At 52.9% G+C, this 57,671-nt stretch carries 49 protein-coding genes and 1 tRNA gene (1 of these 50 running past the window's edge); 40 read left to right on the top strand and 10 right to left on the bottom strand.

Features of this window, described 5'->3' with window-relative positions; translation table 11 throughout:
- Window positions 1–217 precede the first annotated feature (217 nt).
- Both QN215_RS03320 and QN215_RS03325 read left to right on the top strand, forming a co-directional pair.
- On the top strand, window positions 218–1,918 hold the full coding sequence (locus QN215_RS03320; protein ID WP_369344694.1) for a serine hydrolase: 1,701 nt from the start codon (window positions 218–220) through the stop codon (window positions 1,916–1,918).
- 43 nt (window positions 1,919–1,961) lie between these two features.
- Window positions 1,962–2,927 (top strand): DMT family transporter, encoded by a 966-nt coding sequence (locus tag QN215_RS03325; protein WP_369344695.1) that lies wholly within the window; start codon window positions 1,962–1,964, stop codon window positions 2,925–2,927.
- Here the strand turns inward: QN215_RS03325 and QN215_RS03330 are convergent.
- The gene (locus QN215_RS03330) at window positions 2,914–4,416 is read right to left on the bottom strand and encodes an MDR family MFS transporter (protein WP_369344696.1); all 1,503 of its coding nucleotides are present in this window, start codon (window positions 4,414–4,416) and stop codon (window positions 2,914–2,916) included. The two genes, QN215_RS03325 and QN215_RS03330, sit on opposite strands and share 14 nt — an antisense overlap.
- 98 nt (window positions 4,417–4,514) lie before the next feature.
- Between QN215_RS03330 and QN215_RS03335 the strand changes: the two genes are divergently transcribed.
- From QN215_RS03335 to ptsP, 9 genes are all read left to right on the top strand, one after another.
- Window positions 4,515–5,093, top strand: a complete 579-nt coding sequence (locus QN215_RS03335) for a TetR/AcrR family transcriptional regulator (protein ID WP_369344697.1) — start codon at window positions 4,515–4,517, stop codon at window positions 5,091–5,093.
- A 178-nt stretch (window positions 5,094–5,271) separates the two neighbouring features.
- Window positions 5,272–6,795 (top strand): transcription antiterminator, encoded by a 1,524-nt coding sequence (locus QN215_RS03340; protein WP_369344699.1) that lies wholly within the window; start codon window positions 5,272–5,274, stop codon window positions 6,793–6,795.
- Window positions 6,792–7,316: a PTS sugar transporter subunit IIA gene (locus QN215_RS03345; protein WP_369344700.1), complete on the top strand. Its 525-nt coding sequence runs from the start codon at window positions 6,792–6,794 to the stop codon at window positions 7,314–7,316. Before QN215_RS03340 ends, QN215_RS03345 begins: the two co-directional genes overlap by 4 nt.
- The gene (locus QN215_RS03350; RefSeq protein WP_369344701.1) at window positions 7,246–7,710 is read left to right on the top strand and encodes a PTS sugar transporter subunit IIA; all 465 of its coding nucleotides are present in this window, start codon (window positions 7,246–7,248) and stop codon (window positions 7,708–7,710) included. Before QN215_RS03345 ends, QN215_RS03350 begins: the two co-directional genes overlap by 71 nt.
- Window positions 7,711–7,734: 24 nt before the next feature.
- A complete protein-coding gene (locus tag QN215_RS03355) occupies window positions 7,735–8,046 on the top strand; it encodes a PTS fructose transporter subunit IIB (protein ID WP_369344702.1) in 312 nt (103 codons plus the stop codon).
- 36 nt (window positions 8,047–8,082) lie between these two features.
- Entirely contained in the window at window positions 8,083–9,198 is a 1,116-nt protein-coding gene (locus QN215_RS03360) for a PTS fructose transporter subunit IIC (protein WP_369344703.1), read from the top strand.
- Window positions 9,199–9,226: 28 nt separating this feature from the next.
- Complete coding sequence (gene alsE, locus QN215_RS03365; RefSeq protein ID WP_369344704.1) at window positions 9,227–9,955, top strand: D-allulose 6-phosphate 3-epimerase; 729 nt, start codon at window positions 9,227–9,229, stop codon at window positions 9,953–9,955.
- A gap of 167 nt (window positions 9,956–10,122) precedes the next feature.
- Window positions 10,123–10,383, top strand: coding sequence for an HPr family phosphocarrier protein (locus QN215_RS03370; RefSeq protein WP_369344705.1), 261 nt, complete (start codon window positions 10,123–10,125; stop codon window positions 10,381–10,383).
- Window positions 10,380–11,996, top strand: coding sequence for a phosphoenolpyruvate--protein phosphotransferase (gene ptsP, locus QN215_RS03375; protein WP_369344706.1), 1,617 nt, complete (start codon window positions 10,380–10,382; stop codon window positions 11,994–11,996). The genes QN215_RS03370 and ptsP overlap by 4 nt, the downstream gene beginning before the upstream one ends.
- Window positions 11,997–12,133: 137 nt before the next feature.
- Here ptsP and QN215_RS03380 read toward each other — a convergent pair whose 3' ends face one another.
- On the bottom strand, window positions 12,134–12,907 hold the full coding sequence (locus QN215_RS03380) for a (S)-acetoin forming diacetyl reductase (RefSeq protein ID WP_369344707.1): 774 nt from the start codon (window positions 12,905–12,907) through the stop codon (window positions 12,134–12,136).
- 785 nt (window positions 12,908–13,692) lie between these two features.
- Between QN215_RS03380 and QN215_RS03385 the strand changes: the two genes are divergently transcribed.
- A complete protein-coding gene (locus QN215_RS03385) occupies window positions 13,693–14,931 on the top strand; it encodes an alpha-amylase family protein (protein WP_369344708.1) in 1,239 nt (412 codons plus the stop codon).
- A 39-nt stretch (window positions 14,932–14,970) separates the two neighbouring features.
- On the opposite strand, the gene QN215_RS03390 is transcribed toward QN215_RS03385, so the two are convergent.
- The 4 genes from QN215_RS03390 to QN215_RS03405 all read right to left on the bottom strand — a co-directional run bounded on the left by QN215_RS03390 (window position 14,971) and on the right by QN215_RS03405 (window position 20,221).
- Complete coding sequence (locus QN215_RS03390) at window positions 14,971–16,473, bottom strand: DUF92 domain-containing protein (protein WP_369344709.1); 1,503 nt, start codon at window positions 16,471–16,473, stop codon at window positions 14,971–14,973.
- Window positions 16,461–17,564, bottom strand: a complete 1,104-nt coding sequence (locus tag QN215_RS03395) for a phytoene/squalene synthase family protein (protein ID WP_369344710.1) — start codon at window positions 17,562–17,564, stop codon at window positions 16,461–16,463. Before QN215_RS03395 ends, QN215_RS03390 begins: the two co-directional genes overlap by 13 nt.
- The gene (locus QN215_RS03400; protein WP_369344711.1) at window positions 17,557–19,158 is read right to left on the bottom strand and encodes a phytoene desaturase family protein; all 1,602 of its coding nucleotides are present in this window, start codon (window positions 19,156–19,158) and stop codon (window positions 17,557–17,559) included. The genes QN215_RS03395 and QN215_RS03400 overlap by 8 nt, the downstream gene beginning before the upstream one ends.
- 217 nt (window positions 19,159–19,375) lie before the next feature.
- Window positions 19,376–20,221 (bottom strand): aldo/keto reductase, encoded by an 846-nt coding sequence (locus QN215_RS03405; RefSeq protein ID WP_369345045.1) that lies wholly within the window; start codon window positions 20,219–20,221, stop codon window positions 19,376–19,378.
- Window positions 20,222–20,551: 330 nt separating this feature from the next.
- Between QN215_RS03405 and QN215_RS03410 the strand changes: the two genes are divergently transcribed.
- Window positions 20,552–21,400 (top strand): helix-turn-helix domain-containing protein, encoded by an 849-nt coding sequence (locus QN215_RS03410; RefSeq protein WP_369345046.1) that lies wholly within the window; start codon window positions 20,552–20,554, stop codon window positions 21,398–21,400.
- Window positions 21,401–21,474: 74 nt separating this feature from the next.
- Here QN215_RS03410 and QN215_RS03415 read toward each other — a convergent pair whose 3' ends face one another.
- Window positions 21,475–22,482, bottom strand: coding sequence for a glycosyltransferase family 2 protein (locus QN215_RS03415; protein ID WP_369344712.1), 1,008 nt, complete (start codon window positions 22,480–22,482; stop codon window positions 21,475–21,477).
- A gap of 106 nt (window positions 22,483–22,588) precedes the next feature.
- Between QN215_RS03415 and QN215_RS03420 the strand changes: the two genes are divergently transcribed.
- The 13 genes from QN215_RS03420 to QN215_RS03480 all read left to right on the top strand — a co-directional run bounded on the left by QN215_RS03420 (window position 22,589) and on the right by QN215_RS03480 (window position 36,623).
- The gene (locus QN215_RS03420) at window positions 22,589–24,028 is read left to right on the top strand and encodes an AI-2E family transporter (RefSeq protein ID WP_369344713.1); all 1,440 of its coding nucleotides are present in this window, start codon (window positions 22,589–22,591) and stop codon (window positions 24,026–24,028) included.
- Complete coding sequence (locus QN215_RS03425; protein ID WP_369344714.1) at window positions 24,028–25,254, top strand: glycosyltransferase family 2 protein; 1,227 nt, start codon at window positions 24,028–24,030, stop codon at window positions 25,252–25,254. The genes QN215_RS03420 and QN215_RS03425 overlap by 1 nt, the downstream gene beginning before the upstream one ends.
- 70 nt (window positions 25,255–25,324) lie before the next feature.
- Window positions 25,325–26,224, top strand: a complete 900-nt coding sequence (locus QN215_RS03430; RefSeq protein WP_369345047.1) for an ABC transporter ATP-binding protein — start codon at window positions 25,325–25,327, stop codon at window positions 26,222–26,224.
- 65 nt (window positions 26,225–26,289) lie between these two features.
- On the top strand, window positions 26,290–27,927 hold the full coding sequence (locus QN215_RS03435; RefSeq protein WP_369344715.1) for an ABC transporter permease: 1,638 nt from the start codon (window positions 26,290–26,292) through the stop codon (window positions 27,925–27,927).
- 25 nt (window positions 27,928–27,952) lie between these two features.
- Window positions 27,953–29,410, top strand: a complete 1,458-nt coding sequence (locus QN215_RS03440) for a D-alanyl-D-alanine carboxypeptidase/D-alanyl-D-alanine-endopeptidase (RefSeq protein ID WP_369344716.1) — start codon at window positions 27,953–27,955, stop codon at window positions 29,408–29,410.
- A gap of 190 nt (window positions 29,411–29,600) precedes the next feature.
- Window positions 29,601–30,677 carry a tRNA lysidine(34) synthetase TilS gene (gene tilS, locus QN215_RS03445; RefSeq protein ID WP_369344717.1) on the top strand — a complete coding sequence of 359 codons (1,077 nt, stop codon included), beginning with the start codon at window positions 29,601–29,603 and terminating at the stop codon, window positions 30,675–30,677.
- Complete coding sequence (hpt, locus tag QN215_RS03450; protein ID WP_369344718.1) at window positions 30,664–31,227, top strand: hypoxanthine phosphoribosyltransferase; 564 nt, start codon at window positions 30,664–30,666, stop codon at window positions 31,225–31,227. Before tilS ends, hpt begins: the two co-directional genes overlap by 14 nt.
- Window positions 31,224–33,314 (top strand): ATP-dependent zinc metalloprotease FtsH, encoded by a 2,091-nt coding sequence (gene ftsH / locus QN215_RS03455; protein ID WP_369344719.1) that lies wholly within the window; start codon window positions 31,224–31,226, stop codon window positions 33,312–33,314. Before hpt ends, ftsH begins: the two co-directional genes overlap by 4 nt.
- 14 nt (window positions 33,315–33,328) lie before the next feature.
- Window positions 33,329–34,510 carry a dihydroneopterin aldolase gene (locus QN215_RS03460; RefSeq protein WP_369344720.1) on the top strand — a complete coding sequence of 394 codons (1,182 nt, stop codon included), beginning with the start codon at window positions 33,329–33,331 and terminating at the stop codon, window positions 34,508–34,510.
- A complete protein-coding gene (locus QN215_RS03465; RefSeq protein ID WP_369344721.1) occupies window positions 34,507–35,046 on the top strand; it encodes a DUF3180 domain-containing protein in 540 nt (179 codons plus the stop codon). Before QN215_RS03460 ends, QN215_RS03465 begins: the two co-directional genes overlap by 4 nt.
- A 134-nt stretch (window positions 35,047–35,180) precedes the next feature.
- A tRNA-Ile gene (locus QN215_RS03470) sits at window positions 35,181–35,254 on the top strand.
- 309 nt (window positions 35,255–35,563) lie between these two features.
- On the top strand, window positions 35,564–36,097 hold the full coding sequence (locus tag QN215_RS03475) for a Panacea domain-containing protein (protein WP_369344722.1): 534 nt from the start codon (window positions 35,564–35,566) through the stop codon (window positions 36,095–36,097).
- A 13-nt stretch (window positions 36,098–36,110) separates the two neighbouring features.
- Window positions 36,111–36,623, top strand: a complete 513-nt coding sequence (locus QN215_RS03480) for a Fic family protein (RefSeq protein ID WP_369344723.1) — start codon at window positions 36,111–36,113, stop codon at window positions 36,621–36,623.
- A gap of 73 nt (window positions 36,624–36,696) precedes the next feature.
- On the opposite strand, the gene QN215_RS03485 is transcribed toward QN215_RS03480, so the two are convergent.
- Both QN215_RS03485 and QN215_RS03490 read right to left on the bottom strand, forming a co-directional pair.
- Window positions 36,697–37,869, bottom strand: a complete 1,173-nt coding sequence (locus QN215_RS03485) for a glycerate kinase (RefSeq protein WP_369344724.1) — start codon at window positions 37,867–37,869, stop codon at window positions 36,697–36,699.
- Window positions 37,870–37,986: 117 nt separating this feature from the next.
- Complete coding sequence (locus QN215_RS03490) at window positions 37,987–38,607, bottom strand: ECF transporter S component (RefSeq protein WP_369344725.1); 621 nt, start codon at window positions 38,605–38,607, stop codon at window positions 37,987–37,989.
- A gap of 495 nt (window positions 38,608–39,102) precedes the next feature.
- Here QN215_RS03490 and ettA point away from each other — a divergent pair, with 495 nt between their 5' ends.
- The 12 genes from ettA (at window position 39,103) to QN215_RS03550 (ending at window position 53,905) form a co-directional block, all read left to right on the top strand.
- A complete protein-coding gene (gene ettA / locus QN215_RS03495; protein ID WP_369344726.1) occupies window positions 39,103–40,779 on the top strand; it encodes an energy-dependent translational throttle protein EttA in 1,677 nt (558 codons plus the stop codon).
- A gap of 225 nt (window positions 40,780–41,004) precedes the next feature.
- On the top strand, window positions 41,005–41,919 hold the full coding sequence (locus QN215_RS03500) for an acyl-CoA thioesterase (RefSeq protein WP_369344727.1): 915 nt from the start codon (window positions 41,005–41,007) through the stop codon (window positions 41,917–41,919).
- Window positions 41,920–42,209: 290 nt separating this feature from the next.
- Window positions 42,210–42,422, top strand: a complete 213-nt coding sequence (gene rpmE, locus QN215_RS03505) for a 50S ribosomal protein L31 (RefSeq protein ID WP_369344728.1) — start codon at window positions 42,210–42,212, stop codon at window positions 42,420–42,422.
- A gap of 168 nt (window positions 42,423–42,590) precedes the next feature.
- The gene (prfA, locus tag QN215_RS03510) at window positions 42,591–43,685 is read left to right on the top strand and encodes a peptide chain release factor 1 (RefSeq protein ID WP_369344729.1); all 1,095 of its coding nucleotides are present in this window, start codon (window positions 42,591–42,593) and stop codon (window positions 43,683–43,685) included.
- A gap of 44 nt (window positions 43,686–43,729) precedes the next feature.
- Window positions 43,730–44,710, top strand: a complete 981-nt coding sequence (gene prmC, locus QN215_RS03515; RefSeq protein ID WP_369345048.1) for a peptide chain release factor N(5)-glutamine methyltransferase — start codon at window positions 43,730–43,732, stop codon at window positions 44,708–44,710.
- A 277-nt stretch (window positions 44,711–44,987) separates the two neighbouring features.
- Window positions 44,988–45,692 (top strand): L-threonylcarbamoyladenylate synthase, encoded by a 705-nt coding sequence (locus QN215_RS03520; protein WP_369344730.1) that lies wholly within the window; start codon window positions 44,988–44,990, stop codon window positions 45,690–45,692.
- The gene (locus QN215_RS03525) at window positions 45,689–46,861 is read left to right on the top strand and encodes an MraY family glycosyltransferase (protein ID WP_369344731.1); all 1,173 of its coding nucleotides are present in this window, start codon (window positions 45,689–45,691) and stop codon (window positions 46,859–46,861) included. The genes QN215_RS03520 and QN215_RS03525 overlap by 4 nt, the downstream gene beginning before the upstream one ends.
- Window positions 46,862–46,932: 71 nt before the next feature.
- On the top strand, window positions 46,933–48,480 hold the full coding sequence (guaB, locus tag QN215_RS03530; RefSeq protein WP_369344732.1) for an IMP dehydrogenase: 1,548 nt from the start codon (window positions 46,933–46,935) through the stop codon (window positions 48,478–48,480).
- A 262-nt stretch (window positions 48,481–48,742) separates the two neighbouring features.
- Entirely contained in the window at window positions 48,743–49,444 is a 702-nt protein-coding gene (gene orn / locus QN215_RS03535; protein ID WP_369344733.1) for an oligoribonuclease, read from the top strand.
- Between the two features lie 189 nt (window positions 49,445–49,633).
- Window positions 49,634–51,124, top strand: coding sequence for a DEAD/DEAH box helicase (locus tag QN215_RS03540; RefSeq protein ID WP_369344734.1), 1,491 nt, complete (start codon window positions 49,634–49,636; stop codon window positions 51,122–51,124).
- Window positions 51,125–51,203: 79 nt separating this feature from the next.
- The gene (locus QN215_RS03545) at window positions 51,204–53,018 is read left to right on the top strand and encodes a proline--tRNA ligase (RefSeq protein ID WP_369344735.1); all 1,815 of its coding nucleotides are present in this window, start codon (window positions 51,204–51,206) and stop codon (window positions 53,016–53,018) included.
- A 338-nt stretch (window positions 53,019–53,356) separates the two neighbouring features.
- Window positions 53,357–53,905, top strand: coding sequence for a single-stranded DNA-binding protein (locus QN215_RS03550; RefSeq protein ID WP_369344736.1), 549 nt, complete (start codon window positions 53,357–53,359; stop codon window positions 53,903–53,905).
- 43 nt (window positions 53,906–53,948) lie between these two features.
- Here the strand turns inward: QN215_RS03550 and QN215_RS03555 are convergent, their stop codons facing one another.
- Window positions 53,949–56,030, bottom strand: coding sequence for a M13 family metallopeptidase (locus QN215_RS03555; protein WP_369344737.1), 2,082 nt, complete (start codon window positions 56,028–56,030; stop codon window positions 53,949–53,951).
- 210 nt (window positions 56,031–56,240) lie between these two features.
- Between QN215_RS03555 and map the strand changes: the two genes are divergently transcribed.
- Together map and QN215_RS03565 are read left to right on the top strand one after the other, a co-directional pair.
- Window positions 56,241–57,050, top strand: coding sequence for a type I methionyl aminopeptidase (gene map / locus QN215_RS03560; protein WP_369344738.1), 810 nt, complete (start codon window positions 56,241–56,243; stop codon window positions 57,048–57,050).
- A 308-nt stretch (window positions 57,051–57,358) separates the two neighbouring features.
- Window positions 57,359–57,671, top strand: the 5' portion of a protein-coding gene (locus QN215_RS03565; protein WP_369344739.1) for a citrate synthase. The gene runs 977 nt beyond the window's last position; 313 of the gene's 1,290 nt are visible here — the first part of the coding sequence; the start codon lies at window positions 57,359–57,361; the stop codon falls past the right edge of the window.

The raw sequence follows: 57,671 nt of genomic DNA on the forward strand, positions 1-57,671 counted from the left end.
TTCCATTACACCAATTGTGATCAATTGTGCACCTCAATCATGATCATTCACTGACGACGATGTGCACACCATGTAAGAGGAATTGTCACAAGACGCTGTTATGCATCGCGCGGAATGGATGCGACAGGGTTTTTAATGATGGCGCTGTTCAATGGCGGGTGCACTGTAACTGTTTGATAGGGTATTGATAGAGATGAAACGGAGCGAGGAGACCATATTGGTTTGCGACAAGTGCGGATTCAGGAACGAAGAGGGTGCAAAAGTGTGCGCCTCTTGCGGCTCGCAGTTATCGGATAAGCCTTCAGATCCGCGAGATGCCAAGCCAACCAGCGAATCTGACGTTGAACATGGACACGATGATACGATGTCGAAGGATAATGGCGGCACCAATTTCGCGGCCTCAGGCATCCTTGGCTTAAACGAGTTCGAACAGACGCAGTATCAGCCCACCTTCACGTTTGACATTCCCATAACGCCAAAGGGACGTAGCTTGTCCGATGGCAGCGGGTCGGAGGGGCATAGGCAACCCGATGCGCAATCGCTGATGGACAATGGTTCAGGTCGTGAGACAAGATCCGCTTCTGCAACGTCACACTTGGCTCGTGTGAACAGTCAACCTACGCCAGACGCCCTCTATGGCCAGGGTCAGTCAGGCTATGCAGCGCAGATGAATTCAGCAAATCTAGCCAATGCAGCATTCGGGGTCAATTCCGGCAATCTTGCCGACTTGGTAAACGCATCTGAAGACAGAGTTTCGAGTGATCCCTCAGACGGCGTGAGCGCGGCGAATGGATCGAATGGATCGATTGGAACAATTGGAACAATTGGAGCGACTGGAACGACTGGATCAGGCAATAGTGACAATCCTCAAGATCCTCATGGCGCAGGCCAGACGCCATACAGCTCACCTGATAACGCTCGGCAGCCGCTAGCGTCGGCGCAACAGCAGCCACAAGCTACCCCACAACAACAGCCGCAGCAGTCTCCAACTCAGCAACCGAATCCACAGAATCAGCCCCAGACTCCGGCCCACAAGCAGCGACAGCCCTCTCGCAGGAAACGGCTGCTCATAGGCATCGGCATAGCCATCGCAGCAATACTTGCCATATGTCTTATCGTTGTAGAGATACTCGGCAGCGGCATATTGGGCACTTACTCGCCCAATTCCACAAGCCCCGCAAGCTCCGCTACGAGTCCAACGAAGGTTAAACCATCCACGAGTGCGCCACAACAGACCACCACATCCGAGCAGCCGTCGAAAACGGTCTTTGACAAGAAGCAACTCGACACCCTGATATCGCAATTCTCGGCATCCGATGCTGCTATCGCTGGCATAGACATCAACGGTAAGGACACGTATTCATCACAGCTGGCAACAACGAAGTTCGTTGCAGCCGGATTGTATCTGCCCATATACCTGGACGCTCACTCAGGCAAGAACCCCAATTCGATCACGGCATCCGACGTCATGATGAACACCATGAGCAATAACGATGCCAACACGGCAATGACGGATCTAGGGGGATTCAGCGCGGTGACCGACTGGCTGCATACGAACGGATATGCTTCTACCGAAATAGGCCGAAACTTTGGAGATGTTGCAGCTTCTAACGGAGGCCTCGAAAACTATTCCACGGCAGCCGATTCGGTTGCCATGTTGAAAGCAACCGAAGCAGCTGGTGGCGCAAATCTGATGACCTATAACATCGCAGCAGATGGTATCGCCATTCCCGCAGGCATGCAGATTTCCGCGCATCGTGGGCAAGGCATCAAGAACGCCTACAACTATTTCCTCATTATCAAGGTAAAGGATTATGCGATTGCGCTCGCAGTCCTCACCAAGAACCACAGTGGACAAGAGGTAACGGACCTAACGTCAAAGGTTCTGCAATCCATCGATTCCATGATTGCTCAATAGCATGGATTCGGCCATGAGCCATTCATGAGCCATTCATGAGTCATTGTTAGATAGACTTGGCCTGACTCATATGGAAAGGTTCTTCATGCTTTCACTGCTCATCGGACTCGTCGTCGGCTTCGGTCTGCCCGTTCAAACTGCCATCAACTCACGGCTTCGTCAAGTGGTGGGCTCGCCGCTGCGGTCCTCGATGATCTCATTTACCGTAGGCACGGCTTTCCTCATTGCAGTGCTGCTGGCAACCTTGCAGGGATTGCTGATTCCGGTTGCAACGTTTTCACAGCAGCCGTGGTGGATTTGGCTTGGTGGCATTCTCGGAGTGGTATATCTGACGGGGAACATCATTCTCTTTCCTCGTCTGGGTGCGGCTCAGACAGTAATTATGCCGGTTGTTGGGCAGTTGATCATGAGTATGCTGATCGATAATTTCGGCTGGTTCGGTTCACCTCAGCATGCGCTCACCTGGATTCGCGTTGCCGGTGGCATCGTTGTGCTAGTCGGTGTCTTTCTTGTCGTATTCACGACATCGGCAAGAAATGGGTTGCAGAAGACACGGTCTTCGTTCCTTCTACCGTGGCAACTTGCAGGTATTGCTACAGGCATGATGAGCGCCGCGCAAGCTGCGATCAACGGGCATCTCGGAGTTGTGTTGCACTCTGCTGTGAAAGCTGCGTTCGTGTCGTTTTTCGTTGGCACGGTCGCATTGATTCTGATCGTTGCCATCGCTGAACGCGGTATCCATATTCGCTCGGCATTTTCTAAGAACAATCCCTGGTGGATTTGGCTTGGGGGAGTCATCGGTTCGCTTTTCGTTCTTGGAAATGCCTACCTTGTCCCTGAAATTGGCACGGGACTGACCGTGGTCATCCTGCTTTTTGGCATGATCTCCGGAGGATTGCTTATCGATAGCCGAGGCTGGTTGGGTGCACAACGTGTCTCGGTCACGCCGATGCAACTGATCGGTGTGCTTGCACTTATCTGCGGGGTTGTGCTTATCAAGCTGTTTTAAGGGTCTTCTGCTCTGTCTTCACGCTGGGCAGGAACAATGCGATGATGGCTGAGACGATAGTGAAACCTTCGATAACCCAGAATGCCTGATCGAAGCCTCGCACTGGCATGACCGCGTTGACGTGCAAGGTCAGAACCACGGCAACCAGTGCCGTTGCAAACGCTCCACCCAATTGTTGAACGATGCGAGTGATGGCCGAGGCATGAGGCATGAGTGCGATTGGCACATCGTTATAGGCCACACTCATCATCGGTATCAGCATGAACCCTTGTCCAAGTCCGCGTAGGAACAGCATGGTGCCAAGGAACCACAGATTGGTATGGGCGTCGGAATACGCGAATGGAAGTGTGGCCACGAACATCAGAACCATCGAAAGGAAACAGCTTAATCGAGCTCCAAGTCTTTCCACGACAGGGCTGATGAAGAATCGAGCGAGCAATGCTCCGAGTCCTTGGGGTATGAGGAAGAAGGCTGCGTTGAGCACCGAATCGCCACGAAGCAGTTGGAAGTACAAGGGCAGCGCAAAGTTTCCTGCAAAGCTGATTGCTCCGGCAAACAGCATGCCGAACGAAGCTACACTGACTGAGTGCAAGCGAAGCAGCCTGACGTTGATCAGTGCACGATCGCCTGTATGCATTGCCCATAGTATGAACGCGCAGAAGAACACGGCGCCACCGATGGTGCTGACCAAGACGTCACTCCGCCCGAATCCGCCCACATCATAGCTTTTTGACAGTCCATACATCAATCCTGCCAATCCGGGGCAAAGCAGCACAGCTCCGCGCACGTCCAGCGATGCACCGCTGTTGTATGTGTGGCTAGTCGGAGCGTCACTCTTCAAATAGAGCGCAGCTAGAACAAGCCCGACAATACCGATGGGCACATTGATGAGGAAGAGCCAGTGCCAGGTGAGCCAATTGAGCACGATGCCACCCAGCACCGGTCCGAGAATCGGGCCTAATGCAATCGGAAGGCTGATGTTTGCAATGGTTTTGGTGCGTTGCTGGGCTGGAACGTTCTGCATCGCCAGTGTCTGCATCAACGGTAGAAGAATCCCGCCTCCAATTCCCTGAAGGACGCGAAATGCGATGAGGGCCCCCACATTCCAAGCACATGCGCATAGCACGGAACCAAGAACAAAGAGGCTAAGTGCAAAAATCCAGGTTCTTTTGCCCCCGAAGCGGTTCTGTGCCCAGCTTACGAATGGCACTGCAAGGGCAAGTGCGAGGAGGTATCCGGTTGTCACCCACTGCATCGTTGCAATTGGGGCGTGGAATGCAGCAACAAGGGTGTTCATGCCGACTGCAACTATGGTTGAATCCAGAATCGGCGTTATGGCCCCCGCCATCAGCGCCGCCACCAGACGTCCGATGGATGGGGATTGCTGAGGCTCTTCAACATGCTCGGAGATCGGTGAAGAATGAGGTAAAGAGTGATGTGAAGAGTGAGCTGAAGACGGGGTGAAAGAAGTGTCGGGACGTGATGTCATTACAACTCCTATAGTGAACGGTGTCGTATGCTATTATTGCAGTCAGAACTATATCGCGATAATATAAGAAACGCAAACGTTACTTATTGGAGATTTTTATGGTGCAGACACGGCGCAGGGGAGCAGAGCTGGAAGAAGCCATTCTCCTGGCATGCTGGAATCAATTGCTGAAAAACGGTTATCAGGATCTGACCGTTGAGGCGGTGGCAGAAGAGGCTCAAACCGGTAAGGCCGCAATCTATCGGCGTTGGAAGACCAAGGAAGGGCTCGTGCTGGCGACTCTTCGCTGTCGAAGTGAGCGGGTGCGCATGACCATCCCCGAAACGGGATCGCTTCGGGGGGACGTTCTCGAGATGCTGCGCAACATGAACCACCGATATGCGAAGCTCTTGCCAGCGTTGTTCAGCGTTCTGCTTGCTTCATATTTCGACCCTTCGAGGCTCACCCCGTCTCAGGTTCATGCTTACATTCTGGGCAATAGGCCCATGATCATGCGTGCCATTATCACGCATGCAATGGAGCGTGGTGAGATTCATGCCATGCCACCACAAAGGATTATTGAACTTCCCTACACCCTGATTCGGCACGAATTTCTGATGAATCTTTCCCAGATCGACGATGATGTCATTGTTGATCTGATCGATACAGTCTTCATGCCGTTGATCAGGAACTATTGAGCAGGGTGGCCTGGGCTGCTGCTGCGACTCGATAGTCGCAGCATGGTTTATTGTTTTGCAGGAATCGGCGCTGATTTGTCTGAACAATCTCTCCATGAGGTAGTTTCTCCTGCAAGAGCCAAATAATGTCCCTTGCCAACGGACTGGATCGTACTGTCTGTAGGCGTCTCCGTCACGAATGCCATTCATATACTGGAAATGTGTAAGGAGGCACATCGTGACATTCGAAGTTGAAAAACCGTTAATCAATCGTTTAACGCATCGACATGGATTTGTTTCCGGGTTGGAACTGTCCAAAATGCTTTGTGTCTCAACAAAAACAATTTCACGAACTGTGAAAGAAATCAATAACCATGCGCAAGGTGGCACAGTCATTGAATCACGTAGAGGCAAAGGCTACAGGCTGATTGCCCAAAATGTGTATCCTGTCGACGAGCTTTTCAATGAAACGCTCACGCCAACACACCTGACATCAGTCGAAAGAAGGAACTGGGCTCTCAGAAAGCTGCTCCTTTTTGCGCCGCAACTCTGCGAAATCAGCCAGATTTGGTCTCAATTTTATGTCAGTAATTCAACGATATCGATGGATATTAAAATACTTCGTTCAATGCTGAAAGGCTTTGGCTTGGGGCTGACAAGAAAATTTGACTATCTCCAGGTCATCGGATCAGAGTCGAATATTCGTAAGGCAATTAATAGCCTGCTTATCCCGAATAATGATGTAATAGAAACTCATGCTTTGGAAACGGATAAATACAAGCAGTCACGGGATCGAGCTTTTGTTTCCAGACAATTGCAATTGATAGAGAACCTGCTGCATACAGAAATATCATATCCGTACAGTGTTAACATTTTTTCTCATTTGTACATTCTCATCGTGAGATTCCGTTCTGCGGGCAGCTTGCAAAAGAGCGGAACAGAGAATTATTCGAAGCTGATGAGCCGATATCCCGAAATCGTGAGAGTGTCCAGTCAGATAATCGACAATTTCAACGCATATCTAGACACGACGCTGGACGAATCCGAAGTATATAACCTGTACCAATATCTCATTTCTTCGAGATTCAATACGGATCCGTCTGATGACGACTGCTTTTCAGAGCAGGTCACCGAGGTTACTGACTTTTTGATTGAACGCGTGAGTGAGAACTCGGAATATCTCAATGTGCAGAGTGGAGATTTGTTCAATAATCTTGCGAAGCACATTCGGCCTCTGTTGAATAGGCTCAGCAACAATATTTCCGTCTCCAACAATCTTCTTGAGCAGATCAGATTCGAGTATCCCCATCTTTTTGAAGTCGTGAAGAACGCATGCGCTCTGCTTTCCTCACAGTTCAGCCTGAATGCCATCAATGACGAAGAAGTTGGATTCATCACTGTGTATTTCGCCCAGTCGTTGGAAAGCAACTATCAGATTGACATTCTTTTGGTGTGCACTACGGGATTGGGAACGTCTCAACTGCTCAGATCCAAGATTCAACGCCGTTTCTCGGGTTTGCATGTCGTCGAGACTGTTGCTTTGAGAGATTTGCAGTCCGTGTTGAAACGGCACGAGGAAATTGAATTGGTGGTCTCCACCATTGAGCTTCCTTCTTCAATCAGGATTCCGAGTTTGGTGGTGAGTGCCATGCTCACGATCTCAGATCAGGAGCGTCTTGAATCACTTGTCGAAAGCATTCGCAGTGGGGACGGTGCGAGATGAACATACGCATGTATTGGGATATCGAACTTCCCTCATATCGACGAGACACATTCCTGAACGAATCGATCAGCTTGCTTGCAAAGATTGGTGACATAACGAATCAAACCCAGATCGTGCAAGCGCTGAACGCACGTGAACGGCAAGGGAATACGCTTCTGTCGCAGACATTGGCTTTGCCGCATGCACAGAGCGGAGGCATTCTCACAACCGTTATTGCCTACGTCAAGACAAAGAAACCAATCTCCGACTGGCAAGCGGGCTGTACAGTTGACCGTTTCATATTCATCCTACTTCCGGAGCATTTGAGTAACCACGAGTCCCGGGAATTGAAGGCGTTCTTTCGGCTGTTGGCAGACGACAGGGTTATGGAGCTTCTTTCAACTGGTTCTGAACTGGCAGTGAAAACAATGATAGACAATCAACAATTTACATCTCATGAAGGAGCAGTCAATGGGGGAAATATCAATCCGGGAAGTATTGGATCGCAACATCATACTTACAAATCTGGAGGCAGAGAGTAAGCGTGACGTAATCGATTCTCTGACAGAAAGTCTGCTGAAATGCAAGTATATACAGTCCAAGGACGACTTCATACGGTCAGTGAATGAGCGCGAAGCGCAAGGTGCTACTGGAATAGGAAACAGCATTGCAATTCCTCATGGAAGAAGTGCCACGGTACAGAGGAATGGGGTAGCCATCGCAATTCTTCGCCACGAAATCAGTTGGGAATCTCTTGATTCAACAGGGGCGAAAGTTGTCGTGCTGTTTGCGGTAGGTGCGAGTGGTGAAAATTCCCAAGAACATCTCAAGCTTCTTTCGCTCTTTGCGAGGCAGCTCGCGAAAGAGAGTGTGACTGACAGGCTGCTCAAGGCAACCGACGTGGATCAAGTGATCGACGCCTTTTTGAATGAATAACCGAATTACGACAAGGAAATCATCATGAAAATTGCAGCAGTGAGTGCATGCACCATAGGTATCGCACACACCTATCTCGCCCAACAGAAGTTGGAAGATGCAGCCAAGGCAACCGGCGACTCGATCAAGGTCGAAACTCAAGGAACCATTGGCATTGAAAATGTGCTGAGTGAGAAGGACATCGAAGAAGCAAGCATCATACTTCTTGCGGTGGATATCAAGATAGCCAACGAATCTCGTTTTGCGGGGAAGAAGGTAGTCAAAGTATCCACTGATACGGCAATCAAATCCCCGCGTAAATTGTTAGCCAAACTGCACGAAATCGCTAACGAGTAACGCAGAATCAATATCACAACAGACAAAGGTGTCATCATGAAAACATTCTGGAAACAGGCTAATTTTAAAGGTCATCTTCTGACCGCAATCTCGTATCTCATTCCTATCGTATGTGGAGCAGGATTCCTCATTGCCATTGGCATGGCATTTGGAGGTAAGAGTCAAGATGCTCTGATAATAGGAAAGTTCGATTTCTTCCAAGCCCTGGCGACTCTGGGTGGCAAGGCTCTTGGCCTACTCCCTGTCATCATTGCGACGGGCATTGCTTTCTCGATTGCAGGGAAGCCAGGAATTGCGCCAGGTTTCGTGACTGGCCTTGCAGCAGTATCCATCAGTGCCGGATTCATTGGCGGGCTCGTTGGCGGATATGTCGCAGGCTGGCTTGCGGTCGGCGTTTTAAGATATTTCAAGGTGCCTCAATGGGCGAAAGGTTTGATGCCAACGCTTATCGTCCCATTCCTTGCCTCATTCCTCAGTGGTCTCATTATGGTATATGTCATAGGAACGCCTATTTCCTGGTTTACAGGCTGGCTGACGGCTCTGCTGACAAGCATGAATGGTGCATCGAATCTTGTGTTCGGCGGTCTTCTCGGCGCATTGAGCATCGTTGATTTTGGTGGGCCCATTAACAAAACCGCCTTCGCTTTCGCCCTGACATTGCAGGCGCAAGGCATCAACGGTCCTGTAACGGCGCTGCAGCTCACGAACACAGCCACGCCAATTGGCTTTGGCCTCGCATTCTTCGTTGCAAAGCTGCTTCGCAAGAACATTTACACTCATGAAGAAATCGAAACACTTAAGTCAGCGGTGCCGATGGGTGTCGTCAACATCGTCGAAGGCATCATTCCCATCGTGTTGAACGATCTGGTTCGTGGAGTCATCGCGGCAGGATGCGGTGGCATGGTCGAAGGTGCGGTCTTGATGACCATGACACAAGGAGAAGGTGCCACAGTACCGTTTGGTGGTTTCCTCATGTTGCCCACGATGGGATCAAATTGGACTGCAGGACTTCTGGCGATCGGCGCGAACATTCTTGTGACTGGATGTGTCTATGCAGTCATCAAAAGGGATGTAGGGCAGGGCTCAGGTCTTAAGGGTGACATTGCAACTGAAGAAAAAGATGTCGCTCTTGACGACATCCAAATAATGTGAGTTTCGAAACTAGGTAAGAGGAAAAAGTATGACTAATGTCAAAGAACGCAGAATCCAACTGTCGCCTTCATTGATGACGATGGATTTGGACCAATTCAAAGAAGAGATCACCTTCCTGGACGGCAAAGTCAATTCGTATCATGTCGATATCATGGATGGCCATTTCGTTCCTAATATCACGCTATCGCCATGGTTTATCGAACAGGTGAGGAAAGTGTCGTCGCTGCCGCTGTCGGCGCATATGATGGTAACCGACGCTCCTGTATGGGTGAAGAAATTGATTGATGTGAAATGTGATTACATCTGCTTTCCATCGGAGGTTGCCAATGGCGTCGCATTCAGCATGATTGATGATATTCATGCAGCAGGTCTGAAGGCAGGCGTGGTGCTGAATCCTGAAACGCAGATTGACATCATCAAACCGTATATCGATGTGATTGACAAGATAACCGTGATGACCATCGATCCTGGATTCGCTGGACAGAAGTTCCTCGCAGGCACGCTGTCAAAGATAGTCGAACTCCGTCGAATTCGCGAAGAAAGCGATTTGTCCTACGAGATAGAAATGGACGGTTCCACCAATCTCAAGCATTGGAAGATGATCTCTGACGCGAACCCCGATGTATATGTCATAGGTCGAAGTGGTCTATTTGGTTTGACCGACAACATCGAAGATTCCTGGTCTCAGATGGTCGAAGAATACGAACAGACTACCGGGTATCGGTTTGACAATGGAAAGTACCAGTCTCGACGTTAATCGGTTGAAGCGTGCACCATGTGATATGCGTGTGCGTCAAAAGTCGAATTGTGCCTAGAAGTGAAGACTAAATGCGCAAACAAATCCGATGCTCGGCCCCTGCACACAACGTGGTTGTCAGGAGCCAAGCATCCGTGGAACGTTATTGATAAGCAAATGGAGAAACAATGAGAACAGAATTTGATTTCGAAATCCGCGATCCCAACGGAATACATGCGCGGCCGGCAGGGCTGCTTGTTCAAAAGGCTCAGGAATATCAATCGAACATCACTATTGTTTTCAATGGTGCAAGCGTCGATGCCAAGCGCATTTTCAGTGTACTAAGCATGGGTGCATCTCAAGGTGACACCATTCGAATCGTCATCGATGGCAATGATGCACAAGAGGCATCATTGGGGCTTCAGACTTTCTTGAAGGAGTCGCTATGAAGATATTGAAGGGGACTGGGGTATCTGCTGGCATCGCCATGGGGGCAGTGCGGTTTTTATCGGGAGCCGAACACTCTGAACATAGAGTTATCGACAATGTAGATTCAGAGATCGGCCGGCTTCATGATGCAATGGATGCCGCTGTATCCCAGCTCGATGCGTTGTACAGAAAGACGGCTGGAGAGTTGGGAGAAGACAAGGCAGAGCTGTTCCGCTCTCACTCATTGATGCTCAAGGATCCTGATTTCACTGACCAGATTGAGTCCATTATCCGCAAGCATGTCAATGCCGAGGCTGCTGTACAAGAGGTTGGCGAACGATTCGCTTCGGTTTTTGCCAAGATGGATAATGCCTATATGAAGGAACGGGCCAGCGACGTCAAAGATGTGTCTCAGCGAGTCATTGGGATTCTAGAGGGCACAGGCAATGCTGACATGACCTTTGGTGAAGAACCACTGATCATTGCTGCAGAGAATCTTGTACCAAGCCAGACAGCACAGCTTGATCGGAATTCTGTTATGGGGTTTGTGACATCGCAAGGTAGCACAAACTCACATACTGCAATTCTCGCACGTACCATGGGGTTACCGGCGATTATTGGTGTCGGCGACGCTCTCAACTCCGACGTCGAGGGGCACGTGTTGGCGATTGATGGTTTCACGGGTGAAGTCGTCATCGATCCAGATCCTGACACGATGAAGCGGTATGAGCTGAAGAACAAGCAATACGAGAGCCACATCCAGATGTTGAAATCTCTGAAAGGCAAGAAGACTGAAACTCGCGCTGGACAGACGGTCAGGCTGTTCGCAAACATCGGTCGTCCATCCGATATGGATGCAGTGATGAACAATGATGCAGAAGGGATCGGGCTGTTCCGAAGCGAATTCCTTTACTTGGAAAGTGAAGACTTTCCTAGTGAGGAAACGCAGTTCAAGGCTTATCGGGAGGTTGCCGAAAGGATGCAGCAGAAGCAAGTCGTCATTCGAACCTTGGACATTGGGGCTGACAAGCAAGCCGATTACTTCGGTCTCAAAGCTGAGGAAAATCCTGCGTTGGGATATAGGGCAATACGAATTTGTCTTACGGAGCCCGAAATATTCAAGGTCCAGCTAAGAGCGATTCTCAGAGCCTCGGCATACGGGAATGTCGCGATAATGCTTCCCATGATTACCTCCGTGCAAGAAGTGCTGGATGCCAAGGCAATCGTTGAAGAAGTGAAAACAGAATTGGACGATAAGCATATAGATTTCAATCATGACATGCAGGTTGGAATAATGATTGAGACGCCTGCATCGGTGATCATGGCAGAGGAACTTGCCGCGGAGGTCGATTTCTTCTCGATAGGGACAAATGATCTCACGCAGTACACCTTGGCATGTGACCGTCAAAACGCCAATCTTACGCGTTTCGCAGACCCACATTCGCCGGCGGTGCTTCGCATGATCAGCATGGCGGCCGAAGCCGCACATCATCACGACATCTGGTGCGGCATATGTGGAGAGCTTGGAGCAGATCCTTCTCTCACACAGACCTTCCTCAACATAGGTATCGATGAACTGTCAGTGTCGCCAAGCAGCATCCTTCCTCTGAGAAAGGCAATCCTCGAGGCTTGAGTCAATGAGCAAGTCGTGTGTTCAACTGATGGAACAAAGCGGGTTCTGAAAAGGCTGCTTAGTTCCATCAGGTGTTGTTCACTTTCGCGAATACATGAATTAGTGAGTTCATGAATTCGCGGCTTTTACACCGAAGTTCACTGGAATTGCATGCCGCCGTCAACGATCAGCGTTTGGCCGGTGATGTAGTCCGAATCGTGTCCAGCGAGGAATGAGACCGCGTTCGCCACATCCGATGGTTCGCTGAGACGCCCGAGCGTGATGTCCTTGGAGAAGGTGCTCATGCCCCACTCGTCATCCTTACCGGCGTTTTGGGCAACATGATGGGCAATGTCCATCATCATTGGGGTCTTTACGATGCCTGGAGCGTAGGCATTGGCGGTGATGCCGTCCTTGGCAAGATCCTTGGCTGCGACTTGGGTAAGTCCACGAATCGCGAATTTCGTGGAACTGTAGAGCATCAGGTTGGCATTTCCGACGACCCCAGCCTGACTGGCTGCATTGATGATCTTGCCTCCATGACCTTTGCCCTTGAACAGTGCCGTTGCTGCCTGCATGCCCCAGATGCAGGATGCGACATTGATGTGATAGACCTTGTCGAACATTTCGGGGGTGATGGTGTCTATTGGTGTGGTGGGAGCAATCCCCGCATTGTTGACCAGCACGTTGAAATCTCCGAGCTTGTCCGCTGCAGCTTCGAGTGTCTGTGTGAATCCTTCACGGTCGGAAACGTCAACCTTGAAGGCTGCTGCCTCACCACCATCATCATTGATGGAGTCAGCCACCTTCTGAGCCATTTCGAGATTCAAATCGGCGATGGCGACGGCAAAGCCATCTTTGACCAATCGCCGGGCGATGGCCTCGCCAATGCCTTGTGCCGAACCTGTTATGCATGCTACTTCTTTGTTCATGATGCAAACCCCTTCTGGTTGCTTCACGTCTTTCGAAGTCTCGCGCCCTATTGCGTGCGACGTGTCCACTCTATATCCAGCAAAGCCTTAAACGCTGTTCATATGTGCGTGTCATGCGATACAGCGCAGATTCCTCGGCTTGACGATTAGGGCGAGCATCTGATCGTCCAGATGTGAATTTTCGATGAAAACAGCCTCGATTTTCGCTGAATCGTCATCCCCATGCTCGTATTTTCTCAGAGCATGCGAGTTTTGTTGCCTTTATGAGCTATACCCCCTGTTTTTAGGCATTTTCCGACCCATATTTAGCGGCTCTTGACAGTTGTTCGCAGAAAAGGCAACAAAACTCGCATCCTCGAGTGAAATGACGCAATTATGATGGGTTTGGGGCTGGAATTGCTCCTATGAACCCCATCTTTTCCCCTGCAAGGGCGCAGACAAGAAGGTTTGGATGATGTCCGAGCGTTTTCACTGCTTTCATGACCGCTTGTTGGTGGGTTCGGAGATACAATCGTCGTCCTTGATGACATGGTAGAGGCTTTTGCGCGAAACAGACGCTATACCTGCCACAACTGCTACAAGCTGAGCTGTCACCATGGATTTCTTCTCGGAGTGTAGAATACATCGGGTATGTGAGCACCTGAGATTCAACCATTTTGAGTATGTTAGACCACAGGGTCATGCGTCAATGAGAGGTGCTCAAAACTGCGTGCAGCACATTGCATATGCAGCTGCTATCGAGGGGGAAAGTTATGGAGAAAGGGAGCCGGTCAACGAACGCTTCCATGGAAACAACCATCTGGTGGCATGTGTACCCCTTGGGATTCCTTGGTGCTCCGATCCGCCCGGAAGCCGCATCGCAGCGAGTTCTGACGCACAGGCTTCGTCGGCTCATTCCCTGGCTTGATTACATGAACGATCTTGGAGTCAATGGACTGCTGCTTGGGCCAATCTTCACTTCGCAGACCCACGGCTATGACACGACTGACTTTTTCTCGATAGACCCCCGGCTCGGCGATCTCAACGATTTTGACGATCTGATGCGCGCTTGCAAGGATCGTGGCATCGCCGTGATGCTCGACGGCGTGTTCAATCATGTGGGTACTGGATTTCCCGCTTTCCAACGAGCATTTGCCGATCTCGGTGATCAGGATATGTTCACGATCCGGCGCAACGATCAGGGCGATCCCGACTATGTGAAGTTCGAGGGCCATGCTTCGCTGCCGGAGCTGAATCATGATTCGCCTCGTGTGGCGCAACTGGTTCGTGATGTCATGGAATTTTGGCTCGCCAAGGGCATCAGCGCATGGAGACTGGATGCCGCGTATACGACGGACGTGCATTTCTGGCAGCATGTCCTGCCCGAAGTACGTGCCAAATTTCCGAAGGTCTGGTTCATGGGTGAGGTGATTCAAGCGGATTATCCGACGGTGATTCGCGAGAGTGGCTTCGATTCCTTGACGCAGTATGAGCTGTGGAAGGCGGTATGGAGTTCTCTGAAAGATGGGAATTTCTTCGAGCTGGACTGGTCTCTTCAACGCCATGACGAGTTCATGGATGCATGCACTCCCCAAACCTTCATCGGCAATCATGACGTGACTCGCATTGCAAGCAAAGTCGGGATTGAAAAGGCGGTCCTGGCATGCGTGATTCTGCTCACCGTTGGGGGAGTACCCTCGATCTACTACGGCGACGAGCTCGGCATGACCGGAGTGAAGGAGGATCGTCTCGGCGGCGACGATGCGGTGCGCCCGGAGTTCCCGGCCACACCAAAGCCAAGCGATGAGCTGAATGAATCCCAATCGCGCATATTCGGCATCTATCGTTCTTTGATAGCGTTGCGCAAGGCCAACCCGTGGCTGGCTCGGGCGCGCACGAAGTCAACGCTGCTGCAAAACCGTCATTACACTTACGAATCCAAAGGTGAGCATGGCGAGACGCTCAGCGTCGATCTCCAGCTCGACCCACATCCGCGAGCAGACGTGCATCTATCCAACAGTTCCGTGCTGAGCTTCGCCATGTAGTCCCACACGGTTCCCTGTTTCCAAGACTTGCATGTGGATTCAGGGAATGACCAAGCCTTTGAGGAAGTATGCGGATATGCAGATCACGATAAGCGTGAGCATGTTGACCGCGTTATTGCTGGCGTATGCAATGCCGACCGTTGCGCGCTGCCGAGGATATGCCGGCGCATCCATGAGTTCGCCCCTGCTGTCCGCGAAACGCTGCTGAATCGTTGAACCCAACGCACTATCGATAAGCGTTCCAAAGAAGCCGAGAACGAGAACAAAAAAGAATCCGCGAATTCCATACTGACCGGCACTGGGTATGGCGAGCAAGGCGCTTCCCACGATTCCGGCCGCGACGCCCAAAAGCGTGACACCGCCTGAAGTACCGTTGGGCACAGACTTGAGGTTGATCAGATTCAGCACTTTGCCGCTGCTGAGCATGCCGATTTCTGAAGAAAATGTGTCGGCGCAAGCAGCAGCGAAAACGCTGAAACAAATCAGCGCCGCAGTGTTCGTGTTCTGCGAGAAATGTGAAACCCATAAGGCAACGCAGGCAGGAAGCGAATTGCATAGGACCTGCTTCCAATTTCTGGCACCAGTATCGGCCTGACGACTTTCGCCCTTCCTCTTTCTTGAATTGCTAATTTTCGACACCATCGAACCGGCAACGAAGAACAGCAGGAGACTTCCGGCCACCCAGATTGAAGAGAATGCATAGAGCGTGGCAGCGGTGAGTTCGGCAGCAACGATTCCATCCGCCGTGATTGCCGATTTGCGAAAGGCATAGATCAGGATGGCGAGTGCCACAAGCAGATAGAGTGTCATGCCAATGGATCCATAGCGTAGCAGCAGCGAGGCAAAGAGACCTGTGGCAATCGGGACTGAAAGATTGTCGCACCCGTGCTTTCCGGTGAGTTCAACGAATGCGGCAAAAATTCCAGTCGCCAATGCAATCAGTATCGATTCGGCAATGAAAATGCGCATTGATACGCTGTCGCCGTATTGCCAGCTATAGAAGGTCGTTTTGAGGTCGCTGTGCAGTTCGGGAATCAGCGCGATGCAGGCCAGGGTTACGAGAAATGCTGCGACGGCAACGGTTATGCTGCCTTCAAGGGATTTCTCCCGCGCAAAGGAGAAGGGGTGGTGCTTGCCCCAGCGTCCACCAACCAGTGAGGCGAAGCCATCGCCATACGCCATGGTGAGCAGACCGATGAAGGCCAGTTCCTTCCAGCCAAGCAAGTAGGCAGCCGAGCTGAGAGCGAACATGCTGAACGCATAATATACGGTGCCAAGATTCTCATGCTCTCGCGTCATGGCCTTGAAGAAATGGAAGCGAATGCTCAGTGCGTTCACGATAATGAAGGTGAAGGGCACCAAGGCAACCGCCCACAGCGATGTGAAGAAGGGCGTGATGAACACCCAGTTGCCAACCAGGATATGCACAAGCTTGCGAGAATATTCGCTGCGACCGCCCTGAATGCGTGCAACGAGAGTCGCCAAGCCCAGCACCAGCAGAATGTATGCCAGTGAAATGGCCAGACTCACTATATTTTCCATGATGCTTTCTCCCGTAGCTGGATTTCGGAAACGATGCGCAGACGCGTTGCCTTGCTGGTATAGCAACGTCTGGTGAAGCAGTCATACGACTGATCGCGAACTGCCTGCTCAATGGCCTGATAGAGTTTTGCCGCAACGATGAGGGGCATGCGAGCGGACTTATGGAAGTGGTCGATATAACGCTCATACGGCAGATAGTACTGATCGGCAAGGGTTGCAAGCCGTTCCCACAATGATACAAACGCCTCGGGTATTGCCTCGGGTTGTGCATCATTCCTGCCGTGAGCGAGCGAGACGAGAAGATCTCGCGTAATGCCATACGATTCAAGCAGATCATGAGGAATGTAGACACGATTGCGCTCGCGGATATCTTCTCCCACATCGCGCAGAATATTGGTGATCTGCATGGCGATGCCCAATTTTTCGCACGCCTCGATGAAATCCGCATCGAGAAGGGCATGCCTGTCATTCACGAGAATCGGAACCAGCACGATGCCGACTGAAGCTGCGACCAGACGTGAATATTCGATGAGTTCGTGAGTGGATGTGATGTCATGGAAGTCCGCGTCCATTCGTTGCCCTTGAATCTGCATCAGGAGTCCACGCTTCTGCACGCCATACCGCTGAACGCTGGCGACGAATGCCGGCCACCACGCCAGCGTGGGAGCGATGAGTGCACTGGGACTTTTACGGTTCGGACTGTCGTCTTGAGAGTCAGAGTGAACATTGTTGCCGTCCGTACTCATTGGGGTACCTCTGAATGGTGCCGATTCAAAGAGTGTGCGGACTGACGCTTCCAGATCGTCGAGCTTCGGCAGAACGGCGCTGCCTCCTTCGTCTACCAGATCATCGGCATAACGGCAGAAAGCGTAGACCGCAGTTACGGCCTGAAAGCGGTCTTCTGGCAGTCTCTTGAAAGCCTGATAGAAGCTTACGGCCTGTGTCTGCATGATTGAGCGAGCTGCCTCGAAGGATTGTTCCAAGGTAATCGAAGAGGATTCCGCGTCAGCATCTATTGAAAAGTCGGGTGTGGCTTGCTTTGGTGCATCATCTGCAGCATGCCGGTTGTTGTCATCATGGCCGTCACTCAAAAGTGTCGCCCTTCTCGTCTCGACGCAGTTCTTCCGCGCAGATTTTACCGCTTTGCATCACGATGGGCACGCCCGCACCTGGATGTGTGCTGCTGCCGGTAAAATATAATCCCTTGCAATGCTTGGCTTTTGCCTGTGGTCGCCAGTGATTGCTCTGCCGCAGGGTGGGCTGCAGTCCGAAGGTGGCTCCTCGATACGCATTGAACTCGTGCTCGAAGTCTTGAGGGGTGGCAACCTTCTCGAATATGATGTCTTCCTCGAGGTTTTCGAGGCCGGGGAGCTGCGTGAGCGCCTCCAGAACCTTATCGCGGTACAGCTTCACGGTCTGCTCGTTCCATTCGTACTGCGCCGTTCCCAGCTCGGAGATGGGGAGCAGCGCATAGAACGTGGACATGCCTGCCGGAGCCATGCTCGTATCGGTCTGGGTCGGAATATGCAGATATATCGAAGGTTGCTGAATCTCGGTGCCGTCAAAGATGCTGCGGAGATTCTCGTCATACTGTGATGAAATGACGAAATTATGTGTCGAAAGCTTGTCATACGTGCCCTTCACTCCCCAATAGAACACCAGACAGGAGCATGAATAGTCCATCTTGTCGATTTTCTTCGGCGAATACTTGCCACGTACCTTTGGGCTGTCGATAAGATGCTTCATCGCATAGGGAAAGTCGGCGTTGCAGACCACATAAGGAGCGTCTACAAGCCGGCCATCGACTTCAATGCCTGTGACCTCAATACCTCTGACGTGAATTCCCTTGACCTCGCTCTGCCCGCTGCTTTGAGCTGTACCCGAAGCCTTGTCGCCAGACTTGCCCTGATTGCCATCATCGGAGGTCATTATCCGCTGAACATTGGCATTGTAATGAATCTTGCCACCGATTTCTTCGAACAGTCTGGCCATCTGCTCGGCCATCGTATGCATGCCACCCTTGATGAACCAGATGCCATAGAGCAGTTCGATCATCGGAATGATGTTATAGAGCGAAGGGCCGTTGGTGGGTGAAACGCCGATATACAAGGTCTGGAAGCTCAGCATGCGTTGCAGATCCTGGTCAGGCATGAACTGGGCCATCAGATGATCGGCACTGTCGAAGGTTTTCAGCTTCATCGCCTGAACGAGCATGTATGGATTGTAGATATCGCGTCGATGACGGAACGGTCTGGTGATGAAATGCTGATACGCCACCTGATATCGGGTATAGAGAGTGCTGAGATAGTCAAGGAATCCCTTGGCATTTTCGGGGCCTTTGCTCTCGACCAGCTTCATCAGGTCGGGAAGGTTGTTGTTGATCGCATAGTGACGCATCGGACTACCCTCGAAGAAGACCTCATACATCGGATCCAAGCGCGTCATGGGAATGTAGTCGTCCGGATTGCGGTCGCACAGCCGGAAAATGTCTTGATAGATTGAAGGCATCATCACCAGTGTCGGACCAACGTCAAAGGTGAAACCCTGTTCACGAATCTGATGCATCTTGCCACCCGGCATGCTTTGCTTCTCATAGATCTCAACCGAATATCCCGCATGCTGCAAACGAATGGCTGCCGACAATCCGCCGATTCCGGCTCCAACGACCACAACTTTCTTCCCCAAGTATTCCGCCCCTACTCGTGCACTTACTATCGAATCCAACTGGTACACACAACTTTTTGAACCCAGCTTTTGACCCCAAGATTTGACCCCAACGTTGGGCCTTCCAAGCCCTACCGATAACGATTCTACCGAGAAATCGCTACAAAAGCGTTCAAGGCGGCAATGCAAAACGCGCGGGAAAGCGATAAGACCGATGCTCTGCAGCGTTCACAGACTGCTAGAACTCTTCGTACCATTGTGGGTTCTGGGCAAACGAACGTCCTTCAGGATTGTCAAGAGTGGCGATCTGCATCATGTCGTCGCCATCGAGGGTGAAGCCGGTCACGTCGATGTTGGCTCGCTGACGTTCCGGGTCAACCGACTTGGGTATGCAGACATCGCCAATCTGCAGATGCCAGCGAAGGATTGCCTGCACCACGGAAATGTCATGTTTCTTTGCAATGGCCGTCAAGGTCGTATCCTTAAGCATCTGATTGGCACGGCCCAGCGGACTCCAAGCCTCGGTGATGATACCGTGGGTCTTGTCATAGGCACGCTGCGTCGTCTGCTGGAAGTAGGGGTGCAGCTCGATCTGATTCACCTCAGGGGCAACGCCGGTCGAATGAATGAGCATATCGATATGGCCGGGCAGAAAGTTGCTCACCCCGATATGCTTGACGATGCCTTGCTGCCGAGCGTCAACAAGCGCTCGCCATGCGTCGGTGTATTGCCCTTTCGAAGGGTTCGGCCAATGAATCAGATACAGGTCGATGTAGTCGAGACCCATGCGTGCGACGCTTTCTTCAATCGTTGCGCGCGCACCATCGTAATCCTGATGTCGGCCGGGAAGCTTGCTGGTGACCTGAATGTCTTCACGAGCGATGCCGGACTCGCGGATTGCGCGACCGACGATTCCCTCATTCTCGTAGTTATACGCGCTGTCGATCAGTCGATAGCCAACTCGCAGGGCAGACGTGATGGCTTCGATGCCATCAAAACCGTTGATTCTGTAAGTGCCGAAACCGATTGCGGGGAGTTTCAGACCGCTGTGTGATGTTCTGACTGGAATGTCTGGCGGATTCATGAAATTGTGGTCTAGTGCTTGCCGTTCGTCTTGTATTTCGCTCACTGTCGAGTCCTCTCATGTAGCCGATTCATGTACTGTTTTTCATATTCGTGCAGCTGTCCGAGCAGCAACGTGCATGTGCTCTCACAACGTAGGTGTTCTCACAACATAGGTGTTCTCATAACAATAGGCATGAGAATTTCATGAAAATTTATTGTGCTGAAAGATAGATTCAGACATGTATGAAACTCGACAATTCCAGACCTTCAGTTCTATATGTTATTATAGAATCATAGGAATGACAAAAAACGCGGATCTTATTCTAAAGGAGTACTCAAACGTCAAGAAATTCTCAGTCAGGCACTAAAGCTCATTGCGGAAAATGGCTTTGAATCGACCAAGCTTCGAGAACTCGCTGAGTCCGTCAACCTTTCCGAAGCCGGTCTCTTGCACTATTTCGGGACGAAGGATGATCTGTACGTCGAAATACTGCGTGAAAACGACAAGAATGAACTATACGAACTGTTCCGACTGAACACGGAAAACAGCGCAATCCGACCTAGTGGCACTGAGACGACATGCAAGAATGACGAATCGGAAGATGGCCGGGAGAGCTCCCGGGACTCCGGTACCGATTCAGATTCAAGTTCAGATTCAAGTCCAGAAGCTGTATCATCCGAAACTGCTGCTGCAGCAACCAACCGCAAGCAGAACGGGTCGAAGCTTTCCATTGCTCAATTGTCCGAAGGCACGGGCAAGCTCTTCGAAGACCAGGCGAAGCTCATGACTGCACAGTCGAGCGAACACGTCGATGTGCTCTCCCGTCTGGTGGGCATCATGGCGCATAAGGCGCAGGTTCCAGGACTGGTGGAACTGTACTCGTACATGTCGGTGAAGGCCGCAGACAAAAGCAACCCAGCGCACGCCTACTTCATGGAACGCAGAAACATTTCATCGGCAATCTCCGTTCCGATGTTGAAGCGACTGCAAAAGAGGGGCATCGTCAGTTCAAAACTCGAGCCAAGCGATCTCAACCGCATCTTCAATGCAGTGACTGACGGTCTGCTCGTTCAACGATTGATTGATCCGGATCTTGACATTGAAAGCCTGCTGCTGGAATTGTGCACAATCATTGACTGGAAGCGCGACCCTCATTCCAACCCAGACATTGAGTCGATTGAAAAATTGAGAAATTGAGAACACAATCCTGATTCTCCGATTCGGCCAGCAAGCGAACGGTGAACGAGCGGGGAGTAAGCAGTCCAACAGTGCTAACGTCTGACGCTGAGTTCCTGCCGCTCCTCGTCAGACTGACCGCTTGCAGCGGCCTGCATTGTTTCATTGCCTGTTCTTTCATCGCGCGTTCCGTCATCGAAGGTGTCGCCATACGTGGCTGATGCAATTGCATCGTCCTCATCGCGCTGCATCATGTCCATCTGTTCACGAACCCATACACGTTCGGCAGGATTGATGTCACGAAGGCCAAGATACTTCTGATAGGCGGGATAGAAGGTTCGAAGAATGGGGTACAGCGCGAACAGCGTATGCTCAGGCTTATCCGTGCGCCAATGCTGAGGGTGAGCGTCAAAGGTATTGCGGAAGCGTTTCATATATCTTCTGAATGACGAAAGCGACGTGTCGATTCTGCGTGCACTCATGCCCACGATCATGCGGGGGGAATAGACGGTTTCGAACCCTTTGCCGAGCAGATGCAGGGAAACGTCGACGTCTTCGTGCATCACATCGGATTCATCGCGGCACACCTCTTTTGAGATTGCCTTCCAAGCGCTTGCCCGCAAAGCCATATTCGACCCGAACAGCAGATAATGGCCTCCATCGGCCTTGTAGATGTTTTTCCTGATGCGGTTATCGCCCTTCAACCCAATTTTGCGGCCGGGCATATCATAGTAGACCACGGGTCCGGTGGCGCCCATGGCATCGTCGTCTTCGGTGAAGATACCCGAAACAACCTCGACCCAGTCAGGTTTCAGCATGCAATCGGCATCGACGCGGCCAAGCACATCGCCCGTTGCATGATTCAAACCCCAATTGCGGGTTGGAATGAGACCTTGTTCCCTGTTTTGGTGGAGAAGACGCACATGAGCCTTGGGATGCTCATGAATGAACTGCTTCACGACCATGACAGTATTATCGGTTGAGCGATTGTCAACGACAATAACCTCGTGCGGCATCACTGTTTGACTTGTAGCATTCTGCAAGCAGTCAGCGATGCGTTCCTCTTCGTTCCATGCAGGGATGACAATTGAAACAGTCAGCATAGATAACAGCCTACGTGCAAGCCCATACAGCATTCTTGGGCTAGCACAGTCGCATTCAGGTGCGTCGAAGCCACCCTTGTCGTTTTTAATGGGGATAATGGAAGGTATGACTTCCACAGACAACGAACAATTTGATCTCGGCTCAGTGTTCCCCGAAAAAGGGGATCCCAGAAAGCCTCCAGAATGGTATAGCAGAGCACTGCTCTATACCGCCATAGGAGTTTTCGCCTCATGGTTCGTCTATAAGTCATGGGGAAAAATCGAGTTCCTGGTTCTCGACGTTGTCATTTCGACATTCATAGCCTTGGCCTTGGAACCATTGGTCAAGATGATGGTTCGTCACGGTTGGAGACGAGGTGCAGCCTCAGGCGTTTCCATCATCATGCTGGTCATTGCGGTTCTCGCGTTGACGGCGATGTTCGGCAGTCTGTTCGTGCAGCAGGCAACCGCCATGATCTCGGGGATTCCACAGTTCTATGCAGAAATTGCCAGCCTTGTCTCAAGCAAGACATCATGGAAATTGCCCGCAATCGGCGATCTCGGCAACGAAATTCTCGGCAGCATACAGACATCATGGGTACGCGACTTCGCTGGACAGGCGATCTCCACAACCGTGAGCTTCCTTGGTGCGGTGCTGAATCTCATGACCGTGATGCTTGTCACCTTCTATATCTCGGCATCCGGTCCCAAGATGCGACGCAGCGTATGCCAATGGATGAACCCTAAATCCCAGCGAAAATTCGTCATGGTCTGGACAGTGGCCCAGGATCAGATCTCCAGCTTCCTGTTCATCCGCATCATTCTGGCAGTCATCAACAGCGTCTGCCTGATAGTGTTCCTCGTCATTCTCCACGTACCATACTGGCTGCCACTTTCCCTCTTCTGTGGGCTGGTGGCACAGTTCGTGCCTACCATCGGCACCTATATCGGCGGGGCACTGCCAATCGTGGTTGCATGGGCAAGCGTCGGACTGACGCAGGCGGTTGCCATTCTGATATACATCATCATCTACCAGCAGATAGAGAATCTCATTTTCGTGCCGAAGATATCTCAACGCACGATGGACCTGAACCCAGCAGTCGCCTTTCTTTCGGTGTTGGGCATTGGCGCGGTGTTTGGCGCTCTCGGCGCATTCCTCGCCCTGCCTATTGCGGCAAGCTTCCAAGCCATATTCAAGGCATACACGAAGCATTACGACTTGATTGATTCGCCACTGCTCCACGATCCGAAACCGGTGAAGAAGTCTAAGGTCATTGCAGGGGCCGAGGCGTTCAACGAGCATGTCATCAAACCTGTCGCCGAGCGCATGCCGCGCGCGGCGCGCGGTTCGAGCTCCCGCATTCACAGTGAGTCAGTCAGCGGTGACGCGCAGGACACATCCCAGCACCAGCAGACCATGCAAGATTTAGACACATCGGAAACTGTTGCAATTCCGCAAAAAAAAGCTAAGAATACATCCTTGGGCGCAAACTCAGACAAAACGAAGACCTCGCCGGATGGCGCAGACAGGTCGCGTGACGATAATCCTCGGAATAGGTGGCATTGATGGCAATTCTTGTTGTGTTGGACTGTCTGCTCTGGATACTCGGAATCGTCAGCATCATCTATCAGGCGGTGTGCATCCTCACGTCCTTCGTATCCAAACCGGTCACCTTCAAGGATGTGCCGATGGATAAGCATTACGCGGTGCTGATTTCCGCCAGAAACGAAGAACTGGTCGTCGGCAATCTGATTCGTTCGATTCATTCCCAGTCGTACCCCATCGATCTGATCGACATATGGCTCGTCGCTGACAATTGCACCGATGACACTGCTGGGTTGGCGCGGAGCATGGGCTGCCATGTGGTCGAACGCCATGATCTCGACCAGATTGGCAAAGGATATGCTCTGACTTTTCTGCTCAACCAGATCAACGAATCACGGATGAGCCAGATCTATGACGCCTATTTCGTGTTCGACGCGGACAATCTGCTGCACAAGCGCTATATCGAAGAGATGAACAAGGCTTTCCAGTCCGGATTCAAGATTTTGACCAGCTATCGAAATTCGGTGAATTTCTCGGTGAACTGGGTCTCTTCCGGCTCTGCTCTCTGGTTCATCCGCGAATCGCGTTTTCTGAACTCATCGCGTATGGTCCTCGGATCCAGCTGCCATGTTGGAGGCACAGGATTCATGTTCTCCAAGGAAATCATGGAGAGAAACAACGGTTGGAAATTCCATCTGCTGACCGAAGATCTGGAATTCACGATGGACTCGATTCTGCATGGAGACAGAATCGGATACTGCGGGACGGCGATTCTCTATGACGAGCAGCCTGTGACATTCAAGCAGAGCTGGCGTCAGCGCGTGCGATGGAGCAAGGGATTCCTCGAAGTCTTCCGCTTTTACGGGCCAAGCCTGATGCGTCGTGCAATACGGGAGCGAGATTTTTCGGCCGTCGATTTGACCCTGCTCATATGCCCCTTCACCGCTTTTGGAGCGCTTCGCGTCGTTCTTTCGATGATCTTCGTCGCATGCGGTTTCACCACGCTATCGACGCAACTGAGCACGATCTCTGGCTACATGACCAGCATCGTGCTGAGCATGTTTTCGATGATGGGACTCGCCGCCATGACGATCATTGCCGAGCGCAATCGCATCGGTGCTTCGAACAAGGAACTGTTTGCATATTGCCTGAGCTTCCCGATCTATATGCTGAGCTACATCCCCATTTCCTTCCAAGCCATCTTCTCGAAGCCGGAGTGGAAGCCAATCGAACATCACGGACATTAACGGCAGTGCTCCAGGAGGCATGATTCACGGATGTTATGCTGATACCATGATTGACACACCTGGCCTTGCCATGCCTCAAATCCCTTCCAACAGCCAAGATCAGAATTATGCCCCTGACATGATGATGCCCAATGGCAGCGCGGCCATGTCGTTGCGCGGACTGGCGAAATACTATGGCTCGACAGTTGCCGTGAACGGTCTTTCACTCGATATTCCTGTCGGATCCTTCTATGGGATCGTCGGCCCCAATGGTGCAGGAAAAACGACCACGTTGAACATGGCCACCGGCATGCTGATACCGGATGCCGGCGTTGCCACGGTTCTTGGCGTCGATGTCTGGCGCGAGACCAGCAAGGTGAAGAACATGATCGGGGTAATGCCTCAGCCTTCCCAGGTTTTCGACCGGCTGACCGGCATGCAGCTGCTGATGTATTCAGGAATGCTGCGAGGAATGAAACGCGCCGAAGCGCAGCAGCGAACCAATGATCTGCTCGTAGCCTTCGATCTGGAGGATGCCCGCAATCTTATGGTCGCCGAATACTCTTCCGGCATGATGAAGAAGATCTGCCTGGCAACCGCCATGATTCATAGTCCACGAGTGCTTGTGCTCGATGAACCCTTTGAATCCGTCGATCCGGTTTCAAGCGCGAATCTCAAGGACATTCTGGTCGAATACGCACAGACCGGAGGCACCGTGATCATTTCTTCACATGTGATGGCGCTCGTCGAGAAAATGTGCACGCATGTTGCGGTGATTGCCAACGGTCAGGTCAAGGCTGACGGGACGATTGACCAAGTGGCCGCGGGAGAGGATCTTGAGGATCGATTCCTGCAACTGGTAGGTGGAAGGCATCAGGCAGCGCACATCGCATGGCTGCAGGGTGGCGGTACAACAGCAGCAACAGCAGCAACAGCCACAACAGCTGAAACAACCACAGATGGTTCCGCAACGGATTCTGCAACGAAATAGGCAGCTACATAGGGGAATAGCAGCATGCTGTCTGCTCTGGACGGTGGCAAGGGAAATGGAATGATATGCGTATTGCAATGCTCGTAATCCGACTGCGCTGGTCGCTCACTTGGGCGTATCTGCGAAAGTCCTCATGGCAGACGATCGGCTTTATTGTGGGCATCGTCGTTGCGCTGGCCTGCATCGTTGGTGTTGGCAGGGGTGCATGGGAGATCGGTTCGCTTGTCTCGGAGCATTCCGACGTGAACGGCGTATCTTCGCTACTCATCATGAATACGGTGATGGTGGTTGGTGGCACCTTTGCATTTCTGATGACGATAATTCTGCAATTGATGCTGTTCGGTCAGGGTTCAACCTTGAGTGCTGACCGGTTTGAAATTTTTGGCATACGCGATCGCGACCTCCAATTCGGGCTTACGCTTTCTGGACTTTGCGGTGTTCCTGGCATCACCAGTCTTGCCGTAGCTTTCCTGATTTCGTTGATATATCGTTCCTTTGGTCTGCCCACTGTTGTCGTTTCCCTGATTGCCGCGCCATGTGCAGTCATCACCATTGTGAGTCTGTCGAGGCTGATCATGTCTGCAGCTTCGACTCTGCTGCAATCAAAGCGCAGTCAGAGCATGCTCTATATTGCGATTATTCTGATCTTCATCCTGGTGGCGAATACTCCAAACATCGTTATCAATTCATTTGGGATCCAGAAGCTTCAGCTCGGTTGGTTCACTGGGTTTTCCAACGTTCTTGGATGGACACCTTTCGGTGCAGCCTTCCAGCTGCCCTTTGACGCCTTGACAGGCAACTGGCTGATGGCCTTGGTTCGTGTGCTCATTCTTTTCCTCACATGGTGCTTGTGCTTCATGGCATCGATGTGGCTGATGCGACGTGAGCGCATGGTTGCCGGTGCAGCGGAAAAGGTGGTGCTGAGCAAGGGCATAGGTTCATTCTCCTGGATGCCGGATTCCGTGTCGGGCGCTGTATCGGCACGCTATCTGACATACCTGCTGCGTGATCCTCGACAGGCGATGGTGCTGCTGATGCCCGTGATCTTCTTGGGGCTGTTTTCGCTGCAATCGGGTACTCTGTCCGAAATGGTTTTCGCCGCGCCCCTGATGTCGGCCATGTTCATGATGATGCCAGAATCAAATGGTCTGGCATACGACGGCATGGGCATGACCATGCATGTCCAGATGGGTGTGCGTGGCATTGATGATCGTATTGGACGCGCCCGCGTTCTTGCAGTGCTGGGAGCCATCTACATGCTCCTGATAGGGGCGGTGAGCCTCGTTGTCTATAACCTTCGTGACGGGCAGTACATGATGATCGGGACGGTGTGCGCCCTCTGCGCGGTCGGCATGTATCTGGCGAGTGTTGGCGTTGCAGAGGTGTGCTCCTGCATGTTCATGTACCCGGTAGCCAGCCTGAAAAAGCCGTTCTCTTCACCCCAGGGCCGTGCGCTGTCACAGGGCTTCCTGCCATTCATTCCCATGCTTGCCACCGGATTGGTGATGACTCCTACGGCTGTGACGATCATTGTGCTCGCCGTTCTTTCAGGGATGGGCTTCCTGTGGATAGCTATTCCCGTTGCGCTGGTCAACGGATTGCTGGTGCTATGGCTTGGCGTAGTCTTGGGAGGTAGAATCATGGACGCGCGCCAGCTGAAGATAGTGGCAACGTTGAACCATTTTGCGCAATTGCAGCGTTAACGAGCTGCACAGGAATTGAGGTTCGGTGTTTGAACACAGCTCGGAGACGTCTGTCGAACAGGTGCATCCACATCGCAGCTTCTGGCGCATCGCATGCACCGCTGTGCTGACCGCTGCAGTCTCTGCTGGCTACATCGTTGCCGATATCTATGGATATGCTCCCGGAGTGTTGACCAATACGGGTTTTTCCCACTATGTGGCACCTGGAATTCGCACGCCCTACGCTGCCGCAACCATTGATGACAAGCTCGAGGCAGGAACTGCCATCAATGCTCAGCAGGCTTCCGATCTGTTGAACGCCTTGAAGAGCGCCCAGGGGGTAGGTTCTCAAATTTCCGCAATCATTCGAGATTCCAGTGGCTCGACGGTTGCCGAGCTCAACGCCTCAACGGCCCGAGAACCGGCCTCTACCATGAAGACGTTGACAGCCTTCGCTGCCGCATCGACCTTGGATATGGGATCGACACTGGATACCAAGGTGTTTCTAGTGCAACCCGCAAACGGTACTCCACAACTGGTTCTGCAAGGCAGCGGTGACATGCTGCTGGGCACCGGTGAAAACGACCCGAATCATGTCAATGGCCGTGCAGGATTGGCAACGCTCGCCTCGCGCACCGCAGAGGCTTTGAAGCAGCGAGGGATTTCCCAAGTGACGCTGAGCTATGATGACTCGCTTTTCGGCTCTGACCGAATCCCCCAGGGCATACAGCAGAACGATGCTGAATGGCGCAATTTTGCACCGGTCTCGTCGATGGCCGTTGATGGCGGCAAACAATGGACCGATACAGCGAAACCTTCGAATCCTGACAATGATGAGGTGTATCCCACTCGCTCCACAACGACCGCTTCGGATACGGCGAAAACCTTCATATCGAGTCTTTCGACAGTGGGAATCACCGTTAATGGTTCGGCATCGAGCGGCGGATCGCCTTCGAATTCGACGCCCATCGCATCTGTCAGTTCCGCAAGGCTAGGCGAAATCATGGCATACACCTTGCGTAACTCAGACAATACCGAGGCTGAACTGTTCGGACGGCTGCTCGCATTGAAGCTGAACCAGTCGAACTCGCCTGCAGGTGCCACTGCTGCAACGGAATCCGTATTGAAGCAGCAAGGCATAGATACCAACGGTCTTCATATGGCCGATAGCTCAGGATTAAGCCCGGGCTCGACGCTGAGCGTGAATACGCTGGCGGATGTTCAGGGAAAGCTGCTCGCGCGAGGAACAGCCGTCGCAGCGGCAGAAGGTCTATCGATTGTCGGTGTTGTAGGAACCGCAAGAACTCGCAGCGCTGACGATTCAATGAATGGTCTGATTCGAGTCAAAACCGGTACCCTTTCAACGGTCAGCGCCATGGCAGGCAACGTTTCGAGAATCCGAGGAGGGGCGCTCACCTTCGCCGTCATCATCAACAATGGCGATAACATGTGGTCTGCCGAACAGGCGGTGAATGCGTTCATCGCCAAGCTGCCGAATCTGTGACCTGGACAAGTCATCATGTGTCACTTGCAATCGGTAGTGCGCAATCTGTTATGGGCAGCGCTGCTCAGACTGTGTTGGTGCGGCGGCTGTATTCTTGACATAGGTCACGCACAATGTTCGTTGAACCGTATCCGTTCACACATGCATGAAGTTTGGAGATCGTTCTATGTATTCTGCCGTGATGAAACGAATGGTGGGAGAGTTACGCAGATCATTGGAACTGCAAGGTTTTCGTAGACAATCCAAGAAATTTGCAAGTCATGGCGTTCATCAGGCGGCGTCCGACGCACCCTTGCTGCTGGTCGCGTGCTCTGGTGGCAGGGATTCTCTGGCGCTGGCATATGGCGCTTCGATTGTCTGCCCGATGCTTGGGCTGCGGTGCGGTGCCATTCTCATTGACCACGGGCTTCATCCGAACTCGGATGCTGTGGCGCGGCACGCTGCCCATCAATGTGCCTCCATGGGTTTGAGCCCGGTCACCACGAAGGCCGTGACAGTCAATCATTCCAAGGCTGGCGAGGAGTCGGACGCGCGCGACGCCCGTTATGCAGGAATCATTGCATATGCGCGTCAGGTCGAAGCCAGTGCCGTCATGCTGGCTCATACCCTTGATGACCAGGCTGAGACGGTGCTTATCGGGCTGCTGCGTTCGGCGGGCACTCAGGCGCTCGCAGGGATGCCTGAGATGTCGATAAAAGGTGGCGTACGGTTTATTCGTCCGATGCTGAACATGAGAAGGGCGGATTCCACAATGATTTGCATGGATGCCGGAATCGACTTCTGGGATGATCCGACGAATGGCGACGACATTGCCAGCGACCATAGCTTGCCGGTTCAGTATCCCTTGCGCTCTCGCATACGTCACGATCTCATGCCAGCCCTTGATGCCTGTAGCGGCAGCGACGCGGCAGCGCTGCTTGCTGGAAATACTGTCCAGGCACGCGAAGATCTCGAATATATGGATGCACAGGCTCGTCTGCTTGCCCACGATACATGCATCGTGGAAGAGAGCGAGCGATCTGTGCAGACGGCCAAGCTTCAGGCGACTCAGCTGTCGTCGCAGCCCGTAGCGTTGAGGAAACGGGTCATCATCATGGCGCTGAACCAGTGTGGCATTCCGTTTTCGACGCGGCAGCTCGATGCGATAGATGCGCTGATCGCCCATTGGCATGGGCAGGGTGTCGTGAATCTTCCGATCGGATTCTCAGCAAACCGTCAGGATAACGTCATTCATCTATGCAAAGATGGTGGTCATGCAAATCGCTGACATTAAATCCGACATTGACCATGAACTGGTCTCGAAAGAGCAAATTGAATCAAAGATAGAAGAGGTGGCGGCGCGGGTTAGCAAGGATTATCAAGGCAAGTCTCTGCTGCTCGTTGCCGTGTTGAAGGGGGCAGTCAACACGCTTACCGCTTTTTCGCAGGCGCTGAGCATCCCAGTCGAGATGGATTTCATGAGTCTGTCATCCTATGGTCTGGGCACCACATCTACCGGAACCATCACCATTCGGCAGGATTTAAGCACGGACATCACCGGTCGGGATGTTCTCATCGTTGAAGATATCGTTGATTCGGGAAACACGCTGAAATGGCTTGTAGGAGACTTGAAGCGCAGAGGCGCAGCTTCCGTGGAAGTTTTCGCGCTCTTGGAGAAGCCGTCACGTCGCGAGGTGGAAGTTGACGTAAAGTACCGGGGATACGACATTCCAGATGAATTCGTAGTCGGATTTGGCTTGGACTTCGGAGAGAAATACAGGAATTTGGATTCCATCGCAGTCCTCAAACCAGAGGTGTATCAAGGAGAACAGGTATGAGCTATCCTCAGGGTCCGCAAAGGCGCCCACCGGTAGGTAATAACGGCAACAGGCCAAACAACAACATGAACCCGTTCAACAACCAGTCCCAAGGCGACCCCAACGCGGGATCGAACGGCAAGCGTCCATTCTGGCAGATGCCGTGGGTGTGGATTGTCGTGCTGGCAATGCTCGCGATAGCAGCCTTCCAACTGTTCTCCATGAATGGCACGCAGACAATCTATACCAAGGACGGTCTGGCCCTTCTGCGTGACAACAAGGCAAACTACGCTGAGATTACCGAAACCAAGCAGCTCGTCACCCTTGAGCTGAAGAACGACTTCACGAAAAAGGACCCGAGCAACGGCCGGGTACGCAACTATGGCAAGAGCGTCCAGTTCTACTATGTCTTCGCGCAGGGCGGTCAGGTGGTGAAGGCCGTCGAAGATAGCAGCCTTTCCAAGGGATACAACTCGACGGTGCCGCAGACGAGCATTCTGAGCTATCTGATCACTTCGATGCTGCCTCTGCTTATCATTCTTGGACTGTTCTGGTTCTTCATGAGCCGAATGCAATCGTCAGGCGGCGGTCTGTTCGGCATGGGCGGCAAAAAGAACGCAGGACGGCTGCTGGACGGCGAGACACCGAAAACGAAGTTCTCTGACGTTGCCGGCGAGCAATCGGCCGTCGAAGAGGTCGAAGAAATCAAGGACTTCCTCAAGGATCCATCGAAGTACAAGGCTCTGGGAGCGAGAATTCCACGAGGAGTACTGCTCTACGGCCCTCCAGGAACAGGAAAGACCCTTCTGGCCCGAGCGATTGCAGGCGAAGCGGGTGTGCCATTCTATTCGATGGCCGGTTCCGACTTCGTTGAAATGTTCGTAGGCCTTGGTGCTTCCCGCGTTCGCGATCTCTTTGACGAGGCCAAGAAAAACGCTCCGGCCATCATCTTCATCGATGAAATCGATGCCGTAGGACGACGCCGTGGCTCAGGAATGGGCGGCGGACACGATGAACGCGAGCAGACATTGAACCAGCTGCTCGTCGAGATGGACGGATTCAACAACGATACGAATCTGATTATCATCGCGGCAACCAACCGTCCTGACGTGCTCGATCCTGCGCTGCTGCGTCCAGGTCGTTTCGACCGCCAGGTCGGTGTCGAAGCTCCCGATTTGGAGGGCCGCGAAGCCATTCTGAAGGTTCATGCCAAGGGCAAGCCGTTCGTGCCGGATGTGGATCTGCATATCGTGGCAGTACGCACGCCAGGTTTCACCGGTGCCGATCTGGCAAACGTCCTCAACGAAGCTGCATTGCTGACGGCTCGTTCGAATGCGCAACTGATTGATAATCGAGCCATCGACGAGGCTATCGACCGTGTTCAGGCAGGGCCGCGCCGTCAGTCGAAGGGCATGGCGCTGAACGAATTGCGCAATACGGCATACCACGAAGGTGGTCATGCCTTGGTTGCCGCAGCACTGCATAACACCGATCCCGTCACGAAGGTCACGATTCTTCCTCGAGGACGCGCACTCGGATATACGGCAGTCATGCCGACCGAGGATCGTTACTCCCAGTCTCGCAACGAGCTGCTCGATCAGATGGCCTACGCCATGGGTGGCAGAACTGCAGAAGAGATCGTCTTCCACGATCCGACGACCGGTGCCTCCAACGATATCGAAAAGGCGACGAAGATCGCCCGCAAGATGGTTGTCGAATTCGGATTCTCCGCAAAGCTCGGTGCCATCAAGTGGGCCGATGACGATGACGATCAGACAACGGTTATGGATGGTCTGCAGCCTCGCAAATATTCGAACGAGACCGCTCAGATCATCGATGACGAAGTCCGCAAGCTCGTTGAGCGTGCCCATTCAGAAGCATGGGACATCATCAACCAGAATCGTCATATCCTCGATGAACTCGTGCGCCAATTGCTGGTCAAGGAGACGTTGAACGAACGCGAGCTGAAGCAGGTCTTCTCAGCCATCGTCAAGGCTCCGGTACGTCAGGTCTGGCTTTCAGACAGTTCACGCCCTGACTCGAACATTCCCCCTGTTGAAATCCCAGAGTCACTCAAACGTGGCATTGGCATGAAAACAGGCGAGTGAACGGCCAATCATCGATGGATGTGATGAAGCTCACCGGCATCAGACCGGAACGACATGGCAAGAACTCGACAGACCAGATGTCTGCCGCGAACGGCAACCATGACTCGCTCCTTGCTGATGCCGGTGCTCGCCATCATCCGGGCACGGTAAGCGTTGATCTTGTCATGCGTTGCGATCTTCAGCAAGCGGGCAGATCAGCGGATATCACACAGACCGTGGATTATGAACAGCTGGCGCATCGAGTGGCTTCGGTTATCGAACGCGATGAACACGGCCTGCTCGAAGCGCTTGCCTATGACGTTGCGCAGTCTGTGCTGCTTTCACACCTCATACGCGAAGTGGAAGTCACGGCTCACGAGGCGCGAAGCATCCGTGGGGTATTCGTTGACGACGTTTCGGTCACCATTCGATGCGCATCCGATTACCACGAGCAGCATGACGACAAGCCGAACCAATTGGACCAATCTGAGCGAGCTGGGCAACCTGAGCGAGATGAGCAATTTGACCCATCAGATGCCACGCCTACGCAGGCCTCACATATCGCAGCATCGGCACATACAGAGCACGCAGAAGCGTCTGCTCCATCAGCCGAAACGCATTCGTCTGAAGCAACCCGACCCCAGACTCGTGAAGCTCTGATAGCCCTGCAAACGCCAATCGTCAAGAACCAAGCAGCAGATGCCCAGGCGATACTACGAGCGGCTGTCGTTGCCGTCGATAGCGTTCCAGGTAATCAAGTCGTCGGAATTTCTCCTCTGTACCAATGTGTCGCCGTCACCCACAATGACTCATTCAATGCGGTCGTGCTCATAGAGACATCGCTCAACAATGCCGACATCCACTCGTCATTGGCACTGTTGGAACACTCGCATCAGGCCTCAAAGCATCGGGACACCCGTGCCACAGCTACATCAGAAGCATCAGACGAGGTATCGCATCAATCTGGAAGTTTGAAGGCGATGCTGCTGGATCTACGCGCGCGGCATCATGAGAAAGAAACGGAGCAGCGTTCCGTGCTGCCGGGCTTGGCTGACCATGCGGAGATCCTTGCGCCGTGGAACGATCTGAACGCGACCATGCAGCATCCCGATGCTGTCGATACGGCAGCGATGCTTGAGAAGCTGTTGAATGATGCACCCAATCGACAGAATATCAGCAAGGTTTCTGATACATGGATTCTTGGAGGTGCCGTATGAAGGCCAGACGTACGCCGTGGTGGTATTACCTCGTAGCCGTCGTTGTTGGAGCCGCTGCTGGATTCGCCATGTCAGCGCTGACCCAGGCAAGCCAGTTCTCTCTCATGGGCGCACCTTGGGTGGTGCCGGTGCTGCTGGTGGCCCTTGGCGCCTATGTGTTCTACGAGGCGTATCAGGTCCACCTGTATGTCAAAGGGGACCGCGATGAACTCGATCCGATTCGTGCCGTCAATACCCTTGTCATCTCCAAGGCGCTGGCCTTGGCTGGGGCTGCTTTGGCAGGCTGGTACGGCGTGCAGCTCATCATGAGTCTTTCTCATGCGGAGGCTCAATATTTCAAAACGGTGATTATCGAATGCGCCATCTGCACTGTCGTATCCGTTGTCGACATGATTGTTGGCATTGTGAGCGAATGGCTGTGCCAGCTGCCTCCTCGCGAAGGACCTGAACATCCGAAGACGATAGCGGCGAAACGCAAGCGCAAACTTGCCAGCTCGCGAGCGAATAAAACCTTCAACCGGGTGTCGAGACGCTGAAGGATACAGTCAATACGATGTCCGAAGTCGCACTGCATCGCACCAGCCATGCTCGCGACATCGCCGGTATCCAAGTTCCTCCGCTTTTGGTAGTATGGGCAAGTTGCCATCTGCAAGTTTGCATGTGACACAGCGGGGCCTTAGCTCAGTCGGTTAGAGCAAACGACTCATAATCGTTCGGTCCAGGGTTCAAGCCCCTGAGGCCCCACACGTTCGGAACTTCTTTCAGAAGTAAGGAAGAATGGTAATCGAAAGATTCCTACCACTCCGTCAAAATGGCCTTTTCTGCAACATTCTGCAACAAACTGAAAGTCTACTGACGCGCCGTAACAACATTTGAGATGAGAATTGAGTGTGGTCGTGAAGTATACGAAAGCGATTCGCTCTAACGCACTGCTGTTTCTTGGTTGCGTTCTTACAGGGCTTAAGCAACACACTGTTCGTTGTCGGACAAACACCATATGATTGATTTAAGATGTTGATGTGTAGGCAATTTCAACGTACCAAAGGGAGGGCTATGCAATCGATAGAAATAGCAAATCTATTTGTACAAAGGCACGGCAACGACCTTTATCTGACAAATTTAAAGCTCAACAAACTTGTATATTACGCGCAAGCTGAATGTCTTCGCAATACAGGTAAGAGTCTTTTCACTGATGAAATTGAAGCGTGGGACTATGGACCGGTTGAGCCAATGGTCTACTATGCCTTTAGCTCCCACGGGAGCGGAAGAATTCTTGAACCATATTCACCCTTTCCTTCGCTCCAACCAAAGATTGCAGGTGACGAGACAACTCGTGAAATCGTTGACAAGGTTGCCAAACAGTATGGTAGCTTCTCAGCTTTCGATTTGGTCAATTTCTCGCATAGAAATGGATCTGCTTGGAAATTGGCATACAGCGGCGAACATGGTGTGAAGATTACAGAACAAATGATTGTTGATTCATCCGATGGCATTGTCAAGCCTTGTGAGTCAAGGAAAATTGCTCGGGGAATAAAGACGGCGGAGAAGAATTTCCCCAATGCATTCCGCCTACTTAAAGATTCCTGATAGGCTGTCTCGAATGAGGAATTCAGTACAATGGGCGGCAGTTGCACCGCCCATTGTCGTATCAGATCAAGAGTCGATCGCTGATTTAGTTCACATGACCATTGAAGCGCATGAACTGACAGTTACCGATGACGGAGGATTTAGAAGACCAGGAATACAGGGGAATCCTGATGAATTGAAGAAACTCATGGAGAAGCTTAGTTCCCCAATTCACACCGTATTCGACATGGTATATGGACAAACACCTGCCCAACGTTATGGATTTATGGACTTATTTGATCAAATAAGTCGATTTGCGGAGATGCTTGCAAAAGACCACCTTTTCGGGGATGGCAATAAACGCACAGCAGTAAGAGTGTCGATAGCACTCTTGTATGCTCACGGAGTTGTTCTTGATGTTGATGATTCTCCCAACCCAGAGAGGAATGGAATATATCAATGGATACAGCAGCTAGTTGAGGGTAAGAAAGACTATAAGGAGATAGCATCTTTGCTGCGCGATAATGCTCGAAGCGAAGACGAGTAAACGGCAAATCTGACTATTATGCTAACTGACGGAATAGATGATTTTCACATGTCCATCGAAGCCACGCTTAGCTTCAGTGTTGATCGTGTGAGGCCCCACACGGGCGCGTCTTGAGTAATGCAGCAATCGAGGCGCAGCTTGCTTCCACATTTTCTTCCGTGGTTGCAAGCAGCGACTTCAGATCAGCAGCTCCTGGCGCGATGCCAAAGCTTGCGACGATTCCGGCATCGCGCAGCCGCTTCCTGTCGCTTTCATCGAGTTTAATCTGGCCACCAATCGCGATGCAGGGCTTGCCCTCGCCTTGTGCCAGCTTCGCGATGCCACTGGGAACCTTGCCAAATGGGGTTTGAGCATCAATCGAACCCTCGCCTGTGATGACGACGTCAGCCCACTGACATGCATCACGGCCTCTGACAAGATCGAGCACCAGTTCTATGCCTGGCTGGATCGTTGCGTTGAAAAGCCCCAAGAGGCCCGCACCTGAGCCGCCTGCTGCTCCTGCTCCAGCTATGCCTTGCACATCTCTTCCGTTGAAGGATTTGATGTGCTCGGAGAAATGTGCCAGTCCCATGTCAAGCTTGTCAATCTGTGCGGCAGTTGCGCCTTTCTGTGGTGCAAACACTCGTGCAGCGCCGTGAGGCCCGGTCAATGGATTGACCACGTCGCTTGCAATGACTATGGGTATGCTCACTGCCTCGCGATTGACGTTGCGTGCGTCAATTGCATGCAGCTGACTGAGACTGCCTCCGCCCGACTCAAGCGAATTGCCTTGTTCGTCGAGGAATCTGTAACCACAGGCGGTTGCCAGTCCTGTGCCACCATCGGTCGAGGCACTGCCTCCAAGTCCGAGAATGATTCGACGTGCCCCGGCCTTGATCGCAGCCATGATGAGTTCTCCGGTGCCGAAGGTCGATGCCGACATTGGATCTCGGCGATCTTGTGGAATGCGTTCGATGCCACTCGCGGCAGCCAATTCGATCACCGCAGTGGAGGCATCGGAACTACCGAGAAAACCGAACGAAGCTTGAATCTCGTTGCCGGATGCGTCATGTGCCGCTGCGGTGTCGATATGACCATGTGTGGCCTGCACGAGGGCTGAAGTGAGACCTTCTCCGCCATCGGACAGAGGCAGCATGCGCACTTCGGCTGACGGGTCGGTGGAGTGGATTCCACGGCTCATTGCACGGGCGACCGATTCGGCGCCTGCCGACTCCTTGAATGAATCAGGTGCAAGAAGATATCGCATGTATTTCCTTCGCTCCTTAGAGCTCACTGGATATATCGCCATATATCGCCATCTGCCGCCGTCTGACTGCCCTGAGTCGAAATCTACAACTTCATATGGCGTGAACCCTGTCTGGGCTTATGCGACTTTGGCTTTGACCGAGCGACCTGACGCGAACTTATCCAAGGCACCGGTTTTGGCGATGGCAATGAAGAGATACCAACTCATCACCCCGCCAATCAGCACGCCACCAATCATTTCACATATCATGTGAGTGATGCCGTATGCGCTGAAGAAGGACACTCCTTGATATTGGAAGAACAGCAGATAGAATCCGTATTCGATGGCAGTCAGCAGACCTGAGAGCATGCTGATGCTGAGCGTCCAACGCTTGTAGAGAAAAATCGCAAAGGCCAGTTCAGAGAACAATGCCTGAACTATGGCTGACACGAAGACGAAACTTACTGAGAACTGATTGCCAAGCAGCATCTCGACTGCGCTGCCCACAAGATTCACAAAGACTGCAGCGCCGGGTTTACGAATGATGAGCAAGGCCAATGGGCCAGAGAAATACCATATTGCATGAAACAGGCTTCCCGTTCCGGGCAGAATCGTTCGCATCAGAGGGAACAGCCATGCGGAGACGTAGTTGAATCCCCAAAAAACCAAGCCGGATGCAACGCCAACCGTTGCCGTGACTGCAATGTCTACCGGTCTCCAAGCATAATGATTGTGCGTGTATTGTGTGATATTTGTCATGAGGATTGTCTCCAATTATGTTGTGCGCACAGCTGATGTGGGTACAGAAAGCTATCCACAGCGTTCCTTGACCTGCGCATTCGGGCGGGAACACCGAGAAACACTTTACCGCGTGATTGCAACCCCGTGTGTATCAGCTAGGCAAAGGAAAAGCGCGATACTCGAGTTTTGCGACAATTGCGAAGTATAAAGCTCGATTTTCCTGTGAATTCGATCGGGATAATGCGGATTTTTGGGTTGTATGCTGATGCATTGCAACAAAACTCGTAAACTCCCCATCTGGGAGTGCTTGTAGGATTGACGAGGGCATGAGAAGAAGCTTCGAAATCGTTCGGATACATGGAATTCGAAAACACAGGATTCGAATACACAGATGTTCGAGCACATACATAGCTGGTCGAATTGCGAATTTCGGCTTCGATGGGTTAACGTTACGCGCAGCATTGGCACACCACGCTGGCAAGTAACACCGGCAAGAAAGTGGAAAGATAACACATGGCAGAGTTCGTCTACCAAATGATTAAGGCACGAAAAGCTTTTGGAGAGCGCGTCATCCTTGACGATGTCACACTCAGCTTCATTCCTGGGGCCAAGATAGGCGTTGTGGGGCCGAATGGCATGGGAAAATCCACCCTGCTCAAGATCATGGCAGGCTTGGATACGGTTTCCAATGGGGAGGCTCAGCTCACTCCTGGATACACCGTCGGCATCTTGCAGCAGGAACCTCCGCTCGATGAGGATAAGACCGTTGGCGAAAACATCGAGATGGCCTTCGGAGGAATCAAGGCGAAAATTCGTCGATTCAACGAGATTGGCGAGGAAATGGCCAAGCCGGACGCAGATTTTGACGCGTTGATGGCTGAGATGGGCAAACTCCAGGAAGAGATCGATGCCGCAGATGCCTGGGATCTCGACAGTCAGCTCGACCAGGCCATGGATGCCTTGCAATGCCCGGATTCAGACACTCCGGTAAGCGTCCTCTCTGGAGGTGAACGCAGACGAGTGGCTCTGTGCAAGCTGCTGCTGGAAGCGCCGGATCTGCTCCTGCTCGATGAACCTACCAACCATCTGGATGCTGAATCGATCCTATGGCTCGAAAACTTCCTGCATACCTACAAAGGTGCAGTGCTTGCCGTCACGCACGATAGGTACTTCCTCAACAATGTTGCCGAATGGATATGTGAGGTTGACCGCGGTCATCTCTATCCATACAAGGGTAACTATTCGACCTATCTGGAGACCAAGGCCAAGCGTCTTGAGGTCCAGGGAGCCAAGGATGCCAAGCTTTCGCGCCGTCTCAATTCCGAATTGGACTGGGTTCGCAGCTCCCCGAAGGCGCGTCAGGCGAAGAACAAGGCACGTCTGGAACGTTATGAACAGATGGAAACCGAGGCGCGCAACAACAAGAAGCTCGACTTCTCCGAGATTCAGATTCCACCGGGTCCGCGTCTGGGCTCGAAGGTGCTTGAGGCCGAGCATATTCACAAGGCCTTTGGTGACCGTGTGTTGATTGACGATCTGAGCTTCACGTTGCCTCGAAACGGGATTGTCGGCGTCATCGGGCCGAACGGTGTTGGAAAATCCACGCTGTTCAAGACGATTGTCGGCCTTGAACCCCTGACGAGTGGATCGTTGGATATCGGAGACACTGTCAAGATCTCGTACGTCGATCAGAATCGCGAAGGCATTGACCCTGACAAGAATCTCTGGCAGGTGGTGTCTGGCGGACTTGATTTTATGGAAGTCGGCGGGGTTGAAGTGCCCACCAGAGCATATGTGGCAAGCTTCGGGTTCAAAGGATCCGATCAGCAGAAGCCTGCAGGTGTGCTTTCGGGTGGAGAACGCAACCGGTTGAATCTGGCATTGACCTTGAAGCAGGGTGGCAATCTGCTGCTGCTTGACGAGCCGACCAACGATCTGGATGTCGAGACCCTTGAAAGTCTTGAAAACGCCTTGCTCGCGTTCCCCGGATGCGCCGTGGTCATCTCGCACGACCGTTGGTTCCTTGACCGCATCGCCACCCATATTCTCGCGTGGGAGGGCAACGACGAGGATCCAGGCAACTGGTACTGGTTCGAGGGGAACTTCCAGGCCTATCAGGACAACAAGGTTGCCCGTCTTGGCGAAGAGGCATCGAAGCCTCACCGCTTGCATCGTAAGCTGACGCGCTGAGAACCGATTCGATCAGAGCCTGACCCGCTTCCTTGATGGAGGCGTGTCAGGCTTGACATGTGAGCTTTCGTCACGCGCTGTTCATGTTCTGAACCTGTTCGTTACATAAAACATGCTGTTATTTACTTGCCATGGTTAGACTGCAACAGATATGAACGGAAAAAATCCGGCATCGTGTCATAGCGTTGCAGGTAGAGTATGCCATGAATGTAAAAGGGGGAGAGGATGCCTTCAACTAAGTCCGCCACGCCACTTGATGATTTGGTAAGGGTGCTGAGTCTGGGAGAGCCTTCGGAATATCGCAGCCATACATATATCAATGGTGAAAGTATGTATTTCCCTACGGGGCGCGTCTATGGCGGTCAGGTTATCGCACAGGCAGTTGTTGCGGCATCAAAAACGGTGCCGAAGGGTCGCCTGCCTCATTCCATCCATGGATACTTCGTTTCAGCCGGAGATATTCGTCAGGACATCCTCTTCGATGTTGAAAATCTGCGTGATGGAAAGTCCTTCTCTTCCAGACGCGTCAACGCCACACAGGCCCAGGGTTCGATTCTGACGTCAATCTCGAGCTTCCAGGAACCGAATCAGCAGGGCGTTGAATTTGCTGATTCGATGCCCAGCGACGTTCCTGATCCAGAATCGCTTACCAGCGCCAAGGATTTGATGACACCGTATGCGGAGCAGTCACCGTTCGCCAATTTCTATGCGACGAAGTCGCCCTTTGATATCCGTCACGTCAACGCTGCGCTGCTTATGGGGGCTGACAAACAGGCCTTCGACGAAGATTCCGGCAAGCAGATGGTGTGGATGAAGGTGGATGGGAAGGCCGACATTTCTCAGGTCATGCATCGAGCTGTGCTGGCACTTGGCTGCGATCAGATCATGATGGAGCCCGTTCTGCGACGTGCAGGTCTGAGTCTGGTCACTCCCGGCATTTCGTATGCGTCAATAGACCATTCCATGTGGTGGTACCGCGATGTTGACATCAACGCTTGGCATCTCTATGTGCAAGACACGCCTACGGCAGCGCACGGTCGTGGTCTGAGCTTTGCCAAGGTGTATTCGCAGGATGGCGCTCTCGTCGCAGCCATCGCGCAGGAAGCGATGATCCGCGTTCCAGCCACGCCAAAACCATGAATTCGGCGATTTTGGCAATGATCAAGATCATTTTTCTCGGTCTAGCTTGCTCATTGTGAACTTCCCAAAGTATAAACGATGAAATTTGGTACGGATGAAGGAATATAACAGGGAAGATTGAGCATATATACTTCGAGAAGTTCACAATGAGCTGCGAAATTATCGCAATGTCGTCAATATGCTGTGGGTGAGTATGCTCGGTTGGGGTTATGGCGTATAATCTCAACAGTTCCGGTTCACGTCTGTCATTGGGGCATGGCGACCCGGTGCCTTGAACTCTAGGAGTAGTTATGAAGCAGGGAATTCATCCCGAATATCATGCGGTGGAAGTCACATGTTCATGCGGCAACCATTTCGTCACCCGTTCGACTGAGAAAAGCGATCATATGACCGTTGACGTGTGCGCGAAGTGCCACCCGTTCTATACCGGCAAGCAGAAGATTCTCGACACTGGTGGTCGTGTCGCACGTTTCGAAGCTCGTTACGGCAAGCGAAACAAGTAGCGTTACTGACACCAATCCTTGGCTGGGATCATGTGTGATGCCCAGATAAGGGTTGGCTTTTTTATTGTGATGTGTATGTAATTGGTAAGTTTTCTCTATCAAGCTATCAGTGATAACGGTGGTACGAGAAGTAACACGATGTAAAGAGATGTAACGGAGAGGGATTCAATGGCATCCGATGAGCAATTCCCAGCAGCTCTTACGGCACTCGAGGAATATCGCGACATCGAGCGGCAGATGAGTCAGCCGGAGGTGGCATCGAATCCAGATACGATGCGCAAGCTGGGGCGTCGCCACTCTGAGCTGGGCATGATCGTCCATGCCTATCAGCGGTATGTGGCCGTTCGAGATGATTACGAGGCTGCCTGTGAAATGGCCGATGACGATGCGGAGTTTCAGGCAGAGGCCAAACGCCTTGAGGCACAACTGCCAGCGGTCGAAGAGAAGCTGCGCAACGCCCTGATTCCGCGAGATCCTGACGATTCGCGCGATGTGATCATGGAAATCAAGGCGGGTACAGGCGGCGATGAAGCCGCGCTGTTCGCTGGCGACCTGCTTCGCATGTATACGCGCTATGCAGAGAAACGTGGTTGGAAAACCGAGCTGATGAGTGAGAACTCAACCGAACTTGGGGGAGTCAAGGACGTTCAGATTGCCTTGCGCGCCAAGTCGGTGCAGTCACCTGTGGACGGTGTCTGGGCAAGCATGAAATACGAGGGAGGCGTTCACCGCGTGCAGCGCATTCCCGTGACCGAATCGCAGGGACGCATTCAGACTTCCGCTGCTGGTGTCATCGTGTTCCCTGAAGCCGACGAGGATGACGATGAGATTGAAGTCGATCCGAAGGATTTGAAGATCGACATCTTCATGAGTTCCGGCCCTGGCGGGCAGTCGGTGAACACGACGTATTCGGCAGTGCGCATGACGCATATTCCCACAGGCATTGTGGTCAGCATGCAGGATGAAAAATCTCAAATACAGAACAGACAGGCAGCATTGCGCGTCCTGAAGTCCCGTCTGCTCGCGATGAAGCATGAGCAGGAAGCCGAGGAAGCCGCTGACATGCGCCATTCCCAGGTTCGTTCCATGGATCGTTCCGAGCGCATTCGCACCTATAATTTTCCTGAAAACCGCATAGTCGATCATCGCACCAACTACAAGGCCTACAATCTGGATCAGGTACTGGACGGAGATCTGCAGGCAGTCATCGATTCCGACGTGCAGGCCGACGAGGCGGATCGACTCGCAGCGCAACAGCAGTAAGCCGCCTTATCGTGAATCAGGCTGAACATGGCATGACATTGACGATGACCGTCGGCAGTATTGTTCGTGCGGCAACTGACAGTTTGCAATCCCATGGTATCGACTCGCCGCAGCATGATTCCATGGTGCTGCTTGCGGCCGCAAGCTCCAGAGCATCGACGGTCACTGTGAATGATATCCGTATGGCCATGGTGCTTGGCCGAAGCTTCGAGCAAGCCTTTGCCCACTGGCATGGCATCAGCGATGCGTCTGTATCCCACGATGCCACCGCTGCCTTGAACCGTTTTGACGAACTTCTGCAGCAAAGAGCCAGACGTGAACCCCTGCAATACATCGTCGGCCATACACGATTCAGATTCCTGGACCTGCTTGTTGCCACAGGCGTCTTCATTCCACGGCAAGAGACCGAGCTTGTGGTGCAGGCTGCGCTTGACTGGCTGCGTCGGGAGCAGGTGGCGAGACCGCTCGTTGTCGACCTGTGCACGGGTTCGGGCGCAATCGCCTTGAGTGTGGCCACCGAAATGCCTCATGCCCGCGTGTACGCGGTTGAACAGTCGCAACAGGCGCTGGTCTGGACTCGCAGGAACATTGAGGCACACCAGGCGCAGATTGATGAGCTTGGCAGTTCCATCGACCTGATCGAAGCCGATGCCACCGACGCTCAGACCTTGCAATCCCTTGATGGACAATGCGATGTCGTGCTCTGCAATCCTCCATACATCCCTCAGAAAGAAGTGCCGACTCAACCGGAAGTTCGCGACTGGGAACCTGAACAGGCATTGTACGGAGATTCGCGGGACGGTCTGCAATTTCCGCAACGCATCATCACCAGGGCTTTCCGGCTCCTTCGCGCTGGGGGAGTGTTGGTCATGGAACACGATATTTCACAGGGGCCTGCCCTGCGTAGCTATGCTGTGGCGCAAGGCTACAGCAACGCGCAAACCCATCAGGATCTTACGCATCGTGACCGTTTTCTGGTCGCCGCACGGTCATCGATCCCCGCTGCAAGCTCAGTTCCCAAGTGATGGATTGTCAATATGGGAGCATTGCAGCCAGCAGACGAAATGAATGAGTCGGACGCAACGCATGGGACCAGACCACGAGTCCAGGCTGGTGACTGAGACATATGAATGAGACATATGACGGAGATATGTGAATGACGAATTCGTAAGAATCGGCATTGTACACTGAACATAGACTGTTCACAGGCGGTGTATGAAGATGTTGCCGGCATGCAAGATGGCCAGCAGTCGTTCACACGCAGATCTTTCTACGACAGATAAAGCGAGATGATACGGGTACATGAGTGAGATTCGTTTAATCGACGAGGATTCCCTCGCGCTGGCAGCGCGATACATCCATGAGGGCAAACTGATTGTCATGCCAACGGATACGGTGTACGGCATTGCATGCGATCCTTTCAACGAGATTGCCATTGAAGCCCTCTTCGAAGCCAAGCACCGCCCTCTTTCCAAATCCTTGCAGGTTCTGCTTGCAGACACGAGCGAGATTGAAGCGCTTGATCTGAGACTTCCATATCCTCTCGATGTGCTTTCGGCCTCGTTGCTGCCCGGAGCATTTTCCCCAATTTGCATTGCCAGCGCAGACACGCAGTTGCAGACCATCAAAATCGAAGCCACCGCCCGAACGCAGGGAATTCGCGTTCCCGATGCGGAGAGCACTCGCCGCATTCTTGCCGCAACGGGACCTGTGGCCGCTTCGAGCGCCAACATTTCAGGGCAAAGCAGTGCCCAAAGCGTTCAGGATGCGTTGGCTCAGCTTGGTGAAAGCGTCGCCCTCTATCTCGATGACGGACCCACCCCCGGGCCGGTCGCCAGTACGGTCGTCACTACTTCGAAGACGGATGCTGACGGCATCGCAATCTTGCGGCAGGGAGTGATACCCGAATCACAGCTGCGTGACGTCATCCACGCCAATCAGAGCATGCATCAGCACAGCAATGGACACCGACCGGACGAGTCGAACACGTCGGAAACCAGCGCATGAGAGTCTACCTGTTCATCGCCGCCATCGCAGGAGGTGTCACCTGGCTGGTGACGCCCCTTGTTCGTCATCTCGCCATACGCATCGGAGCAGTCGGCCAAGTTCGCGCTCGCGATGTTCATACCGTTCCAACGCCTCGTATGGGTGGCGTAGGCATGCTGATAGGCTTTGCGGTCGCTACGGCATATGCCAGTACCTTTCCCTTTATCAACGGCCTGTTCGCGTCAAGCAACCAGGCATGGTTCATCCTGTGCGGAGCCTTCCTGATATGCATGCTGGGCGTGACAGACGACCTATGGGATCTGGATTGGATGCTCAAGCTGGCCGGGCAACTGCTTATTTCGGTGTTCGTATCGTGGGGTGGCATCCAGATCATCTCGCTGCCGCTCGGCTCGCTGGTGACTGCTTCCCCCAGCCTTTCCATGGCGATAACCGCCTTCTTGCTTGTGGCATCGATCAATGCCGTCAACTTCGTGGATGGTTTGGATGGCCTTGCCGCAGGCATCGTTGCCATAGGGGGCATCGCCTTCGCCATCTATTCGTACATTCTCGCCAGAACGTCACCGAGCTACGCTTCCATGGCCACGCTTATCGACGTGATGCTGGTTGGCGTGTGCGTCGGCTTTCTGCTTCATAACTGGCATCCGGCCAAACTGTTCATGGGCGACTCCGGATCCATGCTGCTCGGCTATCTGATTACCTGCGCATCCATCGTCATGACCGGCCGTCTCGACCCTGTTTCCGTCCATGCGAGCATCTATCTTCCCGTGTTCATGCCGATTCTTCTGCCGCTGCTGGTGCTGTTCCTCCCCGTGCTCGACATGATTCTGGCCATCGTTCGAAGGCTCAGCCACGGCCAGTCACCGACGCATCCAGACCGCATGCATCTGCATCACCGGATGATCCGCATTGGTCATTCCGTGCGTTCGGCTGTGCTTATCCTGTGGGGATGGGCGGCGCTGATCTCATTCGGCTCGATCATGATTCTCTTCTTCAAGGCGCAATATGTTGCGATAGGCTTTGCGATTTCAACGGTTATCCTCACGATTGCCACACTGTATCCGTATTATCGCCGTCGAATTCCAGAGATTCGCGAGGAGAACGCCGCACTTGCTGCAGCCCGACATCGAGAACAATCAGCCGACGACGAAAACAGGCGGCATAAGGACTGAAATCATAGGATTTTCGATATCAGCGAAGCGAATGTGTCGCCAAGGTCAGTATCCGAATATACAGTACTGATATGGCTACATTGACTGAGCAGAATTCAGAATCCCGCTATACCCCAGTTCCACCAATGTTCGAGAAGCTCGGACTTGCATATGATGATGTGCTCCTCCTTCCCAACGAGTCGGATGTGATCCCATCCGAGGTTGACACGACAACTCATCTCACCAGAGGAATTACGATGAAATCCCCGGTGCTGTCAGCTGCTATGGATACCGTCACCGAGGCCCAGATGGCTATCTCGATGGCTCGCAATGGTGGCATCGGCGTGCTCCACCGCAATCTCAGCATTGAGGATCAGGCTAATCAGGTAGATATCGTGAAGCGCAGCGAATCTGGCATGATTTCCGATCCCTTGACCGTCACCCCTGACGCGACACTGACCGATTTGGATAAGCTGTGTGCCGCTTACCACGTTTCGGGTTTGCCCGTCGTCGATAATGAGGACCATCTGGTGGGCATTATCACGAATCGTGACATGCGTTTCGTGAATCCTTCCGACTATGACTCATTGAAAGTTCGTGACGTGATGACCAGCGAGAACCTGATCACAGGTTCTTCAGACATCACTCGCGAGGACGCACACCGCCTGCTTGCCCAGCACAAGGTCGAGAAGCTTCCTTTGCTCGACAACGATGGCAAGCTGACCGGTCTCATAACCGTCAAAGACTTTGTGAAGACTGAGCAGTATCCGCATGCGACCAAGGACGAGCAGGGAAGACTGCGCGTTGCAGCAGCCGTCGGCTTCTTCGGCGATGCATGGCAGCGATCGACCGCTTTGATTGAAGCTGGCGTCGATGTTCTGGTAGTCGATACCGCACACGGCCACGCAAAGCTTATGCTTGACATGATCAAGCGCATCAAGAGTGACCATGCTTTTGACGGCGTGCAGATCATCGGTGGCAACATTGCAACGCGCGAGGGTGCTCAGGCTTTGATCGATGCCGGTGTTGACGCAGTGAAGGTCGGCGTCGGTCCAGGATCTATCTGCACGACAAGAATCGTGGCAGGCGTTGGCGTACCGCAGCTCACCGCTGTATATGATTCGAGCCTTGCCTGCAAGCCGGCTGGCGTTCCGCTGGTCGCAGACGGTGGCATCCATTATTCAGGTGATATCGCCAAGGCAATCGTCGCTGGCGCCGACACCGTGATGTTGGGCGGGCTGCTGGCCGGAACCGAAGAGGCTCCGGGTGAGAAGGTGCTGCTGCATGGCAAGCAGTACAAGATCTATCGTGGCATGGGTTCCCTCGGTGCCATGGCTCCACGCGGCAAGAAGAGCTACTCGAAGGATCGCTACTTCCAGGCCGACGTGACAAGCAACGACAAGGTCGTTCCAGAAGGCGTCGAAGGCGAAGTTCCATATCGTGGCCCATTGAACTACGTGCTGTACGAACTCGTAGGAGGACTGCATCAGACGATGTTCTACACCGGTGCGCATACGATTGCCGAACTTCAGCAGAAGGGCAAGTTCATTCGCATCACCGACGCTGGTCTGCGCGAATCGCATCCACACGACATCGTCATGACCAAGGAAGCGCCAAACTATACAGGTTTCCATAACTGACAGTCGCTTGCATCCACTTCGATCATCCCGAATGAGTTGTACTGCTCATTTGGGATTTTTCATGCGTATCCATGCTGCACATGACAGGCCGTATGACAAGCACTGATGCAACTCTGAAAGTGCATCGGTGAAGTTCCGGCAATGTTCCGGCGATGCTCTGGTGATGCTCTGGTGATGCCATGAACAGCTAGCGTTAGTCCCCATTGCGGGATACCCTAAAGAGTTCGGCATTCGTAGCCGATAGGATCGAAAGGTGGATGTTATGGGGAGCAATGGCGATATGACCTTCAGCTCAGAAGAATCGCGAATGATATGGATAGATTGCGAGATGACCGGTCTTGACATCTTCCATGACGAGCTCTGCGAGGTGTCGGTCGTTCCTACCGATTTTGATATGAACGTTCTTGACGAAGGCATCGATCTGGTTATCAAGCCTTCTGACGCTGCACTCGCGCAGATGAACGACTTCGTACGCCATATGCACACATCATCAGGCCTGATTGAAGAAATGAAGCAGGGTCTGGCTCTTGCCGATGCCCAGCAGCAGGTCATCGACTATGTCAAGCCATTCCTGCCCAAGCATGGCAAGGCTCACCTCGCAGGGAACTCGGTTGGTTCCGATAAGAAATTCCTTGACCGCTTCATGCCGGATCTGATGGATTTGCTGCACTACCGTGTTATTGATGTGAGCACCTTGAAGGAACTTTCGCGTCGCTGGTATCCGAATGTGTATCTCCACAAGCCTGCAAAGCATGGCGGTCACCGTGCCTTGGCAGACATCATCGAGTCGATGGACGAGCTGCGATACTATCGCAAGATGTTCTTCACGCCAACCCCCGGAGCGAGCGAGGCTGAAGCGCAGGCCGGTGCCGAGGAGATTGAACGCACCAGTCTCCTGCGTACATTCGAGGATCAAGGCGCTCCTGTCGAGGATGTTTCCACTCCAGAAAAGCTCGATTACTGATTTTTTGGGCTTTGTACAAGAACAATCATGTTCATTGTGAACTCACCGAAGTATAAACTCGATTTTTTCGTGAAATGACATCGATATTTGACCGTTTTCACGCCGTGATACTTCGAAGAGTTCACAATGAACGGAATGAATCGTCAAAGGCTTCAATATTGTGTCAATTGCGTGTGAAATGGTGAGCATATGTATCAAAAAGAGGCTATAGCTATCTTGGATGCCGGTGCGAATGCGTTCATCACCGGCGCGCCAGGTGCAGGCAAGACCTTTGTTCTCAATGAGTTCATCAGCAAAAAACGCGCAGAGGGTGCATCGGTGGCGGTGACGGCTTCAACAGGCATAGCCTCCACACATATCAACGGTCAGACCATCCACTCGTGGAGTGGCGTAGGGGTGTCGAAGATGCTGACGGCTGAGCTATTGAAGCGAATCCGCAGTAGGCGCAAGCGCAAGATCGAGGCGACGGATGTGCTGGTCATCGATGAGGTTTCGATGATGCATGCCTGGCTGTTCGACATGGTGGATCAGGTGTGCAGGGTGCTTCGAAACAATCCCGAACCGTTCGGTGGTCTGCAGGTTGTTCTCTCCGGCGACTTCTTCCAGCTTCCACCGGTGACTCGTTCGAATCGTGACATTGGCATGTCGATGGCCGACGAGCTGCTGCTCACATCTCGTCAGGAGTACGCCCGCCTTGGCAAGGATCCTGACGGCTTTGTCACCGATTCTCTGGTTTGGCCCGCATTGAACCCCGTTATCTGCTATTTGACCGAGCAGCATAGGCAGGATGATGGCCAACTCCTTACAGTACTGACCGATATCCGCGACGGTTCGGTAAGTCAGGAAGACCATGACGTACTTGCCAACAGACTGGGCAAGCTGCCGGCAACCTCGGAAGTAGCCGTGAATCTGTTTCCAGTGAATCGTCAGGCTGATGCCCTGAACGACATGCGTCTTGCCCAGATCATGCTTGAAGCTCACGAGTTTCATGCTGAATCAGCCGGTTCGGCTCAGCTGGTTGAACGATTGAAGAAGAACATGCTGGCACCCGAACATCTGGTATTGAAAGCCGGAGCGAACGTCATGGCATTGCGCAACGATCCAGACCGGCAATATGTGAACGGCTCGATTGGCACGGTTCAGGGCTTTGCGCAGGAGAACAAGGGTGGATGGCCCATCGTTCAGTTCGAGAATGGCAATGTCGTCACGATGAAACCGGCATCATGGGAGATGATGGATGGGGAGACCGTACTCGCATCGGTAAGTCAGGTGCCCTTGCGATGCGCGTGGGCGATTACGATTCATAAGTCTCAGGGCATGACGCTTGATAGGGCGGTCATGGATCTGCGACGCACCTTTGCTCCTGGCATGGGGTATGTCGCCTTGTCTCGAGTCGAGGCCTTGGATGGCCTGTATCTGCGAGGGATCAACGAGAATGCGTTCCTTGTCTCACCTGAAGCGGTTGTCCTCGATTCGTCACTTCGTCAGGATTCACACGCAGCTTCGGCCAGACTGGCCGAGGAAGGCCCACAATCATTCGTGGCAAGGCCAGCCATCGACGAGTTCGACGACGGCTTGGCAGAGGGGTCCACTGCGGGGTCCACTGCGGGATCTACTGCCGGATCAGCTGCGGGATCCGGAAAATCTGCGGACGGTTTCTCACAGAGCGCCCTCTTCTGATTCGTGTTCCAAAGGCCTGATGTCACGCGTGCCGAATGCTTGAAAGCTATGTCCTTCAATATGAATACCCTTGGGATTCATGAGTTCTCAAGCGCTTCGCATGTCATCACTGTTTCTTCGTACCCTGCGAGAAGATCCCGCAGATGCCGATGTCGATTCGGCCAAGCTGCTGGTTCGTGCGGGATATATTCGCAAGACTTCGCCAGGAATCTATGCCTGGCTGCCTCTTGGATTGCGTGTTCTTGCCAAGGTTGAGGCAATCATCCGCGAGGAAATGAGCTCCATACACGCTCAGGAGGTGCACTTCCCGGCATTGCTGCCGAAGGCGCCATATGAGGCCACCCATCGCTGGGAAGAATACGGCGACAACATTTTCAGGTTGAAGGATCGTCATGAGGCGGACTACCTTCTTGCTCCCACGCATGAGGAAATGTTCACGCTTCTGGTCAAGGACATGTATTCGTCATACAAGGATCTTCCAGTGAACCTGTATCAGATTCAGACGAAGTATCGTGACGAATTCCGTCCGCGCGCTGGTCTGATTCGTGGCCGCGAATTCATCATGAAGGATGGATATTCGTTCACGATTGACGAGGAGGGTCTGAAGACCTGCTACAACGACGAGCGTGAAGCATATCAGCGTATTTTCAATCGCCTCGGCGTGCGGTTTGTGATCGTTCATGCCGTTTCCGGGCCTATGGGAGGTTCGGAATCCGAGGAGTTCCTCGCTCCGCTCGCCATAGGTGAGGATACTTTCGCGCAGGCACCTTCGGGCAAGGCATGGAATGTGGAAGCGCTTACAACTCCTGCCATCCAAGACGTCGATTTCTCTGCAACTCCCGCGATGGAAGCGCTTACGACACCTGATTCCACGACGATTGATTCGCTGGTAAGTCAGGCAAACGACCTTCATCCACGAGCCGATGGACGCGCTTGGAAAGCCGCAGACACGCTCAAGAATCTGATCATCGCGGTCAAGCATGCCGAAGACAAGGATCATGACAAGCCTTGGCGTGAGCTGGTTGCGATTGGAGTTCCGGGAGATCGACAGGTCGACATGAAGCGTCTTGAAGCACAGTTCGCTCCATCGGAAATCGAAGAGGCCACTGCCGAAGATCTGAAGAAGCATGCGGAATTGGTCAAGGGCTACATCGGACCGGGGGTACTTGGTCCGCAGGCCGAGCAGTCTGGGATCGATGAACCGATCACATATCTTCTTGACCGCCATATTGCTCGCGGATCCGCGTGGGTGACAGGAGCGGACCACAACGAGACACACGTATTCAACGCCGTGTATGGTCGAGATTTTGAGGCCAACGGGAGCGTCGAGGCCGTTGAGGTTCGTCATGGAGACATGAGTCCAGACGGCTCGGGTCCATTGAGCTTCGAACGTGGTGTCGAAATCGGTCAGGTATTCCAACTGGGGTTGAAATACTCCAATGCCTTGGACCTGAAGGTGCTGAACGAGAATGGCAAGGCAGTCCCCGTATGGATGGGCTGCTATGGCATTGGCGTGTCGCGCGTGCTCGCCTGCATTGCCGAAACTCATCACGACGAGAAGGGTCTGGCTTGGCCGGTTGCGGTCGCTCCGGCTCAGGTGCATGTGTTGGCCACAGGCAAGGACCCCAAGGTGTTCGCGGCTGCAGAACAGCTGGTTGGTGAACTCGAAGGTCGGGGGATTGAGGTCCTGTTCGATGACCGAGCGAAGGTTTCCCCGGGCGTGAAGTTTACCGACAGTGAGTTGCTTGGCGTGCCGCTCGTCGCCATCGCAGGTAGGGATACCGCAGCCAATGGCACGATTGAAATTCGTGATCGCGATGGTTCCCATTCACAATCGCTGCCCGCATCTCAGGCGGCTCAGGCGATTGCCGATCGGGTAGCACAGCTGGACTGAATGGCATCGGGTCTGAAATTGCAAGTAGTTCAGGCCCAACCCTCATATGTGATGTGATGTGATGTGATGTGATGTGATGTGATGTGATGTGATGTGATCCTGCGTTGGTCGCAACGTAGGTCATAGTGTCCGGCATAGTGTCTGCTTGCCTCGATGTGGTCGAATGTGCGTTAAATTCCGTTGAATGCTGGGATTTCGCCACATTCGACCACATTTGCATTTCTGGTGTCTTCCTCATTTCAATATTGGCATAGTTATCTCACCGCAGTTGCTTAGCTGCGAAACGATATCGAATGGGCAGCTCGTATGCCCATGGCAATGTTGAGGAAGGAATTATCATGGCATCACAGCAAGGAACGATTACGATCACGGGATTCGTCGCCACGGAGCCGTTACAAATTGGCCGAGAGGAAAGCAATCCGGTCTGCACATTCCGCCTGGCTTCAACCAGAGGCTACTTTCATGTAAAAAGGAATCAGTGGGAGGAACGCGCCACGACATGGATGACCGTGAAAGCGTACAAGCATCTGGCTTCGAACGTGCTGCAGTCCATTCATAAAGGTCAGCCGGTGGTTGTCAGCGGAGTGCTGGAAACGGAGGAATGGACCGACAAGCATGGAGACCATCAATCCGCAGTGATTATCGAGGCCTCTTGCATCGGCCATCATCTCGGCTTGGGCGTGAGCTCCTTTACTCGAAAGAAATCTCCCGTGGCAGCATCGAGCGATCATCATGAGTCTGCAGACCCTGATGCCCACAAGGTAGCTCGCACTGCAACGGGCAAGATTCCGATACCAATGTCGGACCCAAAGGCAGACTATCAACCGTTCGCACCGCAACCGAGCAATCCTCCAGCCGCAGCGACACAATCCCTTCAACCTGCATGATCCTGAGGGCAAGGTGAAGGGATTGTTCGCCTTGCCCTCACGATCACCATATGCGTACGCGGTGTTCTGGCTCAATCCACATGCCGTCTGTGGCCTTCACATCGAATGCCTCATAGAATAGGTCAACGTTGCTGACGATGCCATTCGTCCTGAATTCTGCAGGGGAGTGCGGATCGATCTGTAGATACTGTTCTGCAAGCTCGTCGCGCATCTTGGTACGCCAGATGGTCGCGTAGGAAAGGAAGAAGCGCTGCAGTCCGGTGAAGCCGTCAAGCGTCGGAGCACTGTCGAGTGCGTTTCGGATACCCTCGGGGCTTGCGTCTCGAGGCTTGCCCTGGCTCTCTTCCAACGCGAATGCATAGGCCTTCAGCGAGATGTTGACGCCGCCCAAGTCTCCGATGTTCTCGCCTATGGTGAGCGCGCCGTTGACATGCGGAGCACGGTCTGGAGTTTCGGCATATTTGTCAGCGAGCTGCTGTGGAACGAAGGCATTGTATTCCTCGATCAGTGCCTTGGTGCGCTGTTCGAAGTTGCTGCGGTCGCTTTCGGTCCACCAGTCATGCAGCTGGCCGTCGCCGTCATACTTGCTGCCCTGATCATCGAAGCCATGCCCGATCTCATGCCCAATGACTGCTCCGATGCCACCGTAGTTGGCAGCATCCTCTGCATTCGGGTCGAAGAATGGCGGTTGCAGAATTGCAGCCGGGAAGACTATCACGTTAAGCGTTGGCTCATAATACGCATTCACGGTCTGCGGATTCATCAGCCATTCGTCTTTGTCGACGGGCTTGCCAGCCTTGGAAATCTGATAGCCAGTCTCGTAGGCGTTGGCAATGCGCAGATTCGCAATGAGACCGCGGTCTGCACTGACTTTCAATGCCGTATAGTCGCGCCAATGGTTGGTGAATCCGATTTTTGGCGAGAATTTCGCCATCTTGTCGAGCGCCTTCTTCTTGGTGTCTTCGCCAAGCCAGTCACTTGCAGCGATGGAGGATTCGTAAGCCTTGATGAGGTTGCCGACCAATTGTTCCATCTGCTGCTTGCTGCTTGGTGGGAAGTGGCGCAGCACGTATTCGCGTCCCGCCTCTTCTCCGCATGTGGAGTTGACAAGTGCCACACCACGCTTCCAGCGGTCACGCATCTGTGTCGTTCCAGAAAGGGTCTTGCCATAGAAGTCGAACTTTGTCTGTTCGAAGTCGCTGCTCATGAAGGTAGCCCATGCAATAAGCGTATGAACTCTTGCCCAGAGCTTGAGATCTTCCAAATCCGCGCGACTCCACAGGTCGTTGAGACCGGTAAGGAAGCTCGGTTCGTGCACGATGGTATGAGCCATGGCGGTTTTCATGTCAACGGGCTGATCTGCAGCAGTTGAGGTTGCGTTGTATGCGAACTGCCAGGCGGAAACCCATGTCTCGATGTCGAATGAGTCGAGCGTTGAACTCAATTCGTCGAAGGTGGTTGGATTGTATGTCTTATCTTCATCGCGAGTCTCCACGTTGTTCCAGTGGTGCGCTGCAAGATGCGTTTCGAAGGCAAGGAATGCGGCAGCCTTGTCCTGAGCCTCGCTCATAGGTGTCTCCTGATGCGCGAGATGCAGGAGCTTGGCAACCATGTCTGTGTATGATTCGCGAACTGCAGCATAGCGTTCTTCGCGATAGTAGGCCTCGTCGGGCAGTCCCAGACCGCCTTGGGCGATGTGAATGATGTTGCGTCCGGCATCACCGGGATCGCCATAGACGGCAATGTCCAAGAGATCGGGGCCTCCGGTTGGATTCAATGATCCCAATACCTTGGTGAGTTCTGACTTGTCGGCAGCATCCTCGATAACGCTCAGGGCTGAGACAATGGGCTTGATTCCTGCCTGCTCGATAGCTTCGGTGTCAAGGAAACTGTCATACAAAACTGAGGACTTTGGCGCAGGCTTGGATTCGTCCTCGAGGATGTCACGAATCTGCTGTTCGGCGTTCTCTGCCAGCACTGCAAAGGAGCCATATGCCGGCCGGTCTGGTGGGAGCGTATAGGTGTCGATCCAAGGCCCATTCACGAAGCGGAAGAGATCCTGGGTTGGCTTGACTATTGAGGAGAAGGATGTCGGGTCAATCCCTGAATGTAAATCGTGTGTCATAAACCAAAGCGTAGCCACGCAAGGTGACAACACAACAGTTCATGAACGCTTATGTATTGCACGATGTACTGCCCGGTTGCTTGCATCTGTGGCATGCGTGCGTGCTTGCCAGCGGGCTTATTGCCAAGGCATTATGCGCGATTATACGATTATGATGGGCAAGGGGCGAGGTACCATACATACTATCCGACTATTGAGAAAGATTATCAAGTGATAGAACTGAAGACACCAGATGAAATCAAGGCCATGAGGCCAGCTGGGAAATTCGTAGGCGATATTCTCAAGAATCTGCGCGAGAGCACACATCCCGGAACAAACCTGCTGGAAATAGACGATTATGTGCGCCGCCGCATCGAAGAGCGCAAGGGGGCGGTATCGTGCTACGTCGATTATGCGCCTGACTTTGGAACGGGACCTTTTGCACATTATATCTGTGCATCAGTCAACGACGCTGTGCTGCACGGCGTACCGTATGATTACACGCTGAAGAACGGCGACCTACTGTCACTCGATCTTGCGATCACAGTAGACGGCTGGGTTGGAGACTCTGCAATCAGCTTCATCGTTGGCGAGCAGAAGGATCCCGAAGATCTACGACTGATTAAGACCACCGTCGACGCTCTGCGCGCAGGTATCTCTCAGGCAGTGCCGGGCAATCGTCTGGGCGATGTGTCTGCGGCAATCGGAGATGTCGCGCACGAACAGGGATATACGGTCAATCTGGAATTCGGCGGTCATGGCGTTGGCCATATCATGCATGGCGACCCTCACGTTGCCAATGATGGCAAGGCCCACCACGGCTATAAGCTTCGTTCGGGTCTGGTCATTGCCATTGAGCCATGGTTCCTCAGGACCACCGATGAAATCGTTCAGGATCAGCGCGATGGATGGACGCTTCGTTCCGCCGACGGTTCTCGTGGAGCCCATACCGAGCACACCATCGCGATTACCGACGACGGTCCAATCATTCTTACCCGCCGCGATGAGGACGATGCAGCGATTCCCGATAACGCGCGATAGTCTGAGATAGCTGTCAAACCATGTGTCGAGCCCCGCATAGGTGCAGTGACCATGGTTTCAGCCAACAAGGTTTCAGCCTGATACTGTGCATCATGCGGCAATGCAGTGAAATCTCGCGATAGCACACCAGCGGTGCCACTATGCGCTGCCGAATACGGTTTTGAGATGCCAGTTGATAGATGTAACAATCTTTCTGGTAGGATGTCGTGTTCAGTAGCGCACAGCTATGCGTGACGAACTATTCGCGAAATATCGCCCGCGACTGTATCTTTTCGCAGAGGATACGCACGAGAAGCTGGAGGCTCATTATGACCATTGCCAATCTGGACGTTGATTCCGATTCATTCAAGCTCCCCGTCGTTAAGGCCACGTGTGGCCCAGACGGGATTGTCGTTTCCACATTGAGGAACGATGGCTGGGTCACGCTTGATCCAGGATTTCTCACCACAGCCCAATGCGAATCGAAGATCACCTTCATCGATGGCAATCGCTCGATTCTGAGATATCGCGGCTATCCCATCGAGCAGCTGTGCGAGCAATCCAACTTTCTTGAGGTGGCATGGCTGTTGCAGAAGGGGTCCCTGCCTTCGCGCTCGGAGTATGAGCATTATCGTGAGGGTG

Source organism: Bifidobacterium sp. WK041_4_12, from assembly GCF_041080795.1.
Taxonomy (GTDB): Bacteria; Actinomycetota; Actinomycetes; order Actinomycetales; family Bifidobacteriaceae; genus Bombiscardovia; species Bombiscardovia aquikefiricola.

What these genes read in the sequence shown, in the direction of transcription:
- QN215_RS03330 (WP_369344696.1), bottom strand. Translation starts at nt 4,416, where the DNA reads ATGACATCACGTCCCGACACTTCTTTCACCCCGTCTTCAGCTCACTCT.
- QN215_RS03335 (WP_369344697.1), top strand. Translation starts at nt 4,515, where the DNA reads ATGGTGCAGACACGGCGCAGGGGAGCAGAGCTGGAAGAAGCCATTCTC.
- QN215_RS03340 (WP_369344699.1), top strand. Translation starts at nt 5,272, where the DNA reads ATGCCATTCATATACTGGAAATGTGTAAGGAGGCACATCGTGACATTC.
- QN215_RS03345 (WP_369344700.1), top strand. Translation starts at nt 6,792, where the DNA reads ATGAACATACGCATGTATTGGGATATCGAACTTCCCTCATATCGACGA.
- QN215_RS03350 (WP_369344701.1), top strand. Translation starts at nt 7,246, where the DNA reads ATGGGGGAAATATCAATCCGGGAAGTATTGGATCGCAACATCATACTT.
- QN215_RS03355 (WP_369344702.1), top strand. Translation starts at nt 7,735, where the DNA reads ATGAAAATTGCAGCAGTGAGTGCATGCACCATAGGTATCGCACACACC.
- QN215_RS03360 (WP_369344703.1), top strand. Translation starts at nt 8,083, where the DNA reads ATGAAAACATTCTGGAAACAGGCTAATTTTAAAGGTCATCTTCTGACC.
- alsE (WP_369344704.1), top strand. Translation starts at nt 9,227, where the DNA reads ATGACTAATGTCAAAGAACGCAGAATCCAACTGTCGCCTTCATTGATG.
- QN215_RS03370 (WP_369344705.1), top strand. Translation starts at nt 10,123, where the DNA reads ATGAGAACAGAATTTGATTTCGAAATCCGCGATCCCAACGGAATACAT.
- ptsP (WP_369344706.1), top strand. Translation starts at nt 10,380, where the DNA reads ATGAAGATATTGAAGGGGACTGGGGTATCTGCTGGCATCGCCATGGGG.
- QN215_RS03380 (WP_369344707.1), bottom strand. Translation starts at nt 12,907, where the DNA reads ATGAACAAAGAAGTAGCATGCATAACAGGTTCGGCACAAGGCATTGGC.
- QN215_RS03385 (WP_369344708.1), top strand. Translation starts at nt 13,693, where the DNA reads ATGGAAACAACCATCTGGTGGCATGTGTACCCCTTGGGATTCCTTGGT.
- QN215_RS03390 (WP_369344709.1), bottom strand. Translation starts at nt 16,473, where the DNA reads ATGGAAAATATAGTGAGTCTGGCCATTTCACTGGCATACATTCTGCTG.
- QN215_RS03405 (WP_369345045.1), bottom strand. Translation starts at nt 20,221, where the DNA reads ATGAATCCGCCAGACATTCCAGTCAGAACATCACACAGCGGTCTGAAA.
- QN215_RS03415 (WP_369344712.1), bottom strand. Translation starts at nt 22,482, where the DNA reads ATGCTGACTGTTTCAATTGTCATCCCTGCATGGAACGAAGAGGAACGC.
- QN215_RS03420 (WP_369344713.1), top strand. Translation starts at nt 22,589, where the DNA reads ATGACTTCCACAGACAACGAACAATTTGATCTCGGCTCAGTGTTCCCC.
- QN215_RS03425 (WP_369344714.1), top strand. Translation starts at nt 24,028, where the DNA reads ATGGCAATTCTTGTTGTGTTGGACTGTCTGCTCTGGATACTCGGAATC.
- QN215_RS03430 (WP_369345047.1), top strand. Translation starts at nt 25,325, where the DNA reads ATGCCTCAAATCCCTTCCAACAGCCAAGATCAGAATTATGCCCCTGAC.
- QN215_RS03435 (WP_369344715.1), top strand. Translation starts at nt 26,290, where the DNA reads ATGCGTATTGCAATGCTCGTAATCCGACTGCGCTGGTCGCTCACTTGG.
- tilS (WP_369344717.1), top strand. Translation starts at nt 29,601, where the DNA reads ATGGTGGGAGAGTTACGCAGATCATTGGAACTGCAAGGTTTTCGTAGA.
- hpt (WP_369344718.1), top strand. Translation starts at nt 30,664, where the DNA reads ATGCAAATCGCTGACATTAAATCCGACATTGACCATGAACTGGTCTCG.
- ftsH (WP_369344719.1), top strand. Translation starts at nt 31,224, where the DNA reads ATGAGCTATCCTCAGGGTCCGCAAAGGCGCCCACCGGTAGGTAATAAC.
- QN215_RS03460 (WP_369344720.1), top strand. Translation starts at nt 33,329, where the DNA reads ATGGATGTGATGAAGCTCACCGGCATCAGACCGGAACGACATGGCAAG.
- QN215_RS03465 (WP_369344721.1), top strand. Translation starts at nt 34,507, where the DNA reads ATGAAGGCCAGACGTACGCCGTGGTGGTATTACCTCGTAGCCGTCGTT.
- QN215_RS03475 (WP_369344722.1), top strand. Translation starts at nt 35,564, where the DNA reads ATGCAATCGATAGAAATAGCAAATCTATTTGTACAAAGGCACGGCAAC.
- QN215_RS03480 (WP_369344723.1), top strand. Translation starts at nt 36,111, where the DNA reads ATGAGGAATTCAGTACAATGGGCGGCAGTTGCACCGCCCATTGTCGTA.
- QN215_RS03485 (WP_369344724.1), bottom strand. Translation starts at nt 37,869, where the DNA reads ATGCGATATCTTCTTGCACCTGATTCATTCAAGGAGTCGGCAGGCGCC.
- QN215_RS03490 (WP_369344725.1), bottom strand. Translation starts at nt 38,607, where the DNA reads ATGACAAATATCACACAATACACGCACAATCATTATGCTTGGAGACCG.
- ettA (WP_369344726.1), top strand. Translation starts at nt 39,103, where the DNA reads ATGGCAGAGTTCGTCTACCAAATGATTAAGGCACGAAAAGCTTTTGGA.
- QN215_RS03500 (WP_369344727.1), top strand. Translation starts at nt 41,005, where the DNA reads ATGCCTTCAACTAAGTCCGCCACGCCACTTGATGATTTGGTAAGGGTG.
- rpmE (WP_369344728.1), top strand. Translation starts at nt 42,210, where the DNA reads ATGAAGCAGGGAATTCATCCCGAATATCATGCGGTGGAAGTCACATGT.
- prfA (WP_369344729.1), top strand. Translation starts at nt 42,591, where the DNA reads ATGGCATCCGATGAGCAATTCCCAGCAGCTCTTACGGCACTCGAGGAA.
- prmC (WP_369345048.1), top strand. Translation starts at nt 43,730, where the DNA reads ATGACCGTCGGCAGTATTGTTCGTGCGGCAACTGACAGTTTGCAATCC.
- QN215_RS03520 (WP_369344730.1), top strand. Translation starts at nt 44,988, where the DNA reads ATGAGTGAGATTCGTTTAATCGACGAGGATTCCCTCGCGCTGGCAGCG.
- QN215_RS03525 (WP_369344731.1), top strand. Translation starts at nt 45,689, where the DNA reads ATGAGAGTCTACCTGTTCATCGCCGCCATCGCAGGAGGTGTCACCTGG.
- guaB (WP_369344732.1), top strand. Translation starts at nt 46,933, where the DNA reads ATGGCTACATTGACTGAGCAGAATTCAGAATCCCGCTATACCCCAGTT.
- orn (WP_369344733.1), top strand. Translation starts at nt 48,743, where the DNA reads ATGGGGAGCAATGGCGATATGACCTTCAGCTCAGAAGAATCGCGAATG.
- QN215_RS03540 (WP_369344734.1), top strand. Translation starts at nt 49,634, where the DNA reads ATGTATCAAAAAGAGGCTATAGCTATCTTGGATGCCGGTGCGAATGCG.
- QN215_RS03545 (WP_369344735.1), top strand. Translation starts at nt 51,204, where the DNA reads ATGAGTTCTCAAGCGCTTCGCATGTCATCACTGTTTCTTCGTACCCTG.
- QN215_RS03550 (WP_369344736.1), top strand. Translation starts at nt 53,357, where the DNA reads ATGGCATCACAGCAAGGAACGATTACGATCACGGGATTCGTCGCCACG.
- QN215_RS03555 (WP_369344737.1), bottom strand. Translation starts at nt 56,030, where the DNA reads ATGACACACGATTTACATTCAGGGATTGACCCGACATCCTTCTCCTCA.